Below are 57,671 nucleotides of genomic sequence, written 5' to 3'. Positions count from 1 at the left end.
GCTCATCTGGTAGATGTTCTGCAGGTTCTTCTGCTTGTCCTGCTCAAAGTTGCCGTTCATGATGCCGGCGGCGGTGGCGATGAGCTGTTCGTTCACTGTGACCCACCGCTTGACGCGGCCCTTGAAGTGGGTAAAGCAGACCTCGGCATATTTCAGATAGGCGTCGATCATCTTGCGGTCGAGCCAGCCGCCGAAGGCGTCCACCAGCGCCTGCGGACACTCGAAGTGATAGAGAGTAACGAGCGGTTCAATCCCTTTTTCCAACAGATAGTCGATGAGCCTGTCGTAAAAGGCCAGCCCCTCGGGGTTGGGGGTGCAGGTGGCATCCGGCATGATGCGGCTCCAGGCAAAGCCCATCCGGTAGACCTTCAGGCCCAGCTCGGCCATCAGATCCACGTCCTCTTTCCAGTGGTGGTAATGGTCTGCGGCCACTTTGTTGTCGGCGATGCCGGGGCGGCGTGCCCCCAGATCGGTGGTGGCAACGCCTTTGCCGCCTTCGTTGTAACCGCCCTCTACCTGAAAGGCGCTGGTAGACGCGCCCCAGAGGAAATTGGTGGGGAAAATCATTTGTTTCGTCAAGTCGATAACACCAGCCTTTTTGATTTTATGGTATCACGCAGTCAAACGCTCTCCAAATCTTTTTGGGAAAAGCCAAACAGATAAGTCAGAACAGCTGCCACGATCAGAGAAGCAAAGGAGGCTACCACGCCAACCACAATGTTGGCATTGGTACCACCCACATAGCCCAGCAGAGACAGGAAGTTGGGGGAGGTCATTGCATATCCCTTGAGGTCGAATATGCCGGCGATGGCGCCGCCCACAAAGCCGCCAACGGCCATCGTTACAAAGCAACGAGTAAAGCGGAAGCAGATGCCATACAGAGTGGGTTCGGTGACGCCGCCCAGAATGCCAGAAGCGAAGGCTGCAAAGGAGGTGCTGCGGTCATCCTTATTTTTCAGGCGGAGCGCTGCGCCCAGAGCCACACCGAAGCATGCCCAAGTCGCAAAGTTGCCCGCATTCATGGGGCCGCTGATGATGCCGGTCTCGAAGAAATCGGCCATCATGGGCATCATCAGAGCCAGGTGCATACCGCTCATAACCAGGAACTCCCACAGAGCGGCGATGACAGCCACGCCGAACCAGCCGGTGGTCATGCCAAACCAGGCAAGACCGCCGCTGATGGCATTACCCACAATGGTACCCAGAGGTGCCAGCAGGCAGAGGATAAAGGGCATGGAAATAATCAGGCTGAAGAACGGGGTAAAAACGCTCGTCAGCAGGTCGGGCATGAACTTTTTGACAAGTTTATAAATCAGGCAGAACAGGGGCACCGACAGCATAACAGGCAGAACAGTCTGGGCGTAATTGGTCACGGTAGCAGGGATGCCAAAGACCGTGAACGTTTGACCGTTGGTGGCAAAAGCCGCGAAATCGGGCACCATTAGAACACTGCCGATGAAAGAACCCAGCATACCGTTGACACCCAGCTGTTTGGCGGCATTGTAACCCACCAGAATAGGCATAAAGTAAAACGCCGCATCGTACAAGAAATCAAACAGGATATATAAGTTGCTCTCCAGGGTGTACAGCCCCAACAAGTCGGGGCCAAAGATAGAGTTGACAGCACGGAACAAGCCTCCGGCCAGCAGCACCGGGATCATGGGGGTCATACAGCCTGCCAGATAGCCCATGATATTCTTACCCACCTGCTTGGGGGTCAGCTTCCGTTTGGTGATGGCGGCATCCTGGACGGCAGCAGCATCATCCTTGACGGCGGCGCTGGCGCTGATGCCTGCCAGCTTGCACAGTTCCTCATACACTTTCGGAACATTGGTGCCGATCACGATCTGGTACTGCTGGCCGCCGCGCACAACACCCAGCACACCGGAAATCTTTTTCACCTCATCGTCTTTGGGGAGGCTGTCGTCTTTCAGATACAGGCGCAGGCGTGTCATGCAATGGGTGGCATCCTTGAGATTGGCCGCTCCACCTACCGCCGCCAGAACCTGCTCGGCGATCTTTTTATTGTCTGTCATACTGATTCCTCCTATTTTAAGTCAAATCGTCGTAAGTGACGAGCTGAACATCCTGCTCCGCCAGCCAGGCGCGTACCTCGGGCCGGCAGAGCATAGAAGTTTCTCGTAAACGGGTGGTCGTCATGCTGGAATGGTCCAGCAGATAGGCATCGATATAGCCCGGATGGAAGACCATCAAGTCACACCCGCCCTCGTGAGCATTTGCCACCGCATCCTGTACGCCAGTAAAGGGGTCGGTCTCGTATGCCTTAAAATCTCTAGGCATATAGGCGTACACTTTGGTGTGGCGGAAGGTTACTGCCTCGCCGGGACGGCCCATCGCAAAGTAGGGCAGGCCGTGCCGCTGGGCAACGATTTCCAATCCCTGAAAGAAATTGGCGCTGGCCACTGCGTGTCCCTCAAAATAGCCCGGTTCGCGGCCGGTCAAGGCTTTGAACTGGCGATACTGGGCCTCGATCTCTTCAATCGCCTCGTCCAGCACCACAAAGTCACGGCCTTCTTTGGCGGCCTCTCGGTAGGCGCGGCTGGGTTTGAACTCTCCTTCCGGCGTACAGAGGCTGGGAATGCGAGCGGGGTCAGTCAATGGCCGGCCCACACAAATGTTGGTGTGCTGCCCTAGACAAAGCTGGCGGCCATACAGCAGCCCCAGTCCGTGGACAGCTGCGGGCATATTGGTCATCACCCCCACTGAGCGCACCAGTCCGGCTGCTACCGCCGCCGCAATGCCGCAGTTGATGCCTTCAGAGTAGCCAAGGTCATCAGCACGGATGAGTAATCGTTTCATGGTTTTGTCCTCTACAAAGAAAAAGTTACAGTTTTTGCTTTTGGTTCTTGCTTCATTTGTTTCAATGCCAAGGTTTTCACGACTGGCCAGTCCGATTTCCTCTTTGCACTAAAATTATAACATGATTGGAACTCGATTTGGTTGCAAATATAAGTGCGCCATTTCAGATTGGTAGCGCATGTTTCAATTTCTGAAAAGCGAAAAACTTTTTTATCGTTTTTTGTGCGCTTTGACAAAATAAAAAGGCCGCAGGGCGGTTAACCCTCGCGGCCTTGCTGTATTTTTTGCTATGCTTTACTGGAACGCTTTATCGTATGCCTGCATATAGCCCATGACGATCAGGTCGTTGGCCATGAGGGCTGCATATTTGCCCACGTCGTTGCGGTTGGTGGTGCCGCATTGCAGGATGAAATCGGCGGTGTTCAAATAGGGGCTGGCAAGGTTCTGGGTGATGACCAGAACCTTGCAGCCGCTGGAAATGATTGCGTTACAGATGTCCGGGTAACGAGTCGGGTAGCTGCCGCCCACGCTGCAAATGATGGCAAAGTCGTTTTCGGTCAGGCTGCGGGCGCACTCCAGCTGAGCGGCATAATCCATGAACAGCTCGACATAGCGGCCCATAATCATCATTTTACTTTGGAAGTAGTGGCCGATGTCCCACAAAAAGTGGTGGGAGAAATAGGCCGCCTTGCCGCAGCCGTGCAACACCCGCACAATGTCGGGGATGACTTCGGCGTTTTCAGGCGTAATGGTAGCATAGATGTTGCTGATCAGCGTGTCGCGATAGGAACCGATGGCCATTTCCTGATTGTTGTGCAGCATGGTGTAGAACTGTCGGGAATAGTCGGTCCGCATGGTGAAGTCCTGCTCCAGCCAGGCCTGGAACGCTTTGAAACTGTCCATCCCCAGAAAGCGGCAAAACCGTGAGATGGACGCCTTGGAGGTATAGCACAGGTTCGCGATCTGGCCGAGAGTCATCCCTTTGAGCTGGGGGTAATGCTTGAGCAGAGTCACTGCGATATCATAGTTTGCGTCCCGTTCGGGTGTGGTGCTCACAAAACTGAGCAGCCTGTCTGCCAGAGAACCCATCATTCTTGCTTCGCTCATCGCTGCTGCCTCCCCTCGCTTTCTCAAAGTGTTTTTATTGTATCATATTTGACAGCGAAATGTCAAAGAAGCGTATTGTTTTGAAAGAAAGTCATACCAAAAATAACGGCGGGCAGCCGAACATCTGCCTTTGGTGTACAAGAACAGGTAGTGTTCAAAAAGAACACCACCAGACGGCACTCAAAAGCCTTGCAATAGGACACAAAACATGGTATATATTATACGAAATGTAATGCAGTTACATCCATCCCCATACAGAGCGAAGGGAGGCCCTCCTATGACCGCTGTAATCTACGCCCGCTATTCCAGCGACAATCAGCGCGAAGAATCCGTCGAAGGCCAGATCCGGGAATGCACGGCGTATGCCGAAAAGAATGGCATTATGCAGATTTGATTCTAAACGGCGAGCCGGAAGAATATTTGAAAAATACGGCTGGGAGCCGTGGGTTAGAAGATTAAACACACACTAAAAAACAAGGTGCGCCACCCGGACGCACCCTGCCAAGATCCACAGACGATAGCGATATGTACAACAGGGTGCTCCCCGTCGGAACGCTCTGTTTTTCTTTGCTGGCTTTATCGGGGTAAGGGGAAATGTTTGTGGACTTTTTCTTTTTGTTCAAACGCACACTCCACAATCCGTAGACAGCTTAATGTGATTGTACCTGATACAACATTCCTTTACGAATCTCGTAAGTTTTATCTGCTACGGCATCATAGTAGGCATTGTGACTGATAACGAGAATTAACTTTTTTTCCCGGAGCTTTAACAAGTAATTGATCAGGCGATGTTCAGTTTTTTCGTCAAGGTTGCTTCCGGGTTCATCCAGCAAGATGCAAGAAGAGTTACCCAAAAGGGTACGTGCTAGATAAATCTTTTGCTTTTCGCCCAGAGAAAGATTCTCAGGCTTGATAGTCACCTGCTTGTCAGCGGGAGGCAGCTGAAGAACAGTTTCAAGTTCTTGATACTGTGTATTGGAAATCTTTCGTCCACAAACAATGTTTTCTCGGACTGTACCTGGAAAAATAAAGTTAGGATAGAAAAGATAACTTAGCTCTGATTTGTCGCAGTTAAATCTTCCGTTTTCGTTGAAACGGAGATGCTTTGCGTCCGGGGCAAACACACCAGAGATTATATTGAACAGAGATGACTTGCCGCAGCCATTCTCTCCATGGATTAGCACCAGACCTTTCCCATGGACAGTAAAGTCGTTCACATGGAAAAGCGACTCACTCTCCGATCGCATCAGGTCGATATTATGAGCCTCGATTTTTGGAGGGGCTATAGTTTCTGTATTCTTTTGCTGATCTGGCATGGCAAGAAAGTCTGCCACACGATCGAAGGATGGCTTCTGGCTGATAATCTGGGCATGAAGTTGAGAAATTTCTGACAGAGGATGGAACAGGTAGGCAATGATCTGAATAGAGAATAACAGCTGACCGATGGTCATGTTTTGCAACACCACTTGGTTTCCACCAATGATTAAAATAAGCAGAGGTGCCAATGTGGTGACAAAAAGAGGAAATTCTTGCACGATCAGCAGAAGAAAGTGTTGACGATTGCGAGCATCAAGATATGACTTCAGAGCCTCATGATAGCGGTTCTGCATATAATTTTCGACCTTGTTTAGAGTAATGCTGACCTTGCCGTTGAGAATCACATCAAATTCCTGAAACCATAAATCTCCAGCTTCCCTCTCCTTGGCTACGAGTCTTTCCAGTTTGCTTTTGTTAAGAAAACTGGGAACCATATAGAGCGGAATCAAAATGATTGCCGTCAATGCAACAGATGGGCTGGCATAGAAAAGCAGAAGTCCAATGATGATCATTACTTTAACTAAGTTTGCAGGTACTGTGACCAAATAGCTACTTACAGTATATATCGCACTGACATCGTTCGCCATATTTTGAATACGGGCTTTGTTCTGGCTCTCATAGGCAGGGATACTGCTACTCAAAATCTTTTGCGCCAGATGTTGGCGGTAATTACCCGCCATGCGATCTGCATTCATCTGAGAATTATAGTTGACGAAATAAAACTGGTAAGAATGAATCAAAAAAACACAAACAATAATTCCACAAATCCACGAGAGTGGCATATGAGTGCCTGAGGTGATCCAGACATCGGTAAGATACAGAGTCAGGCCAGCAGGCAACAAGGCAAGCAAAAAGCCCACCAAGTCAAAAATGATTCGCGTAACCAGCTGAGACCAAGTAATGTAGATTCCACGTTTTTCAAGATATTGTTTCATTTGAAGTCTCCTCTCCCTGACTTTGTATGTTAAGCCGTGAGTTTTGTGGTGTCTACATCTTATCACAGTAAAAACCGGTTGACCATATCGTCTGGTGTAATAAATAATTTTATAAGACGACAAGTCAACGAGAGAAGTGCTTGTGTGATGGCATAAGGCGTACTATAATAATGATAATATTGATTATTTGAGGTACGGAAGAATGCAGAACTATAGGCTTGGTGATTATATCCGCCAGCGACGGCAGGAGTTGAATTTGACGCAGGAGCAAGTCTGTGCAGGCATTTGCGAGCCTGTTACTCTCTCCAGATTTGAAAATGGAAGGCAGACCCCCAGTCGTACAAGGATCAATGCTATTCTACAACGCCTTGGCTTGCCAGATGATCGGTATTATGCACTTGTAACACCAGAGGAGCTGGAAATTGAGGCATTGGAAAAGGAAATCGTGGCATGCAATGCGCTGAAACACGTTCATGAAGGCTTTGATAAAATCAATCAGCTTGAAAAAATTGTAAAGCCGGATGATCAAATTACACAGCAATTTATTCTCCGATCAAAGGTTCTTCTTGGTGGGCTGGATAAAAGGTATTCAAGTGACGAACGAATCCAAATGCTGATGCAAGCGATTCAAATGACGATACCAAATTTTCGACTGAGTAAAATTGAAGACTATCTTTACACGTTGGACGAAATGAAGCTAGTCAATCAAATTGGAAATGCTTATTCCTTGGCGGGTGATAATGAAAAAGCAGCCGATATTTTTTATCGGTTGCTTCAGTATATGAGACGCCATCTCCAAGAAATGGTCACATCAAACAGGATGTTTCCTTTGGTTCTCTACAATTTTGCCAGATCTCTGGACTTGTTGGAAAGATATGAAGAAAGCGCAAGAGTTGCAAGAAATGGAAAAGAAGCTTGCATTAAATATGGACATTATCAAGTACTTCACTCTTGTCTGGAAATCGAAGCTGAGTGTGATTTCTTCCTTGGCAAAAAAGAAGAGAGTGCAGAGCGATATCGTGAGGCCTTTTACATTTGCAAAGTTATGGGATACGAGGATGACTTGCAGATTATTCGTAATGAGGCCCAAAAATATCTGGACATTATTTTCTAAATGTTAAGTAATATCGTCCTGTGGTGTAGCGGCATCTGCTGGTGTAGTGGGATCACTGTTTGCTCCGAACGAAGTTCCTGCCCCTGTTTGTGCAGCGGCGTTAACGGAAAGTCGGTATCACGTCCGGTTGGCTCATGAAATTTTCAAGGTACAACTCCCGTAAAGAAAAATACCACCCTGCAAGACGGGCGAAAAATTTTGTCGGGTGAATCGGCGGCAAAATGAATCGGGTGTGTTGCGGAGCGGTAAATCTTTCAGGGAAAATCCACGGTGAGGCAGCGTTCAAAATGAACACGACCACATCTTGTAGAGGGTTTCAAACCAATCCACAAAATCAGTGAGATTTGTGACAGAGAATATCATGTTTCGCAAGGTGCGTCAAGATGATTTTGAAAAATTTATGACGGTAAAGCATAAGAAGTCTTACTATTTTGCTCAAATTGAAGTCTACTTGATTTTTTTTATTGAAGAAATGTCCGTTTTATGCTGCTGCATCTGTAACAGCCTGACGATAAGCACTTGCAGCGTTGTTATTTTATTCAACTGGCTGGGGGATAGTCCTCTGCACCGGGCGAAGTATTCCTCAGTACGTTTTCCACCGCGCACAGAGCAATCTTGGCAAGATTCAGCGTGGTATGGGGATTCATGGCGGTATGCCTCCGTCTATTTTTCTGTGGATAGAATACCACATAAACAAAAAGAGAACGGACGGCCGTTTTGGTTTACGAATTGAGCGCCTGCCACAACGCATCTGAAGCATCAAATACCGCCACACTGTACCCGGCAAAGCGGCGCTGAACATCCACAGTCTGACTTCCGTCGGCGGCAGTATTGTAGCTGCCCAGTTCCAGCGCGGAAAGGGCGGGCAGATCGCTCCACGGCATGAGTTTTGTCTGCCAGTCGGCGCCCAGCTTTTCGCTCAGCGCCCCATAAGCCTGCTCAAAGCCCTCTGGGTCTTCGAGGATCCAGATTTTGCTCTCGCCGTTGGCAAGGTCGGTGTTCAGTTGGGTAGCACCTGCCATCTGGCCGTTCATGTCGGTCAGGGAGGCGTTGGCGCTCCAAGTGTAATTGTTCACCTGCACCACCACAGCACCATCACCGTTGGCATCCTCCGCATAGTCTGCCAGTGCAGTCTGCAGGCGCTGTACAGCCTCGTCCGGCAGAGCATCTGCCGTGACCACCGCCACGGTGTAGTCTGGGTCTACGGAGGTCAGCAGACCGTGCGCTACATACACCACGCCCACAATGACCAGCGCAGCCACCGCCACGATGCCCCAGTTGTAGTACCACCAGTTGGCGCGGGCTTTTTTCTTTTGCTCCTGCGCGGTCAGGGGCTTATCGGGCGCTGCCGGGCGTGGAATGGTGCGCACCGGTACGCCGTACTCTTGCCGCAAGACCGGGAACAGGGTCTGCATGGCCGCCAGCCCCGGCAGCCAGAAGCCGAACAGCACCGCCCAGAACACACTGACCGGGAACAGCAAGATCATGCCGCCGATGCCCGCCAGCATGATAACGCCTGCCAATACGCAGCGCACCGGGGCAACGACCAGCATCCTGCCCGCCCGGCGCATCAGGCTGTCCGGGGTGCGGGGCTGCAGCGGCAGTACGGCGGCGCACAGAGTGCCGAAAACCGCCAGCACCAGAAAGTCCAGTGCCAGAAATACCAGCACCGCAAGGCCGGGGTAGTAGTCCTGCTGTGCGGCAGCCTCAAACAGAAAAGCAGAGACAAAGCAGAGCAGCCCCAGCAACAATGTGCCGACAGCACCCACGGCACAGGCAGATTTCCAGTGGGCTGCAATGCTCTGCTTTGCGCGGGGAAGCCACTGCGACGGGTCGTTCTGCAGGCTGCGCAGGGCACAGTCGGCAAGCAACACCATGGCAGGGCCGACCAGCAGGCCGGTCGCTGCGCTCAGCACAACGGTCAAGGGCAGGGAGAACAGCGTCACGCCCAGCGAGACGCCCAGCGCAGCGGGCAGGCAGAGCACGCAGACCATCAGGTTCGTGCCCAGCAGCTGGCCGAGGTCGCGGCCGACCATCTGGCAAAAGCGTGCAAAGCCTTTTTTCTCCGGCTCGTTTGGGCCTACGCCGTGGCCGTCCCGCCCATAAAGGGCATTGTAGATGCTCATTTTACTTCACCTCGGTGCCAAAGGCTTCGATTTGGGTCAGCGCCGGGAAGGGGGAAGTCCCCTCGGCCTGAATCAGATCCTTCAGCACAAGGCTGCGCACCCGCTTGGGTTCAAAGGTCACACTCTGAGGCTTGGCGCTTTTTACCAGCGGAATGTCCAGTTGGCTGCCGTCGGAAAACTCCACCGTGGCCTTTACCCAGTAGTTGTCGTGGGGAAAATCTGCCCGCTCGGTGATGCGCAGTTCATCCAGCAATACCTCCCGGCCAAAATCCAGCGTCAGGGCAGCGTTCGGGTCGCGGTTGATGCCCCAACTCTGATAGGGGTACTCGCCGTGGGCACTGTTCTCAAAAATGCCGTCGATGGCGTTGCGGGCGGCAAACACCGCCTCGCCGCGGGTTTCCACGTTGGCGCTGGCGTGGGGATAAAAACCGGTGTCGCCGTGTTCATCGTAGCAGTTAAAGGCCAAGTTTCGCCGGGCGGCGATTTCCTCCGGCAGTGCAAGGCGTGCGCGGATGACATGACGGCTGCCCACAAAGCTCTTGGGGGAGTAGGTGATGGCCTGCTCCCCGAATGGAATGTGGAAATTGATCTCCCGCTTGACCACATACACAAGGGCTTCGGGCATGGTGTCCTCGAACTGGATAACGCAGTACTGGCCGGGATGGTCGATCTCCAGCGCCACCCGGTCGCCGGGATGGTATTCGTTGGTGTAGACAAGGGATACGGCGGTGTCGGCGTCACAGGTCATCAGGGTGTGACCCGCTTCGTCCAGAATTTTCAGCTTGATGGTTTCCATAGCGGTTCTCCTTAATACAGTTCAAGGTTCAGTATTTTTTGGAAATGCAGGGTGATCTTATAGATCGTTTCCGGCCATGCGGTGCGCAGACGCGGGTCGGTGATGGGCACCGGCGTAACAGCAGCCGTTGCGGCGTCCGGGTCAAAGCGGATGCCGCCCAGCGTGCCTACCGCAAAGCCATCCGCTGTGGGTACGGGTTTCTGCTCGGTGAGCAGGGTCAGCTCCACCGTGCCGGGATAGTCCGTTTCATCCCGCAGGGTGATGCCCTGTTCACTGACCGATACGCAGCGGTGGTAGGTGGTAAGCCCTGGTATAGGCGGGTACGCGCCCGCCAGTTCGCCGGTGATGCTGTTTTTATCGGTGCACACCTCCCGGGCAGCGTATTCCGCGCCGGGCAGCTGCTGCACGCCGTCAAAGGTAGGCAGATTGTGCCATGCGCTCTGCATGGTCCAGATCTCATACCGCTGGGGGCTGAAGGTCTTTTGGGTGTAGCTCTCCACTCCGATATCGATCAGGAACGGTTTGCTGTCCTTGTATACCGTGATACTGCCGGTATCGTTGTGGTTGTGGCTGTCGCCGTTAGAACCAAACTTTGCACCCAGCACCCAGCTGCCCTGCCGTGCGGCGTAAATGCCCACACTGGGGTACCACACCGCAGACGGGTGCCGGGGGACTGCGGCGCATTCCATCAGTTCCTGCTCTGCAAAGGCGGTGGTCAGACGGTACCACAGGTTGATGTGGGTGCTGCCGTCCGGGTTCTGCAAATGGTCGGGGTCGGCATCGGCACGGAAGTCTGCCGCCGCAAGGGCTTGCAGGACATCGCTGCCCACAGCTTGCCCAAAGCGGTATTCCCGCGCACCGCACCGCCCGGCAAGGGGGCTGCAATCGCCAAAGTTCAGGTAATAAGGCCCTTCTACATGGACGTTGCAGATGTACTCCGCAATGTTTTTGATTTTTGGCGCATGGAACAGAGGGGAGAAGGCCTCCGGTGCCACGGTGGACAAAATATCCAGACAGCCCCAGAGGGTCAGCCCGGCGTGGCGGTAATACTGGGCTCCTTCGTTGCAGCAGCCGTCCGTGCCATAGTCCTTCAAAAAGCAATCCAGACTGTATGCAGCCTGTTTGACAGCGGCTTTCCGCTCGGACTGTGTGGTGGGCAGCAGAAAGACTGTGAGCAGAACATTCTGGGTGCACCAGCTCGTCCAGTTGCACATAGGCTCCGCGCCGTTGCCCATCCACCAGAAGTGGCTTGTAAAATAGGGCGTCAGGATGCGGGTGTTCAGCTCCCGCTCCATCCGCACCGTGATGCCCGGCGCGGCGGTGTCCAGCTCGTCCGGCAGTAGGTACCGGGTCAGCGCCAGCAGGGCCCCGGTCTCGGCGGCAAACAGATCTACGATGGGGCGGGTGGTGTCCGGCAGGGGCAGCTGCGGCGTGTCCCGGATGTAGCTGTTGTGGGCGGGCAGCTGCCATGCGCTTTCCTCGCAGATCGCCCATACGGTATCTGCAATGACATCCAGAAAGCGACCGGTGTGTTCCACGCACTCGGCGCATACCAGCGCGCACAGCCGTGCCCGGCGGGAGAAATAAGCCGTCTCCCATGGGGTGCGCCGCCCAGTGTGGGTGAAATCCAGCCAGAGCGAGAGCGGCAGGGGCGCAATGGCCGCAGCCAGCGCAGCTTCGCCTGCCTTCAAAAAGCGGTCTTTGACCCGCTGGGGTAGGGCATTCCATACCGTGCGCTCTCTGGCAGGCGGAAAGGGATGAGAGTCGGGCAGACTGTCCGGAAGAAAAGAAAGTTGTTCAGATATCATAATGCCTCCTGACGATTTACTACAAGGCCCTGCCGCTCATCGTTTGGCGAGCCCAACTCAGTTGGATGATTTCTGCCCGGCCTGCCAAGGGCTCCCCTATCAGGGGAGCTGGCACGCGAAGCGTGACTGAGAGGTTTACAAGCTTTGCTGGTATTCCCGCGGGCTGAGTCCCGTGACCTTTTTGAACACCTTGGAGAAATAGAACGAGCTCTCATAGCCCAGTTTCTCCGCGATCTCGTACACCTTCAGGTTGCTCTGTTCCAGCATCTCCTTGGCGGCGGCAATGCGGGTCTCGGTGATATACTCCACAAAGCCGCTGTCGCCGTATTTGCCAAACAGCTGGCTGAGGTAGTTGGGCGAAAAATTGAACACCGCCGCCACATCGGCCAGCGTTAGTTTTTCCGAAAGGTGATTTTTGATATACTCCTGTACCTGTGCCACCACCTGCATCTTTCCAGCCGTAGCATCGCCGTCACCGGCCTCCACAAACTGGATGGGATTTTCAGCGGTCAAGATGGGCTGCAGGTGGGCATTTTCACGGCAGCGGCGGGCAAGGCCCAGCAGGGAATTGGTGGGCCGCCCCACAGCCCAGAGCAGCCGGACCGTGAAGTAGTTGTACAAGATCTGGCTGGCCCGTTCCAGCAGGGGGCGCAGCACCGCCCGGTAGTTCTGGCATTGGGCATTGGTCAGGCAGAACAGCACATTGCAGCGCATGGCATCGGCTCCGGTCACATAGCAGGGCAGATAATTTTGCAGGGTGGTTTCCAGCATCCGTGCACAGGAAAAGCTCAGTTTCAGCTGCTGTGCGGGCGCAAGCTCGGTGTTGGCGCACAATTCGCAGGAAGCTACCAGATAGCTGTCGCTTTTCAGGTCAAGATCCAGGTGCCGCAGCGGCTGTTCCAGCTCACTCTCCTCCTGAAACAGCCCGGCGTACAGCCGCACAAAAAAGCGTTCCTGATAGGTGCGCACGCTCTCGGCAAGGTTTTCCTGCACCGGCAGCTCCCCAAGCAGCGCCCGCTCCTTTTTGACGCGTTCTGCGGCGCGGGCCAGCGCGGTCTGCAGATTTTCCGGGGTCAGGTCCAGCTTAACAAGGTAATCCACCACCCCGGCCCCCATGGCCTGTTTGATGTAATCGAATTCCTCAAAGCTGGTCAGCATAATAAAAGCGGGCAGCGGCCCCCGTTCCCGGCAGGTGCGGGCAAGGGTAAGGCCATCCATCAGGGGCATTTTTACGTCTGCCACCACGATATCCGGCTTTTCGCGCTCGATCATTTCCAGCGCCAGCTTGCCGTTGCGGGCAGTGCCGCAGACAGTATAGCCCAGCTTTTCCCATTCCAGCATTCCCTGCAGGCCAATGAGGACCAGCGGCTCATCATCCACAAGTAAGATCCGCAGCATGATCGTTTCCTTTCCTCTGATAGGGCAGTCGGATGGTCACCTCAGTCCCGATGCCCTCCTCGCTTTCAATGGTCAGGCCGTAAGCTTCACCGAACGAATACTGGATGCGGCGGTTCACGTTCCACAATCCAACATGGCGGAACTTTTCGGCCTTTTCTTTTTCCCCGGCGGGTGCGTCCAGCAGATGCGCCACCTGCTCCGGCGGCATCCCGATGCCGTCGTCGGTCAGCCGCAGCAGCACATCCCCCGTGGCCGGATCGATGGAAATATCCAGCAGGACGCTGCCGTGGCCGCCCTTTGGCTCCAGACCGTGGAAAATGGCGTTCTCCACCAGCGGCTGCAGCGTAAAGCGGGGGATCATGCAGTCCCGGCAAAGCCGCTCGTCCTCGATCCGGGAAACCTCGATCTCCAGATCGCCGCCATAGCGGTACTGCTGGATGGTAAAGTAATCGTTGAGCAGAGCCAGCTCCTCCTGCAGGGGCACCAGCTTCTGCGTTTCCTTGGAGATGCTTTTGGTCAGCCGGGCAAAGGCGGTGACCATTTCAGCGATGCCGGGCGCATACTGGATGGTGGCCATCCAGCGGATGCTGTTCAGGGTATTGTAGATAAAGTGGGGGTTGACCTCGCTTTGGAGCATCCGGTATTCCAGCTCCTGTTTTTTGCGCTCGTCCTCCACCCGGCGGTTCATCAGGCCGTCCACATCGGCGGCCAGCTTGTTGATGCCTCGGCCAATGTCGCCCAGCTCATTGGGCCACTCTACGGCAGGGTCGGCAGTAAAGTCGCCGCCGCCCACAGCTTCGATCCGCTTCTGCAGGGCCTCCACCGGGCGGGTAATGGCCCATTCCAGCCAATGCTGCATCAAAAAGCTCAGTCCCCACACGATGGCAAGCCCCAGTCCCAGCAGCCACAGATAGACACGGCGCTGCTGTAAAAAGGTGCTTTCGGGCATCACCTGGATCAGCGCTGCACCCCGGCCCTCCAGAACGACCTTGATTGCAAAATAACTGCTGCCGCCCTTCCGGAAGCGCCCCTGCCATGCGGACTGCTTCCAGGTGCGGTTCTCCACCGTGGAGCGCAGTGTGTAGGAAACATCAGAAAAGGCAGTTTCCACCTGTGTCAGGCGGCCATCCTCGATCTGCCAAAGCTGATTGCCCATTTCCCAATAGAGTGCGCTGCCCTCGCTCGTGGTATAGCCCGCTGCGGGATCGGTGATGACCGATGGATCCAACGCAAGGTAGGCTGTGCCGCGGTGCATCGGGCCATGGCCGGAACGGATGGGCCTGCTGATGGCAAGGCAGGCCGGGTGAGAGATCATCAGCGGGTCGGTGGTGAACCGCATCCCGTATCCCTGCTGCAAAAACAGGGATACGCTGCTCTGGTTCAGGGCCGAAGAGCTGTTCAGCGGGCCGAACTGCAGGTGCCGGTCGTTTTCGTTGCTCATAAAGAACCGGATGACCTTGGGGTACAGCGGGTTGGAATAATACTTTTCCTGCGCCGCCTTGTAAGCTGCAATGGTCTGGGGGCCGTTGACCTCTTCCTGTGAAAGATAGCGGCGCACGGTGTCGTTGATGGAGGCCCAGTTCAAAAGAGCATCCGCATCGTTCAGGCTTGTCTCGATGCTGGTGGCCACCAGCCGCAGGTTGAACTCTGCCGCCTGCAGGGTGTTTGTACGGACATATTGGTTGGAAAGAAAAAACAGTGCCGCGCAGACAGCAAGGGAGGTCAGCACTGTAAAAACGCGCGTGCTCCACACGATCTGCCGCCGCAGTGAAAAGCGGTGCCCGGGGCGATCCATACGCATTCTCCTTTCCCTTTCATTGGACAGCTTCCAATTTATACAGTACTGATTTTTGCGGCCTTTGTCAACGGCTTTTTGCATGATTTTTGTATACATTGTACTGTTTTTATTTGTTGCACATTTGCAATCTGTGCAAGAAATCAAGAAAGTACAGATTTCAGCATAAGAAAGTGCATCTTTTTGAGAAAGGCCTGCAAAAAATACAGCCCCGCCCGGAATAATTCCATTCCGGTTGGGGCTGTTTTGCGGTATTCTAGTATCAACAAAAGCGAGCAGCTCCCCGGCACGGGGGAGGCCGCTGCACGAAATAAGCGAACTGCCCTGAAGGAGGACAAACTTATGAAAAAGATCTCTCGTCGTTCGTTCCTTACCGCTGCCGCCGCTTGCGGCGCAGCTGCTGCCCTGACCGCCTGCGGCGGCTCTTCCAGCTCTGCCGCTGCTTCCTCCACTGCCGGTTCCACCGCTGCATCCGCAGCCGCAGGCCCTGTTACCCTGCAGTGGTCGGTGTGGGATAAGGAGTCCACCCCCTACTGGCAGGCCATGGCCGACGGCTACATGGCAAGCCACAAGGACGTGACCATCGAGATGGTGGATCTGGGCTCCAGCGATTACATGACCGTTCTGGCTACCCAGCTGGCCGGCAGCGCCGATCTGGATATCGTGACCATCAAGGATATCCCCGGCTACGCAAACCTGATCAATCTGGACTACCTCAAGCCTCTGAATGAGGTGCTGACCCGCGACACCGGCGATTTCAACGGCACCATCGAGCAGCTGACCACCGATGACGGCAACTTCTACGCCGTGCCCTTCCGCAGCGACTTCTGGGTGCTGTACTACAATAAGGATCTGTTCGACGCTGCCGGTGTGGAGTATCCCTCCAACGACCTGACGCTGGAGGATTACGATGCTCTGGCCCGCAAGATGACCAGCGGTTCCGGCGATACCAAGGTCTATGGCTGCCACTATCACACCTGGCGCTCCGCCGCTTCTCTGTTCTCCATTCTGGATGGCAAGAACACCATCATCGACGGCACCTACGACTTCATGAAGCCCACCTACGATATGGTCATTGCCCAGCAGAAGGACGGCATCTGCATGGACTACGGCTACCTCAAGACCTCTTCTCTGCACTACTCCGCCGCCTTTGAGAACCAGCAGTGCGCAATGGTCAACATGGGCAGCTGGTTTATCTCCACGCTGGAAGCCTACATGAAGGATGCCGAGACCAAGTTCAACTGGGGTATCGTCAAGTATCCGCACCCCGCCGGTGCAGAGGCTGGTTCTACGCTGGGCACTGTGACCAGTCTGGCCATCAACGTCGATTCTCCCAAGGCAGAGGCTGCTGCCGACTTCATCAACTGGTGTGTCTCCGAGGAGGGCGCACAGGCCATTGCCAAGACCGGCACCTTCCCGGCCTGTGGCTCCGATGCTACCGCCGAGATCATCAAGTCCACCGAGGGCTTCCCCGAGGACAGCAATTCTGTGGATGCACTGACCACCAGCAACGTCTATCTGGAGATGCCCTACACCCAGTACGCATCGGATATCGAGACCATCCTGAACGCCGAGCACGATGCCATTATGACCATGAGCGAGACCGTGGACGAGGGCATCCAGAACATGAACGATCAGGTTCCCGCAGTTCTGGGCTGATCGTCTCCCGCTGCTTTCTCATCATCTCCTTCTTCATCATAAAACACCGGAGGGCGGGCGATTGCCCGCCCTCCCGCCTTGTCAACGGAAAGGAGGCTCTTTTATGGCGAGTGCTACTGTCCAGAATAAAACTCCCCGTAAAGTGCTTAAAAAATCGACCCGCGATTCTCTGATCGCGTATTCCTTCATTGCGCCAAACTTCATTGGCTTCTGCGTGTTCACGCTGGTGCCCATGGTGTTTGCCATTGCGCTGGCCTTCTGCGCATGGGATGGCCGCCACGCCATCGAATTTATCGGCCTGAAGAACTTTGTAAAACTCTTCACCACCGACAAGATCTTTCAGGCGGCGCTGAAAAACACCATCGTCTATGTCATTGGCACTGTGCCGCTGACGCTGGCCTGCTCGCTGGCCATGGCTGTGCTGCTGAACCAGAATGTGAAGTTGCGCAACTTCTTCCGCACCGTGGCATTCTTCCCTTACGTTGCCTCGCTGGTGGCGGTGGCAGCGGTGTGGAACATGATCTTCAACCCCTCCATGGGCCCCATCAACATGATCCTGAACCAGTTCTTCGGCGTGGCGGTGGAAAACCTGCCCCGCTGGGCTGCCGGTAAGGACACCGCCATGCTGACGGTCATCCTGTTCAGTGTGTGGAAGAACATGGGCTACTATATGGTCATTTATCTGGCCGGCTTGCAGGGCTGTAACCCGGACCTGAACGAAGCCGCCGAGCTGGACGGTGCCAACCGTTGGCAGCAGTTCTGGCACATCACCCTGCCCCAGCTGCGTCCCACCACCTTCTTTGTGGTCATCATGCTCACCATCTCCGGCTTCAAGGTCTACGACCAGATGTACATGATCACGCAGGGCGGCCCCGGCACAGCCACCATGACGCTGGTGTACTATATTTACAATGTTGCCTTCGTCAACACCCCGAAATACGGCTATGCAAGTGCCATTGCCATGGTGCTGTTTGTACTGGTGCTGATCGTTACGATCATCCAGTTCCGCGGCTCCAAGGGCGAGAACTGAGAAAGGAGGAAGAAACTATGACGACCGCTGTTATCAAAGACCACGCTTCCCAGAAGCGCCGCAATTTCATCTCCAAGTTCCTGATCTATTTCTTCCTCATCGTCATCACAGCCTGCATGCTGCTGCCCTTTTTGTGGATGCTGTCCTCCTCTTTTAAGCTGAATAAGGACGTGTTCGGCTTCCCCATCCAGTGGATCCCCAAAAATCCCCGCTGGCAGAACTATGTGGACATCTGGACCCAGATCCCGCTGCTGACCTTCGTGAAGAACACGGTCAAGATCACGGTGGTGGTCACCCTGTTGCAGCTGTTCACCTCCTCCTTTGCGGCCTACGCCTTTGCCAAGATGCAGTTCAAGGGCAAGAATGTGCTGTTCCTGGGGTACATCGCCACCATTGCAGTGCCCTGGCAGGCCTACATGGTGCCCCAGTTTATGATGATGAGCTCCTGGCATCTGAACAACACCCATCTGGCCATCATGTGCCTGCAGGCCTTCAGTGCCTTCGGCGTGTTCCTGATGAAGCAGTTCTACGAGGGTGTGCCCACTGAACTGTGTGAGGCCGCCCGCATCGACGGCCTGAGCGAATACGGCATCTGGTGGCACATTATGCTGCCTCTGAGCCTGCCTGCCCTGTCCACCCTGACCATCTTCACCTTCGTGAACACCTGGAACGACTTCCTTGGCCCCCTGATCTACCTGACCAAGACCGAGCTCAAGACCATCCAGATCGGCCTGCGGATGTTCATTACCCAGTATTCCGCAGAATACGGCCTGATCATGGCGGCCTCTGTGGTGGCACTGATCCCTGTGCTGATCGTATTCCTTTCTCTGCAGAAATATTTTGTGCAGGGTGTTGCATCCACCGGTATCAAGGGCTAAAATAACACCCGTAAGCGGGGTGCGGGCAGTCCCCGCGCCCCGCATTTTTTGGATAGAGGGAAAACGTTATGTTATATCCGGAACAGAATGAAGCACGCCTGAAACTGAGCATGGACGGCACATGGGAGTTTGCGCTGGGCAGTTGCGAGGAAAACCAGTTCGACCCCGCAAAGCCCCTGCCGGACGCGCAGCCCATCGCCGTTCCTGCCAGCTACAACGACCAGAACGACCAGACCACGGCCCTGCGCCGCCACTACGGCTGGGCATGGTATCAGCGCAAGTTCACCCTGCCCGCCTTCTGCGCCGGGCAGCGGGTGGTGCTGCGGTTTGGCTCGGTGACCCACACGGCAAAGGTCTGGCTGAACGGTCAGCTCATTGCGCAGCACAAGGGCGGCTTTACCCCCTTTGAAGCCGATGTCACCGCACTGCTGCACCCCGGCGAAACGGCTCTGCTCACCGTGGCCTGCGACAACCGGGTGAACCACAGCACTCTGCCTGTGGGCAACGAGGAAGGCCAGCTGGCCTTCTTTGGCTCGGACAACGCGGGCATCCCCAGCGTAGAAGCTGCAAAGCGCATTGCCGCACCCCAGAACCGCCCCAACTTTGATTTCTTCAACTATGCGGGCATCCACCGCCCGGTGGTGCTCTACACCACCCCTAAAGAGTATATCGAGGATGTGACTGTAGTGCCGCACACGGATGGCAGGGTGGATTACCGCATCCAGACCGTGGGCACCGCACCGGTGGCTGTCACTGTGCTGGAGGCTGACGGCAAGGCTGTTGCAAGCGCCGAGGGCGCAGCGGGCACCTTGACCATCCCGGAGGTGCAGCTCTGGGAGCCGAAGCCCGGCGTGCCCTATCTTTATACCCTGCACATCACCTGCGGGGCGGATGTCTATGACCAGACCTTTGGTGTGCGCAGCGTCGAGGTGCGGGGTACACAGGTGCTTTTGAACGGCAAGCCGCTCTATTTCAAGGGCTTTTGCAAGCACGAGGATTTTACCGCCCATAGCCGTGGCTTTGACCCGGTGCTGAACGTAAAAGATGTAAACCTCATCCACTGGGCCAATGCCAATGCCGTGCGCACCAGCCACTACCCCTACGCTGAGGAGTTTTACGATCTGTGCGACCGGGAGGGCATTCTGGTCATGGACGAAACCCCGGCGGTGGGCATCGGCGGCGGGGCAGTGCTGAACCCCTACAAGGAATACCCCATCGCCGAGCATCACCGGCAGGTGCTGACCGAGATGATCCGGCGGGACAAAAACCACCCCTGCGTGGTGCTGTGGAGTCTGGGCAACGAGCCGGATCTGGAGCATTTCCCGCAGGATGCTTACGACTACTGGCACCCCCTCTATGAGCTGGCCCATCAGCTGGACCCGCAGAACCGCCCCGTCACCCTGGTCTGCTGCCAGAACGACTACACCAGGGACATCACTACCCGCACTATGGATATCGTCTGCATCAACCGTTATTACGGCTGGTACAACCTGTCCGGCGATCTGGATGCCGCCTGCTATGGCCTGAATCAGGAGCTGGATTTCTGGGCAGACCAGCACAAGCCTGTGATGATGAGCGAATACGGCGCAGACACCCTTGCCGGTCTGCACACTGCCGGAGCCGAGATGTTCAGCGAGGAGTTTCAGGTGGAGTTTTACCGCCGTCTGGATGCGGAGTTTGACAAGCGCCCCTGGTTCGTGGGAGAATTTGTCTGGAACTTTGCGGACTATGACACTGTGCAGGGCCCCATGCGGGTGGACGGAAACAAAAAGGGTCTGTTTACCCGTGACCGCCGCCCCAAGCTGGGCGCGCATTTCCTGAGAGAACGCTGGAAGGACATTCCAACGTTTTACTTCAAATAAACCTCTCAGTCTGCTTCGCAGACAGCTCCCCTAATAGGAGAGCCCTTGGCAAAGAGGAAAAAGAATCTTCTTGAGATAAGGAGCTGCTTATGAAGACCTATCCGAATCACCCAATGACCGACGCCGAGGCAAGGCAGGCACTGGCCGATGCCTGCAAGCAGGTGGAGACCAATCTGCCGCTGTACACCTGGCAGTGCCAGAATCATTCCAGTGTAAACGGCATCTACCCCGGCTGTGCCAACAACCAGTGGACCTGCGGCTTCTGGCCGGGGGAGATCTGGCTGGCCTACGAGGCCACCGGGGACGAAAAATTCAAGGCAGCTGCCCTGATTCAGGTGGACAGCTTTGCCGACCGCATTGCCCGCAAGGTGGAGGTGGACCACCACGACATGGGCTTTCTGTACAGCCCCACCTGCGTGGCAGCGTGGAAACTGGTGGGCAGCGAAACCGGCAAAAACGCCGCCATCGCCGCCGCCGACCAGCTGTTGACCCGCTACCAGCCCAGCGGAAAATTTTTGCAGGCATGGGGCACCATGGATGACCCCGGCAACTACCGCTATATCATTGACTGCATGCTGAACGTGCCGCTGCTGTACTGGGCAGCGCAGGTGACCGGCAGCGACCACTACCGCGAGATCGCCGCTGCCCACACCGCCACCACGCTGGCAAACTCCTTCCGGCCGGACGGCAGCACCTACCACACCTTCTTTATGAACCCGGACGGCACCCCCAAGGGCGGACGCACCTGTCAGGGCTATAAGGACGACAGCTTCTGGGCACGGGGACAGGCGTGGGGCGTGTACGGAAGTGCCATCGGCTATACCTACACCCACGATGAAAAGTTCCTCGATGTGTTCCGCAAGGCGCTGGACTTTTATCTTTCCCACCTGCCGGAGGATCTGGTGCCTTGCTGGGATATGCTCTTTGCACCGGAAAGCGGCGAGCCGCGGGATTCCTCCTCCGCTGCCATCGTGGCCTGCGGCCTGCTGGAAGCGGCAAAGTATGTGGACGAAACAGAAGCTGCCCAGTGGCGCATGCTGGCACGGCAGATGCTGGCTAGTCTGACCGCAAACTACGCAGTCAAGCCCGGCACGCTGGGTTCCGGCCAGCTGCTGCACGGCACTTACAGCAAAAAGAGCCCCTACAACACCTGCACCCCGGAGGGCGTGGATGAATGCACGAGCTGGGGCGATTATTTCTATATGGAGGCGCTGACCCGCCTGACCAAAGACTGGGAGATGTACTGGTAATGAACTTACAGACCAAAGCGGATTTTACCGCACTAATGCACAGATTTCTCGACCCGCTCAAGCCTTATTATTCCGCAGGCTGTGCCCGGCTGCATCTGGGCGATACGGGCGTGACCTACAACCAAAATGCCATTGAGCTGGAAGCCTTCAGCCGCCCGCTGTGGGCGCTGGTGCCATTCTGGGTGGGCGGTGGCTCCGACCCGGAATTTGAAAAAATCTACCGCAAGGGTCTTGCCGCCGGTACTGACCCGGAAAACCCCGAATACTGGGGTACCACCGGGGAGTACGATCAGTGCTATGTGGAGATGGCGGCTATTGCCTGCGGCATTCTTACCGAACCGGAAAAGCTGTGGACATCGCTCTCTGACACCGAAAAACAGAACCTTGCCGCATGGCTTGGGCAGATCAACGCCCACACCATCCCGGACTGCAACTGGCAGTTTTTCCGCATCCTGACAAACCTTGCCCTGAAAAGCGTGGGTATGGCTTACAGCCCGGAGCTGCTGGAGGACGGCCTTTGCAAAATCGACAGCTATTACAGCGGCGATGGCTGGTCCACCGATGGCGCCTCCGTGCAAAAGGATTACTACATCCCGTGGGCCATCCAGTATTACGGACTGCTGTACTCTAAATTTGCCGCCGGCACCGACCCCCGGCGTGCTGTCCTTTACCGCCAGCGCGCCCAGCTGTTCGCACAGCAGTTTGTCTATTGGTTCGATGCCAACGGCGCAGCGCTGCCCTTTGGACGCAGCCTGACCTACCGCTTTGCTCAGAACAGCTTCTGGGCGGCCTGTATCTGGGCGGGGCTGGAACCGCTGCCCCTGCCGGTGATGAAGGGGCTCATCGTCCGCAACTTCAACTGGTGGCTGGGGCAGAAAATGTTCGACCGGGACGGCATCCTCACCATCGGCTACTGCTACCCGCAGATGTACATGGCCGAGCGGTACAACGCCCCAGGCAGCCCCTATTGGGGCATGAAGAGCTTCTTGCTGCTTGCTTTGCCGGACGACCATCCCTTCTGGTCTGCCGAGGCTGCGCCCATACCCGCATTGGAGCGGCTCAAGCCCATGCCCTATGCCAACATGCTGGTGCAGCGCCGGGCGGGCCGGGTAACGGCCTACGCCGCCGGTGTCAACGAGGGCCACGGCCACGGACAGTTCCCGGAAAAGTACGCAAAATTTGCCTACGATACCCGCTTCGGCTTCTGCGCCTCCCGCAGCCGGGAGGTGCTCCATCAGGCCGCACCGGACAGTATGCTGGCCTTTGTCATCGACGATAACGTGTTCGTGCGCAAGGTGAGCAAAACGTGGGAAATTGAAGCCGGGACGGTGACCGCGCAGTGGTCGCCCTTCCCCGGCATTGAGGTCACCACCACCATCACCCCCACGGCCACCGGCCACCGCCGCCATCACGAAATTGACAGCAGCTTCGATTGCGAAGCCTATGACTGCGGCTTTGCCGTGCCCAATTTTGCACCGGGATACGCCGAAGGTGTGGAAAACAACACCGCCGAAGCCCGCTGCGACGCACTGCGCTGCACTGTGACGGGCAGAGGCGAAGCGGTAGTCATCGGCTGCGACCCCAACACCAGCCTGTATTTTACCAATGTCCACCTGCCTGCGGTGAAATATCATATTGCCAAAGGACGCACTGTTCTGGATACTGAGATCCTTGACGAAGCAGACTGATGCCGTTTCTCTCCAGAAAAACAGTCGTTTTTGTGCGGCTGTTTTTCTTATATCCTGTGCTATAATGAAAGCAGAGAATGCTGCGAGGTGACATGTATGCCTTTGAACGATCCCATTACCCCGGCACTGCTGGCCGACCCGGAAATCTTTCAGCAGAACCGCCTGCCCTTCCATGCCCATTTTGCAGACCAGACCAGTCCGGAAATGCCCCTGACTGTCAGCTTGGATGGCGAGTGGGCTTTCCGCTACGCGGAAAACCTGACCGCGCCCTTTACGGACTGGGATACCCTGACCGTGCCGGGCTTTATCCAGATGCAGAGCCTGCAAAAGCCCGGTCAGCCCTACGGCGCGCCCCATTACGTCAACACCCAGTACCCGTGGGATGGTCACGAAAAGCTGCACCCCGGCGAGATTCCGCAGGATTATAACCCCATCGGGGAGTATCAGCGCAGTTTCACCCTGCCGGAAAGCTGGGCGAGCTGCTACCTGCGCCTGAATGGTGCCGACAGCGCCGCCGCCGTCTGGTGCAACGGCGTTTATATCGGCTACACCGAGGATACCTTTACCCCCGCCGAATTTGATATGACCGCCGCCGTCCATCCTGGCGAGAACACCCTGACCGTGCAGGTGTACCGCTTTTCCTCCGGCAGCTGGCTGGAGGATCAGGATTTCTGGCGTATGAGTGGTCTGTTCCGCTCGGTGGAGCTGTTCACAAAGCCTGAGCTGCATCTGGAAGATGCCTTTGTGAAGCAGGAGTTTGCCCTGGATTTTTCCAGTGCCACCGTCACCTTTGACTGCAAGGTCAGCGGTGCGGGAACGGTGTCGGTGGTGTTCAATGGGCAGCAGCAGTCTGCTGAGGTGGGTGTGCCTGCGGAATACGACAGCGGCGTGGTGTTCGGCAAGGGCGAGTCTGACCCAGACGTGGAGGAGGACGTGCAGGATGTTTCCTTTACCTTTGCGGTGACTGATCCCGCCCTGTGGAGCGCTGAGCAGCCGAACCTGTACGAGGCGGAAATTGCCCTGCTGAATGAGGGTACTCTCGTGGAGCGTACCGGCATGAAAGTCGGTCTGCGGAAGTTTGAACGGAAGGACCGCCAGATGCTTTTGAACGGCCAGCGCATCGTGTTCAAAGGTGTCAACCGCCACGAGTGGAGCTGCCGCACCGGCCGCACCGTCAGCCGGGAAGAGATGCTGTGGGACGTGAAAAACCTGAAAGCCCACAACGTCAACGCTGTGCGCACCAGCCACTACCCGGACGACCCGTATTTCTTACAGCTCTGCGATGAATATGGCCTGTATGTCATTGGGGAAACGAACCTTGAAACGCATGGCACATGGCAGAAGCTGGGCGCGGATGGCTCGGACGAGTGGACACTGCCCGGTGCGCGCCCGGAGTGGCGGGAGAATGTGCTGGCCCGTGCCGAAGCCATGCTGGAGCGGGACAAAAACCACCCTGCAATCCTCGTCTGGTCTTGCGGCAACGAGAGCTACGGTGGCAAGACCCTGTGGGAGATGAGCGAGTACTTCCGCCGCACCGACCCCAGCCGCCTTGTGCACTATGAGGGCATTTTCTGGGACCGGGAGTACCCCGCCACCTCCGACATGGAAAGCCAGATGTACACCCCGGTGGCAGACATTAAAAAGTTTCTGGCGGAGCACCCGGAAAAGCCCTTTATCATGTGCGAGTACAGCCACGCCATGGGCAACAGCTGCGGCGGCATCACCGATTACACCGAGTATGCTTACGAAGAGCCGATGTATCAGGGCGGGTTTATCTGGGAGTACATGGACCACGGCATCGCCGTCACCGACCCGGACGGCAGACCCGGCTTTGCCTACGGCGGCGACTTTGGCGACCGCCCCACCGACCGGGAATTCTGCGTGGACGGTCTTGTGCTGCCCGACCGCCGCAACACCCCAAAGATGGACGCAGTCAAGGCGGCATATGCGCCCCTGAAGATCACCCTCACCGATACCGAAGCGGTGGTGGAAAACCGGAATCTCTTTACCGACCTGAGCGCCTACGACCTTGTGTTTGCATCCTCGGTCAACGGCAAGCCAGAGCGCCGCGCGGTGCTCCGGGCGGACTGTGCACCCGGTAAAACCGTGCACATTGCGTTCCCGTTCGCTCTGCCGGAAGCAGGGTTTGCCTGCATGACCGTTGCCGCTATCCAGCGGGCTGCAAAGCCCGGCATCCCAGCGGGCTATGAAGCTGCCTTTGGGCAGGTATGGCACAACCACGCCGCCGCCCGGCTGACCCTGCCCGCTCCGCAGCTGGTGGAGATGGACTGCAACATCGGCGTAAAGGGCGAGGGTTTCGAGTACATCTTTGGCCGCGGCAAAGGGCTTGTGTCCATCCGCTATAACGGCGTGCAGCTGCTGGACGATACCGTGCGCCCCAACTTCTGGCGTGCGCCCACAAACAACGACGAGGGCTGCGCAGAGCCGTTTGAATTTGCCTTCTGGAAAACTGCGGGCCTTTATGCCCGGTGCGATGCCCTGACCGCCGAAACAAAGGGCGAGTTCATCACCGTCCGCGCAAACTACACCCTGCCGGGCGGGCAGACGCTGCCCATTGAGTTTGCCATCGACGGCGCAGGCCGCTGCGACATTACGATGACATGGCAGGGCGAAAAGATGGAGCTGCCGGAGTTCGGGCTGCTCTTCCCGCTGCGCCGGGAGCTGACAGAAGTCTCCTACTTGGGTCTTGGCCCCCGGGAAACCACCGCCGACCGCACCGCAGGCGGCAAGATGGGCGCATGGAGCTACAACGTCCGGCAGGACTTTGCCCAGAACACCCCGGTCTACCCGCAGGAGTGCGGCAGCCGCACCGGTGTGTACAGCGCAACGCTCACCGGCAGCGGATTGAATATAGGCATCGGCTTTGCAGGGGACGGCATGGCCTTCTCTGCCTTGCCCTACACGCCCCATGAACTGGAAAACGCCCGCCATCTCTACGAACTGCCTCGCGATGACAATAAGACCATCGTGCGCTGTGCTGCCTTCCAGCGCGGCGTGGGCGGCGACAACAGCTGGGGCGCAAAGCCCCATGCAGACACCTGCTTTGCGGTGGAGAAGGGAACCTCGTTCCGTTTTACGATTCAAAAATAAAAATTTACTTGGCTAAAGTGGTGGGTATCATCGTGATACCCACCACTTTGGTCTTATTGCGAAACCGTAACAAGACAAAAATCAGCGTAATATTCAAATAGTATATTTGCGATATGCAATCCAACGATGTTGCAAACGATTAAAAAGTTGGATTGCGATGGCTGCTTCGTTTCCGCAAGCTGGATATGACCCAGCAGGAGCAGCGGCAGGCACTGGTGGATACCTTCATCAATGCCATCTATCTCTACGATGATAAGGTCCTCATTACCTTTAATTATAAGGAAGGTGCGGAAACGGTCGCTTTCGGGGAAGCTGTAAAAGCAGAGAAAAGTTCGGATATGTGTGCGCGAGGTGCACCGAATTTTGAACGTCAAATCGTAAGATTTTACGTTCTTTCTTTATGTAGGAAAGTGGCTGCACACTTTCTGCACATCGTTTGCACATTTCCTGAATATCGGGTCTTTCTACGCAAGACCGTTCTGTCGCTTAAAAGCCCCACTGGGGCTTTCATTGCTCCGCTGCGCTTCGCAAACGCGAACTTTTGAAAACACGCCACTTTCGGCGGTTTGCAAGAAAAAGCGAGGGAAACTTTGGCAAAAAGAGAGAGGGCTGGACAGTGCCAGCCCTCTTGTGGGTCACAATTGCGCTATCACCGCGCCAATATCCCCATGGATGCAGACAGACTGCCGCTCGATCTCCGGCGGGCAAATGGCCTGCCCCTGATTGATGCAGACGTAGAATGCGTTTGGATTTTTAGCGGTCATCCGCCAGAACGGATACTTGATGATGACCGGGGTGTTGTAGCCAACCCCCAATTCCAGAAAGAGGATGCGCTGTCCCTCGTGGCGGCGCAGAAATTCGCTGTACCGGTCGGCAGCAGTGTGCCAACCCACGTCCTCCACAAAGGTATCGTCTGCACGAAGGTTCATGCTCATGGGTCTGCCGCAGTGCGGGCAGTGGGGAACAAGCTCGGACGGGATATAAGTTTTCAGGATGGTATTCTCCGGTACGGTCAGCTGACCATCCGGTGCAACGATATACCCCTGCGCTTCCACCATCTGCCGGATAAGCTTATCGTTGTCATACGTTTCCTGACAGCAGGGCTCGGAGCACTGGAACAGACCGTAATCCCCCTGCGTGTAGAACAGACGCTTTTTGTCAAAGCCTGCTTTCTGAAAACAGTGGTCAACATTGGTGGTCAGCACAAAGTAGTCCTTGTCTTTCACAAGAGAAAACAGGTCTTGATACACCGGCTTGGGCGCGTCCTGATAACGGTTGATGTAAATATAGCGGCTCCAGTAAGCCCAGTGCTCTTCCGGCGAAGAATATGGATAAAAGCCGCCGGAGTACATATCCCGGATGCCGTACTTTGCCGCAAAATCGGAAAAATATTCCCGGAACCGTTCCCCGTCATAGGCAAAACCTGCCGAGGTAGAAAGCCCTGCACCTGCACCAATGACCACTGCATCGGCATGGCGCAGAACCTGCCGCAGCGTATCAATCGGTCCGGAGCAGTCGTTCGTAGATTTTTTTGTCCATATCTTTGAAAACATTGAAGATCACCTTTTTGATGCTTGTGGGTGTTTGCAGGAACTCTTTCACAGTCTGCACCGCAATCTCTGCTGCAAGCTGGTTTGGAAAGTGAAACTCTCCGGTGGAAATGCAGCAGAACGCCACACTTTCCAGCCCCTTTTCTGCCGCCAGCTCCAGACAGGAACGGTAGCACGAGGACAGCAGTTCCTTGTCTGCTTTTGTCACGCGCCCGTTGATGATCGGGCCGACGGTGTGCAGCACATAGCGGCAGGGCAGATCAAATGCAGCCGTGATCTTTGCCTGTCCGGTGGGTTCCGGGTGTCCCTGCCTGTCTATGATCTCCGCACAGGCAAGACGCAGCTGCACCCCGGCATAGGTGTGGATGGCGTTGTCGATACAGCTGTGGTTCGGGCAGTAGCAGCCGGTCATGTCGCTGTTGGCAGCGTTGACGATGGCATCACATTTCAGGGTGGTAATGTCCCCCTGCCAGAGGTACAGCCCCGGCTGCAGGGGCATCAGGTCAGCCGCATCGGTGATGCCTTTTGCGGCGGTTTCCTCTTGCAGGTACGCATCCTGTATTTGCAGAAAGTCTGTGCCGATACGCCGTGGTTCACGGATATTCAGCAAGCCCCGCAGAAGCTGCCACTGGGTGTCTGCGTCTGCCGGTATCCGCAGTCCCCGATACTCCGGGTGTTCTTTCAAAAGCACCCGAATGAGGCTCATTCGCCGCTCACTCTGGTTCATGGTGTTCCCCTGCCTTTCAAAACCTTTCTACAAAAACGCAGCAGTCTACCCGTTCAGAAGACTGCTGCGCTGTTTTTTCAGATCAGAACTCGTAGGGAGGGTTGCCGGAGAAGTCTGCAATGATGCCGTGGACATCCTCCAGATAGAACACCTCAAAGATGGGGTTGGCAGCCTCGCCGTACTGGCTCTTCACGATGGGGTTTGCGATGCACATCTCCTTGGCGGTCATGTTGTTTTCAAACACAGCCTTGCCATGCAGACGGAGCCATGCGTACTCCGGGCTGGAAACGGAGATCTCGATGTTGGGGTTTGCCTGCAGGTCCTTGTAAACATCCTTCTGGTTGTTGGTGCAGAACCACAGCTTGCCGTCCAGCTCACCGGCAAACATGAAGGGGCGGCACTTGGCCTTGCCGTCACGGCCTACGGTGGCCAGATACTGCACCGGGTTTGTGTTCAGAAATTCTACGACTTTATTCATGGGATGTACCTCCATACATTGTTTTTTTCTGACAGCTTTATTGTAGTGCGCTTTGTGCGGCTTGTGAAGTACGCACAATATTGTGGTGTAGTTACCGGAAAGATACTATTGCGATGCTGCTTGCTTTTTTTGCTGTTGAAAGCTATAATGATGCCATAAAGCGGTTTGTAGTATCCGTGCATCTGGCACGATGACCACTTGAAATTCCCTTGGAGGTAATTATGGAAAAGGAAATCCTCAAAGAACTCCCGGCCTGCCCGGTGGAGACCACCCTGACCCTCATCAGCGATAAATGGAAGGTGCTGATCCTCCGGGATCTGATGCTGGGCACAAAGCGTTTTGGAGAACTGAAAAAGTCCATCGGCCATGTGACCCAGAAGGTTTTGACCGCTCAGCTGCGGCAGATGGAGGAAAGCGGATTGCTGACCCGGAAGGTCTATGCTGAAGTGCCGCCCCGGGTGGAATATACTCTGACCGAATTGGGATATAGTTTGAAACCGGTTCTGGATGCCATGCGGGCATGGGGCGAAGGATATAAAAACAGGCTGGAAGGGAAGGAGGAATAAGCGTATTTGCTTGCGCAATCTTCCCACCCAGCACAAGCTGGGCATACTCCAGCGGCCTATTGTAAGATCATCTTCCCGAAGGGGGAGTCCCAGAAGGCAAGCTGCGCGTTCACGCGAACGCGCACAGGAAACAAAAAGCGACAGGAGCCGCAGAAAACAGCTCCTGTCGTTTTTTGTTTGCAGTCAGTTTTTACGGTTCGATCACATTGAACGTCTTCTCGAACTTGGAGGCATACGCCAGCAGGCGCTTCAGAACGGTGGCATCGCCGCTGATCTGTACCTGCCCGGCCTGCTGACCTGTCATCAAGGCAAAGAGCTGCAGACGCTTGCAGGTGACGGAAGCCTGCACATCCGGATGGTTCTCGCCGGGGTAAGACAGCAGGATGCCATTCTTACGGGTTACATAGAACTGTTCATTCACATCTGTCACCGTCAGATTCAGAGTCAGATCATCGTTCTGGGCGGCATTGGCATCGGTCATAATAGCGATGTAATCCAGCAGCATGGCGATGGTCATCTCGCCCATTGTCGCGGTCAGTCCATTGGCTGAGCGCGCCAGTTTGGACAGGTTGCCCTTGCGCAGCTCGGCGGCACCCATCAGATAGGCATTGCGCCACGCGCCGGACTCTGCCTGATAGCCAAGCTGTTCCAGTGCATCTGCACACAGATTGCGTGCTTTCTGATTGGACGGGTCGGCGTAGACCAGTTCTTTGGTGATCTGCGCTACCCATTGATACTCGCCCTTTTCGTAGTCTTTTTTCGCTTTGCAGAGCACCAGCTCTGTGCTGCCCAGATATTCTACCAGCTTCCTGGCGGTATCGCTGGGCGGGAGCGGGTTCAGGTTGACCGGGTTGGCATCGTACCAGCCCAGATATTTCTGGTAAACGGCCTTGGAATTGTGTGCCAGTGTGCCGTAATACGGCCGGGTGTACCAGACCTTTTCCAGTTTTTTGGGCAGGGTCAGCATCGCCGAGATCTCATTCGAGGTATACCCCTGGTTCATGTAATGCAGGGTCTGGTCGTGGATGAACTTATAGATGGCGGCTGTGTTCAGCAGATACTCATGGATCTCCTCGCCCCAATGCGGCCAGTTGTGGCTCTGGAACACCACGTCGGTCTTATCGCAGAAGCGCTGGTCGGCCTCGATGATATACTTTGCCCACTCGTTGGCATCGCGCACCTCTGCGCCGCGCAGGGTGTAGAGGTTGTGCAGGGTGCCGGTGCAGTTTTCCGCCATCCAGAGGGCGCGGTATTTCGGGAAATAGGCGTTCATTTCGACGGGGGCTTCGGTGCCGGGGGTCAGCTGGAACTCGATCTCCAGCCCGTCGATGGTCAGTTTCGGAACATCTTCCCCGATCTCGTAGGTAGGAGCGATGAGGGACACCGTACCGGTGGACTGTCCCATGCCGATGCCCACGCTCAGCGCACCCTTTTCGCCCTTGTCAAGCACCGTGCCGTATTGGAACTGTGCGCGCCGCGCCATGGCGATGCCCGCGTAGACATTCTCGCGGATGGCGTGCTTCAGAAAGCCCGCCGGTGCAAGCACAGGGACCTTGCCGGAAGCCAGCTGGTCTTGGAGCGAAAGGCTCGCATCTGCTGCCTGTGCGCGGTCGATGATACCCTCCACGCCGCCGAAGTGATCCACATGAGAGTGGCTGTACAGTACGGCCTTGATCTCCAGCGGGCCGAAGCGGTTTTCCATCAGTTCCTTGGCGGCTTTCATGTTTTCCCTGCACATCAGCACGTCAAACACGATCCAGCCATGGTCGGTGCGGATAAAGGTCGTATTGGCCATATCGAAGCCGCGCACCTGATAGATGCCGTCGCACACTTCAAACAGACCGGCCTTGGCGTTCAGCTGCGTGTTCCGCCACAGGCTCGGATTGACGGTGTCCGGCGCGTCCCGGTTCAGATCGCCGTAGCTCTGCAGATCCCATGCAGATCTGTTATCATCACCATCAATGATCCTGCCTTCCGCGTTGTCCAGCCAGCCGCGCTCTGCGTTGGCAAACTCCCGCCGGTCGGAAAAATCCAGCGCTTCATACCATGCGGCGTTCTTTTCTGCCGTGATAGCCGTTGCCTCTTCGATCTCGCCCGGTTGGGTGGAGTCCTTGAAAATGTCTGTGATAAAGTTCAGACCGTTTTCATCGGTGCTGCCTGCTGCATGCGCAGTCAGGGATGCGCCGCAGGCCAAAGCTGCAGCTGCCGAAGCGGAAATAAAGTTTCTGCGGGTCATCTTCATCGTAGTTTGCCTCCCTTACATCTGGGTTGATTTTACACAAACCGTGGGCGGCTGCCAGCCGCGCAGGGCATTCCAGTCGGGCTTATAGATGCGCAGGAAGAGATGAAATTCAGTCTCTCCGATGGGAAGCCAGTTCTCCGTGTTTTCCGGCATCACATGGGAAAGTGTGACATCAACAGAACCGTCTGCATTTCGATTCAAGACAGACCGGTCATTGATGCAGTATCCACATTCGGCGTGACGACTGTGCGAAATGCGGCGTCTGCCAGCTTTTCCGAATGGATGAACTGGTTGATCGGCGCACGGGTATCGTTCGGTGTTTCTGCGTTGGTTGAAACCTTTCGGGTCGCATCCAACAGAACCAGTGGAAAGGCGTACAGATACGCCTGTTCCAGAAGTTCCTGCGCCGCCATCGTCTGCTGTGCTGCGGCGGCTTTCTCTACAGGCAAAAGTGTAGCTGCGCAGACCACCGCAGCCGCAGTGGAAACGTTCAGAAATTTCCGGCGGGTCATTTTCATAACATGAAACCTCCTGTTATGCTTTTTGTTTTAGGCATATGCGCCTTATGGGAATAACCATTCGGTGTTCTGTGTTCATCATACGAAAAGAATGCCGGGAAGTCAACACTTTCTATGCACGATACGCCAAAAACGTGAGTTTCAACAAAAAGCACCTCAGATTATTGTCGAAAGCTCCATTGAATTGTGCTTTTTTTGAATCCTCCTTGTCCGATGCACAGCAGTATGTTATACTAAAGTCATCAACTGACAAAGGAGCACTGCAATGAGCGACCTGAATCGATGGATGCAAAAACACAATCTCTGCCCGGAAAACATTTTATATCTTTACCGCAGCGACCGGAAAACGGTCCTTCACCGCATGGACGGCGGGGAAGCCGCGCTGTATGCGCCGATGCACGGCGTCCTGTCTGTTCTGCCGGAAGATCAGTTCCTGAACATCAGCAAGGGGATCGCAGTGAACCGCAGCCAGATCGTAAACATCGGCAACGATGGCGTTTATACCATGTCGGACGGCCGCACGTTTCAGGGACGCAAGCGCGGCCTGAGCAGCCACCGCCGCCTGCGCATGGAGATCGGGCTGTCCGACACGAAGCCTCGCCCCATGAGCATGAGCCTGCTGGAAAAATGCAGCCTGCTGGATGATATGCCGCTGGCGTTCTGCGTCATCGAGCTGGTCTTCAATGAGGACGGACACGGCGTGGATTTCATCTTCCGCTATTGCAATGCGGAAATGGCCAATATCGAAGGTGTGCCGGTGGAGGAAATGCTGGACCGCTCGTTTTACAAGGTGTTCCCCAATGGGGACAAAAAGTGGCTGGTGTCCTATGCAGATGTGGCGCTGAACGGTACGAAGCATACCCTCCACGATTACAGCCCGGAGGTGGACAAATACCTGACCATCCACTGTTATCAGCCCGAACCGGGGTATTGTGCCTGTGTGCTGCAGGCAAACGAGCCCTGAAGCGGGCCGGGCGGAACACTGCGGTGTTTCCATAAAGCAGGAAGTTTGATAAAAAGGATGCCGAAACATTGACAATTGGACTTCAGATTTTTATAATAGAACAAGCAAAAGGCGGCATGGCCCATACAACGGGTCACGCCGCCTTTTGCTTTTGTTTTGGGTAGCTTGAGCGAGCGACAACCACCAGCTCCGCTGGTGGAGTAGAAAATGCTTTAGCTATAAGATTCGAGCGAAGCCGAGATGACAAGGAAATTGTCATCTTAAAAGATGCACTTTGCAGCATAGCTCAGCCGGGTCGGCCTGCTGCGTTATCACTGCCACAGCGGGTATCTGTCCGCTGTCGTGCAGGAAAATGAGATGGCCAATGTGCTCACCCCGGCGGGCGGCATCTTCCGCCGTCTGCACGGTGGGTGCCTGTAAAAGAGAGCCGACACGAAAAAAGACCAGCGGCGGGCTCGCAGAACGCGGTCCCGCCGCTGGTTTGCATGGAAAAAGGCTGTTGCCCGCCGAACCGATGACCGGCCTGCAAAAAGGATAGTGAGTGCAGCCGGATGGAGAGAGGATTTGATGTATGCTCTCCGCGAGGAGGACGACATTCTAGAAAATCAAACTGGTCGATGGCCACGATATTTCTATCCACGCCCTCCGCGAGGAGGGCGACCAAGCTGGACGACCGTATTTCCGCACTGGAACGCATTTCTATCCACGCCCTCCGCGAGGAGGGCGACGTTCAGCCGCCAGAAGCCGGGGGTGCCGCCGTAGTCATTTCTATCCACGCCCTCCGTGAGGAGGGCGACCTCCATTGACACATCGGGCAGAGACGCACCCGGCAATTTCTATCCACGCCCTCCGTGAGAAGGGCGACGGCGGGGGAGGACAACGACAAGAAGCTGGGAGACTATTTCTATCCACGCCCTCCGCGAGGAGGGCGACAGCATAGGCTACGCCACGTTTTCCGGGCGGTCAAATTTCTATCCACGCCCTCCGTGAGGAGGGCGACTGGGATGCTCTGCGGTCACGTCATGGCAATGCGGATTTCTATCCACGCCCTCCGTGAGGAGGGCGACGCTTTACCGGCAAGGCGGCGCTGGAGTGGAAGCTATTTCTATCCACGCCCTCCGCGAGGAGGGCGACGCTTTACCGGCAAGGCGGCGCTGGAGTGGAAGCTATTTCTATCCACGCCCTCCGCGAGGAGGGCGACCGGTGCGCAACTCGCCGCAGTTGCCGTCTGCCCATATTTCTATCCACGCCCTCCGCGAGGAGGGCGACGAGGCTGCGGCAAGCATCCAAAAGGACGGTGTTCTATTTCTATCCACGCCCTCCGCGAGGAGGGCGACGGACTTGATGAAGTCGCTCTGCTTGCGGTTGATCTATTTCTATCCACGCCCTCCGTGAGGAGGGCGACTGGTCTGGCTACGGAAAACACAAGGTATGGGTGATATTTCTATCCACGCCCTCCGCGAGGAGGGCGACGGCTTTACGCAGGAGCTTGTGTGCGAGGAGCTGAATTTCTATCCACGCCCTCCGTGAGGAGGGCGACGGCATCACAGGTACGACCTCCCAAACTCTTGGATATTTCTATCCACGCCCTCCGCGAGGAGGGCGACTGCTTGATAGTCAGGCAGCGTGGTCCAGCGCAGGATTTCTATCCACGCCCTCCGCGAGGAGGGCGACCTGTCACTCTGGGATGCAGCCACATCCGTGTAATGATTTCTATCCACGCCCTCCGCGAGGAGGGCGACATGTGTCTGTTGAATTTGATGTTAAATGTACTAATATTTCTATCCACGCCCTCCGCGAGGAGGGCGACTGTCCAGTCCGCGTTGGTGATCTGCGTGATATAGAAATTTCTATCCACGCCCTCCGCGAGGAGGGCGACTACAGACTTCCTGCGATTCCTCACAGGCAACTAATTTCTATCCACGCCCTCCGCGAGGAGGGCGACCACGTCAGCCCATCGTAATGCGCTTTCATGGGTATTTCTATCCACGCCCTCCGCGAGGAGGGCGACGACAAGCACGCTCTGGTCGTCAAGTTGCTCAAGATATTTCTATCCACGCCCTCCGCGAGGAGGGCGACTATACCGTTCAGATTGTTCATGTCGGTGCAGTAATTTCTATCCACGCCCTCCGCGAGGAGGGCGACGGCAGCTTCTCGCAGTTTATCCTCGACCTCGATACATTTCTATCCACGCCCTCCGCGAGGAGGGCGACCAACGGTTCTTCGCGCTGTCGTCCCGCATGATGGTATTTCTATCCACGCCCTCCGCGAGGAGGGCGACTGGGTTGGTGGCCGACATCGGCGACGTCCTCGGTCATTTCTATCCACGCCCTCCGCGAGGAGGGCGACCTCTTCAGCCTGTCGGCCTGCGGACGCCGGACGTCATTTCTATCCACGCCCTCCGCGAGGAGGGCGACCGGGTGGGATGCCGAACCCCCGCGCCGTGAAAGAAATTTCTATCCACGCCCTCCGCGAGGAGGGCGACCATCGGTCGTTATTCCGATCGGCTCAAAAGATTGATTTCTATCCACGCCCTCCGCGAGGAGGGCGACCAACGTCGTCGCTTCCCTCGTGGCGTGGTGGGAATTTCTATCCACGCCCTCCGCGAGGAGGGCGACAAGCATACAAAACGGACGGCTGGGTCGGTCTGGCATTTCTATCCACGCCCTCCGCGAGGAGGGCGACTTGGCCAGCACACCGAGGGCGGCGGCAGATTCCTATTTCTATCCACGCCCTCCGCGAGGAGGGCGACGTTGCCCGCTGCGGCGATTCGGTCGGTAATCGACGATTTCTATCCACGCCCTCCGCGAGGAGGGCGACTTCTTCGGAATGCTCAAGAACCACTGAAAGGAGGTATTTCTATCCACGCCCTCCGCGAGGAGGGCGACGGTCCAATCCGCGTTGGTAATCTGAGTGATATAGAAATTTCTATCCACGCCCTCCGCGAGGAGGGCGACCTTCCGGACGGAAATGTGACGGACTATCTGCTTTCCATTTCTATCCACGCCCTCCGCGAGGAGGGCGACGCTCGCTCGGAGTTTCGACTCTGTATTACGCTGAGATTTCTATCCACGCCCTCCGCGAGGAGGGCGACCGTACCGCTCATGGTATTTCAAACGCCGCATACAGATTTCTATCCACGCCCTCCGCGAGGAGGGCGACAGGAGCCGATGAAGGCATCCGTCAGGCACAGGCTATTTCTATCCACGCCCTCCGCGAGGAGGGCGACAGGAGCCGATGAAGGCATCCGTCAGGCACAGGCTATTTCTATCCACGCCCTCCGCGAGGAGGGCGACGTGACGGATTCGGCCAGATCGCCGATGATACTGTCATTTCTATCCACGCCCTCCGCGAGGAGGGCGACAGGCTGAGCAGAATGGCTGCATCGTCCTCACCATATTTCTATCCACGCCCTCCGCGAGGAGGGCGACCGACCACATGGACGACGAGACCGAGGCATCGAAAATTTCTATCCACGCCCTCCGCGAGGAGGGCGACCTCGTTCGCTTATGCCGGAAAGCTCCTGTTCCCAATTTCTATCCACGACCTCCGCGAGGAGGGCGACAGTCTAATACCGCCGAGGACATTGCCGAGATGGAATTTCTATCCACGCCCTCCGCGAGGAGGGCGACAGAAGGTCTATGACCTCACCGGGTATTCCGTTGAATTTCTATCCACGCCCTCCGCGAGGAGGGCGACCGCACCGAAGACTTCCAGTCTGGTTGGTGCTTTGTCATTTCTATCCACGCCCTCCGCGAGGAGGGCGACTTCGATTGCTTTCATCAAGTTGGATATGGCCTGCTATTTCTATCCACGCCCTCCGCGAGGAGGGCGACCAGCCCCGCAGCTATGACGAGATCCTGAACGACCTATTTCTATCCACGCCCTCCGCGAGGAGGGCGACTTTTTCCCCAAACGTGCTGCAAGCTCATCGACTATTTCTATCCACGCCCTCCGCGAGGAGGGCGACATGTCCGGCTCTATGAAACCCGGAAGGAAAACGATTTCTATCCACGCCCTCCGCGAGGAGGGCGACCGACGACGTGAGTGTTGAAGACGCTGCACAGATATTTCTATCCACGCCCTCCGCGAGGAGGGCGACACCGCCGAATAGTTCTCGATGCCCTTGCACATGCCGACCATTTCTATCCACGCCCTCCGCGAGGAGGGCGACAGCACCGTGAGCGGGGCAAGAAGCGGTTCTTCGGGCTATTTCTATCCACGCCCTCCGCGAGGAGGGCGACGGAGCGATTCAACGCTCAGCGCTTCGGCATCTGCGATTTCTATCCACGCCCTCCGCGAGGAGGGCGACCGCAGTCGGTGTATCACGCTCTGCTATGTGGAGGATTTCTATCCACGCCCTCCGCGAGGAGGGCGACCCACAGCGGGAACAGCGGCTCTATCGCAACTGGCTATTTCTATCCACGCCCTCCGCGAGGAGGGCGACTCGAAGATGATATTTTGCGGGACGTCGCCCGAAATTTCTATCCACGCCCTCCGCGAGGAGGGCGACCGCCGACAAGCTGGGCGTAGACACCGAAGATCTTGACATTTCTATCCACGCCCTCCGCGAGGAGGGCGACTATATGAGCATATGTATGATAACGATAAATACGACATTTCTATCCACGCCCTCCGCGAGGAGGGCGACGCGTGACCCATCAGCTTTTGAGCTACCTTGTCAGATTTCTATCCACGCCCTCCGCGAGGAGGGCGACATTTTTCATCATCATGGTTGTAATATAAAGCCATATTTCTATCCACGCCCTCCGCGAGGAGGGCGACCGCCCACGTTGGGGTTCGCTACCTGATAAGCGGATTTCTATCCACGCCCTCCGCGAGGAGGGCGACGACGCGGAGGACGTTGTGCACGAACCCACAGTCGGCATTTCTATCCACGCCCTCCGCGAGGAGGGCGACCCATCAAATTTGATTCCACAAATTTTACAGGTTCATTTCTATCCACGCCCTCCGCGAGGAGGGCGACGTTTTCCACGGAAAGACCGGGAACTCGCGGACGAGTTATTTCTATCCACGCCCTCCGCGAGGAGGGCGACTGCACCAATATGCAACATGGGCGAAATTCAACGATATTTCTATCCACGCCCTCCGCGAGGAGGGCGACCTTCCATGCCCTCGCCCGCCTTGATCTTGCCGGGAGTATTTCTATCCACGCCCTCCGCGAGGAGGGCGACCAGGACAGCCCGCCCGAAGCTCTTCTTTGTTCTTATTTCTATCCACGCCCTCCGCGAGGAGGGCGACTTTGGAACCCATCGTCAAGTTGGTGTACATACGGCATTTCTATCCACGCCCTCCGCGAGGAGGGCGACGGACAGGTCGATCTCGGTATACTCCTTGTCGTCATTTCTATCCACGCCCTCCGCGAGGAGGGCGACCGGTCAGGATGTAGTCAGCAGCATCCGTACCGAATTTCTATCCACGCCCTCCGCGAGGAGGGCGACCTCTGCGGCGGTAGAAATGTTCTTCTCCATGATATTTCTATCCACGCCCTCCGCGAGGAGGGCGACAGCAAAAACGGAGAAAAACATCTCCGCTTTTGTTTCATTATAAAACGATCTGCACAGATTTGGAAGAGCTTGTCCAAAAACATCCGAAAAAACAGCTGCGATCTGCACAGAACGGCTTGAAAACATGGTGCGAAGGAGACGGAAAAAGGGTGAGTGCTTTCCATTCGCACCGAGGGAGAGGGCTAGAAGATCAGCACGTCTCCGGATTCAAACAGGGGATGCACCCCGATATGCTCGACCTTGGTCTTATAGTTGTTGCCCAGTTGATAAAACCGCAGACTGTCCAGATCGGGGTCGATGAGGGCGGCAAGCTCGGACTTCAGAACAGCAAACTGCGCGGCGTCCAGCAGGCACTCGAAGACAGAATTCTGCACCCGCTGCCCGTGGTCCACGCACTTTTTGGCGACTTTGCGCAGGCGTTTGCGCCCAGCAGCGGTCTCGGTGTTGACATCGTAAGTGATCAGGACCAGCATAGACGAACCTCACTTCCAGAAGAATGGCGGATACAGTTCCAAATCACCGCGCAGAGTCCGCGCCAGAAGGAGCGCCTGCACGTAAGGCACCAGTCCCCAGGGCAGTTTCTCTTTCAGGAAGGGATGGGTGATCTGCTCCTGCTTTTTGGTCTGCCAGGCTTTGAGAAACGCGCGGCGGCCATCGTCTGTCAGGAGGACAGCACCATTCTCCTGTTTCTGGAAGTGCTTCGCTGTCAGCAGTTTCTGGTTGATGCAGGACAGCACGAACCGGTCTGCGTAAACGGCGCGAAGCTCTTCCATAAGGTCCAGCGCCAGACTGCGGCGTCCGGGACGGGCGCGGTGCAGGAAGCCGACATACGGGTCCAGCCCGACGCTGCTCAGTGCGGAAGCGCAGTCGCGGGCCAGCAGAGAATAGGCAAAGGAGAGCAGCGCGTTCACATTGTCCAGCGGCGGCCGACGGTTTCGGGATACGAACGGAAACGCTTCATGCTGCTGTAAAATGAGGGAGTCGAAGCAGTCAAAGTAGCGCTGCGCTGCTTCCCCTTCCAGACCGCGCAGCTGGTCGAGATCGTCGCACTGCTCAATGAGCGGGAGCGCCGCCGCAAGCTGGGCACTCGTGCGTTTGAGTTCCTCTACGGGTACGCGCTGCGGGTGGTCGCGGGTGGCGCGTTCCAGTACCCAGCGGGCGTTGTAAACTTTGCCAAGGATGAAGTACCGCGCATAGCGGCAGCTCAGCGCTTCGCTGTCGGAGATGCGGTACTGGGTCTGCCGCAGCAGGACATTGCCGCGCTCTTCGCCGACGGTGCGCGCCAAAAACTGGCCGTAGGGGCTGAAAAAGCAGAGGTCGATGCCCTTGGCCGCGCATTTGCCCATGAGTGCCGGGCTGGCACCGGAGCGGCTGAAGCAGACGATCCCTTCCAGCGTGTGGAGCGGGACCCGCCCGATCTCGGTCTTCTGGCGGCTGACCACGACATTTTCGCCGTCGAGCGAAAGATAGGCGTCTTCCGAAGTGACGTAAAGCTGGGTCAATAGCTGTCTCATGGCGTGTCCTCCGCTTGCACTTCGTCCAGATAGGCTTTCAGGTAGGCCCTGGGGTCGGCGCGTTTGTACAGTGCGGGCAGGCAAAGCTCTTTAAGGGAGCAGGCGTTGCAGAAGGTTCCCGGCTTGACTTTTGGAGTGTAGCCGCGGGCGAAATACTGGTTCATCTCGTCGGCCATGGCCTGCGTTTTTTGGCGCAGCGCGTCCGTCAGCGGGACGAGTTCCCGCCGCCGTGTTTCCTCGTAGAAGAGCGCGGCCTGCGGGATATCACAGGCCAGCATCTCTTCCAGAGCCATGGCCTGCGCACAGAGCTGCAGCCGGTCGGCGTCGTTCTCCTTGGCGCGGCCATGTTTGTACTCCACCGGCATGGGCCGCCAGCGGCCTTCGGTGTGCTGCAGCGGGATGCCCTCCGGGTCCGCCCGGAATTCCACAACGTCGCAGTCTCCGCTGAGCCGCAGGCGGTGGCTGACGACCTTCATCCCTCGTGTGATGAGCAGATCGCCTCGCCGCTCGGTCTGCGCGGTGTCATGGCAGCGGGTATGTTCCAGCCGCCCTTCCGCAGTGCGAAGGTTCTCAGACCATTGCTGTTCGAGGTGGATGAGCGCCCACTGACGACGGCAGAAGCAAAAATGCTGGATGCCGGACATCAACAGGTAATCGTCCGGGGCGGACATCAGGACATCCTCTCGCAGGTGACTCCTTCCGGAAGGGCGTCGGATACGGTGACAGTGTAATCGTGGTAGCTGCGCGCCGGGGTGGTGGGGTCTCTGCGCTGGACGGTCACGGCATCGAACAGCTTGTATGCGGGGGCGTTGCCAAGCTCCGAAGAATGCTTGAAGACGATGAGCTCCCGCACGGCCATTTTACCGCGCGCAGCGCTGTGATCGTTCTCGAACATGTTCAGGATGGCCTCCCACAGCAGCTGCAGGTCATCTTCTGAGAAGCCGGTGGTCTTGCGGGCGAGATTGGCGGAAACATAACCTTCTGCACGGTAGAGGGCATAGGGGACGATGTACTTGCGGCCCATTTCGGTGCCCTTTTTCTCAGCATCGGCCTCCGTGGTGATGGCAACGCGGGTGATCGTGACTTCCTGCGGGATGATGGTATCCACCGAACGCGCAAAGCTCAGCTGGACCGGGCCGCGGACCTGACCGCAGTTGAGCGCGCCTTTGACAAACGTGGTCATAACAGCGCCAAAGGTGCGGATATCGTAGTAGTGCTCACACATGTAATTGCGCAGACGGCGATCAATGTCCGGGTCACTCTTCTTGGAGGCCTTGAGGTCCTCGCTGATGCCAAGAGCTTTGATGGCGTCGGCGTCGCTGCGGTTCAGAGGGACGGTATCCTTGATGTAAATGCGGTAATTTTCGTCATTTTCCTTGACCGTCTCCACATAGTTGCGAATCTTCCGCTTCAGGCAGACATCGGTCACGAGACCGTAGCCGGTTTCCGGGTCGATGCGGGGCATGTTGCCTGCGTCGGGGTCACCGTTTGGGTTGCCGTTTTCAACATCGAACAGGATCACAAAATCATAGCGGTTTTTGATAGGCTCAGACATGTCAGTTCCTCCTTATAATTCAAACATTCTCAGTGGAATCAGCGGGGGCTTTCTTCTGGAAGCGGGCCTGATTCTGATAGTAATAACCCAACTGGAACGAACCCTGGCTGGCGGGGTCAAGATGGGGGGGATAGGATGTGCCGACGCGGATGGAAAGTTCTTCCAACTGGCCTTGCAGAAAACCGGCCAACTTTGGATCGCTGCGGCGCAGGACCCGAAGGTGGCTGACGGAAAGTTTGCCCAGAAGGTTGAAGACCTGGCTGGGATTCGAAGAAGCCGCATTAAAATAGCGGTCCTTGATGGTGGCATTGATGTTGGAAGAATTTGCCTTGGCCGCAGCCAGCTGGATCTGTTCGTATAGCGAGAACATCCGGCCAAGAGTATAGGGGATATTGTTGCATGCTACATTCAATTCAGGCATATCCAAAACCTCCTTTGGAACCTGTGGATGGGGATGGCGGCGGTAATAAGCCCGGATGATGGCCGCCCGGCCGCGTGTGATCGTTTGTTCGGCGCGTATCCGCAGTTCCGCTCCATTCAGAAGTGTAGCTGGATAGGGGGTGCCCGTCAGAATAGAGCGCAGAACATCACCTGCAAGCTGCGGCGAAGGTTTTTTATCACGCGAGTTCTGGTTGACAGTCTCCTGGACCAGCGACCAGACGGAGAGGGTCTCACGCTTGTCAAAAGCGGGGTGGATCACAGTGATATCCTCTGCATACCGCTGCAGCCGCTGTGCAAATACCTGGAAGGTGTCACGCAGAAAGAACCGTACCGAAATACGTGCCGCGTTGGGCGAGAGCCCCAGCACATAAAAGTGCTGGCCGGGCTGCAGATTCTCTCCCATCCAGCTGCAGGGCTGCCCTTTGGCAAGGTTGTCCAGCGCTTTGCTCAGGTCGTCTTCGGTAAGGCCATGGTTTTCCGGGATGCCGAACAGGGCCATCATGCCGAGGGAGGAATAGCTGGGGGACGCGTTTTCGGCCCAGCAGACCACAGCGGTATCGCCGAGGATACGGCAATGATCCCGGTCGGCCAGCAGCGTGTTCAATGCAGTGGTGTAAGCAAAGGCGGCATATTCGCTGACAGGGGCATTCTCGCCCTGCTCGTGCCCATAGGAACAAAATGCCGGGGCGTTGAAGGAAACGAGCGCGGCTCCGGAGCTCTGTGCGCCGGGAACACCCTTGATGGAGGGATGCAGCCGGGCGGCTGGGGCCTGCTGGCCGGTCACGAGACACTGGACCAGCGGAGCGTCGGGCGAAGCGCTGCTGTAGTGCTGCTGCCATGCCGCTCGGATCGCTTCATCTTCAGTGGACAGGATGCTGCCCTCCGGCCCTTCATAGTCGAACAGAAGGTTGGCGTTTCCGGTGATATCCTTCCAGCGGTCAGCCAGTAACGGGTGGGCCGATGCTTCTTCGGGCTTCCAATGGTCAAAAAACGCAAGGACCGCTCTGGCCGCAGGGGAATCAACCCCATCCAGAATGGCATGGTGCAGCTTTGCACAGGCTTCGAAGCACTGGATGGAGCGCTCCGGCTTGCCTTTTTCGTCTGCACCCAGCAGATAGGTGGAATTGTCGCACAGAAAATTTGCAGCAATGCCGGAAGCTCGTTTGACATGGGCAGGAACTGCCATTTCCCGCGGGGCGAGCACTTCTTTTTTGCCGCGCGGAACCATCTGGCGGCAGTCCACGAGGTCGATGAGCTGGCCTTCCGCGTTGATGCGGAGCCAGTAGCTGACCTTGAACTGATTCTCCCAGCCGGGGGCTGAGATCTGTCCGGTGCGGAGCAGCTGCTCATAATAAGCAGTCAATGCCTGTAAGATCATGTGAACACCTCCACATCCCGGCAATCCATCACCCCGTTGACCAGCTTTGCCCGGAAGAACTGCGAGCGGATGTTGGCCGGGTCAGAATAATCCAGATCATACAGCATGAATCCGAGGTCCTGCGTGGCTTCTTCCAGTGCAGGAATGTCGCCGCCGGGCCACTCCCGGAAGTTGGCAGGGAACTCGCGGCAGCCAAAGCAGGGCTGATGATAGCACTGGCCTTTGCTCAAACGGCGGCGAAGGATATCCTGGAATTTTCCGGGGTTGTCGCCGGGGGCTGCCTTGTCGGTCATGGTGAAGTGACACTCGATGACATAGTGGACGTCCTGTAGGACCATAGCGGCGCGCTGCTGGATGTCCTGGCTGGTGTAGAGCACCGGCGGCGTTCCTCCCTTGGCGGCAGACAGTGCTGCGGAAGCCAGCAGGGTGGAGCGGACCTCGTTTCGCCGGATGTTGGTGAACTGGATGGGACTCAATAAGTAGATGCGGTCAATGTGGTACTTCAGGCCAGGGTGCCAGTAGATCGCTTCAACGAGCCCTCTTGCGGCCGACGGCGTGATGATGTCGTAACTGACACGTTCGGTCTTCATTTCGGGCCGGGAGAAGCATCCATAGGGTCCCCAGACTTCAATGCGCATGGACATGCGCATCACCTCCTTTCAAACGGTTGTCGGACTTTCAGGCGAACATCGAATTTGCCCATTGCAACCACCTCTTTGTCTCGATTTCATTTAAGAGATATGTAAATTATATCTTCTGGCCCTGATTATAACATGGGTAAAAATGGAAATCAAGGACTTTCTGCAAAAACCTTGCGGTACATAGTAAAATCTACTATAATAAATTTGGTCATTCTGCCAGTTTTGAAGAAACTGATGGGAATGTGGATTGAAATATTTAGGAGATTTGTAAAGCCTAGAGGGAAAAGCAGTGGAGTCGCGTGCTCTGCTGCTTTTTCCTTTTCAGAGGATGATCGCCCTACCTTCTTCGATCTCCATCGAAAGGCCGGTCTTGCGGCTGTACAAGTCTGGATCAGCGAGGATGGCGGAATCATCGGGGAAATCCGGAGAACGTTCCAATGCACCGGCGGCGTCCAGCGAACGGAACTGCTTTTCATAGCATTCTACGCTGTAAATGCCCAGGCGGCGGAGCTGAGCACGGCTGATGTGTCCGCCGCGAAGCGATGCGCAGAGGTCGGCACCTTCCTCAATGGGAAGATAGATCGTGTAAGTGTGGTTATCAATGAGGTGGAACTTTCCGGCAACCTGTGCAAAGGGAAACTGACATCCCTTGATACCATGCTGAAAAGCGTCCAGAATGTTCTGTTTGTCAAGTGTTGCACGGGTGCGATAGAAGGATTCAAAATAGCTGTGAATGGCATCCGGTGTGTCGAGCAGGTCGTAGGCCCGCTCGGTGGCATTCATGGCGTTGACATTCTGCGAAAGCATGGGGAGCGGTGCCAGACCTTCCAGCTGGAAAGAAGCAACGATGCTTTTTTTCGGGTCGCGTCTGCCCTCCCGGTTGCAGCGCCCGGCGGTCTGGAGCAGGGAGTCCAGCCCCGCGGTTTCACGGTAGGCGAGCGGAAAGTCCACATCGACGCCTGCTTCGATCAAGGAGGTGGAGACGACCCGGCAGGGAAGCCCCGCCTTGAGCCGTTGGCGGATCTCGTCCAACTGTCGGCGGCGGTCAGCGGCACAGAGGAAGGTGGTCAGGCAGTAGCTGCCTTCGGCGGGGAGCTGTGCAAACAGATCCTGGGCGGTCTTGCGCCGGTTGACCACACAGAGCACCTGTTCGGCAGACGAAAGCTGTGCGCAGAGGGCCTCAGCGGAGAGGGTGCCCAGATCTTGCCGGGTCACGCGGCGAAGGACTTCATAGAGGTGAGCCGGGTCGGGGCTGAGTTCTTTTGCGGTCAGGCCAGGGGCAAGCTCCTGAAGCAGCGGCGTCAAGGCGGGCTGCGTTGCGGTGCAGAGAACGGCGGTAGTGTGGTAGTGCTGGACCAGCTGTGCGATGGCGGAAACGCAGGGCTTCAGGTAATCGGTAGGGAACGTCTGTGCTTCATCAAAAAGAATGACACTGTTGGCAATGTTGTGCAGTTTGCGGCACCGGCTGCTGCGGTTGGCGTAGAGGGATTCGAAGAACTGCACAGCGGTCGTCACCACGATGGGAGCGTCCCAGTTTTCGCTGGAAAGCAGTTTCCGGTACTGAGCAGGTGTCAGGTCGTCTTTTTCGGTCAGCTTGTAGTCTACACCGGAAAAGTGGGCCAGCACATTGTCTTCTCCCAGAAGATCTGCGAACGTCTGCGCCGTCTGGTCGATAATGGAAGTGTAGGGGATGACGTAAATGATGCGCTCCATCTGCGGCTTTTGTGCCACAGCATGTTCCAGCGCAAAGGCGAGGGACGCGAAGGTTTTGCCACCGCCCGTGGGAACTGTGAGCGTATAAAGCCCCTGTGGTGCATGAGTACCCTGTTCCATGCAGGCCCGCAGTACTTTGTTCCGCTCCTGCGCGACAGGGGAAGCGGCAGGGCTGTCAAGGTAGCGTTTGGCCTGTGCCCGGACTTTTTCCAGCAGAGCGGAAAGTGGTTCCCCCATCCCACGCGGGGCTGCTTTACCGTCCATGAAGGTCTCGGTGTCGATGAAATCGGCATCGACCAGGCTGGAGTAGAGCATCCGGGTGAAAAAGGCCATGGTCAGGTTGTCCGGCTGGCGGAGCAGCCACGGCGGCAGAGCGGCTTTGGCAGGGGAGATCTCCTGTTTCCACTGGGAGCAATCTTCGATCCGCCGCTTGGAGCGGCCGACCAATGTGCTTTCGTCGGCAGTATCATGCGGATTTCCGAGGTCGGGGATGCCACTGTGATGTCCGGCAATGGCCAGCGCGGCGGGAATGTTTCCGTCCTGGATCGCGGCCTTGGCTCCAGCAGTGGAGTGGTCAACGGGCGGGCCTCCCTGCAAGCGTTGCTGGAAACCAGCGCTATATTTTCCGATGTCATGAAGCAGGGCGGTATACGCTGCTTCTGCTTGTGCGCCAAACGCTGCGGCAAAGTTTCCGGCCAGTGCAGCCGTGCTGATCAGGTGTTCTTCGATGGTCTGTGTGCGGGTCTTGTCATCACTGATGTGCGCGAGCAGCTTCATAAGAGAGCCCTCCTGAACGATAGGATACCGTTACCATACGAGAAATGGAAGTTGTTGTCAATTGGCATCCTTCCTATAATTTCAGTATAAATTCTGTTATGTCCCATAAATCGTACTTCCACGCTCCCTTCTCAAAAAATCTTGCCTTTTCCCCCAAAAAGGCTTACAATAGCCTCGGCAAACCGAAAAGACAAGGAAACAATTTCGGAGGACAGAACAATGGCTTGTACTACAATTTTAGTCGGCAAAAACGCATCATACGATGGCTCCACCATGGTCGCCCGCAACGACGATTCGGGTTCGGGGCATTTCACGGCCAAAAAGTTCGTGGTCGTGCAGCCGGAGGAGCACCCGGCCGTCTATCGGTCGGTGATCTCCCATGTGGAGGTGCCGCTGCCCGGCCATGCGCTGCGGATGACGGCCATGCCCAACGCGGTGGAAGGCGAGGGCATCTGGGCGGCAGCGGGTGTCAATGCGGCCCATGTGGGCATGACGGCTACCGAGACCATCACGTCCAACCCGCGCGTTCTGGGTGCAGATCCGCTGGTGGTGTACCAGCCCGCCAAAGGGGAACGGCCGGAAGTGCCCGGCGGCATTGGCGAGGAGGACATCGTCTGCCTCGTGTTGCCTTATATCCGCACGGCCCGCGAGGGCGTGGTGCGCCTGGGCGAGCTGCTCCGGACGTACGGCACCTATGAGATGAACGGCATCGCGTTTCAGGATGTGAACGAGATCTGGTGGCTGGAGACCATCGGCGGCCACCACTGGATGGCTCGCCGTGTGCCGGACGACAGCTATGTCGTGATGCCCAACCAGCTCGGCATCGACAGCTTCGACTTTGCCGACGCCTGCGGCGCACAGGAAAACTACATGTGCTCGGACGACCTGAAGGCCTTTGTGGACAAGCACCACCTCGACCTCTCGCTGGACGGCAGCTTCAACCCGCGCGATGCCTTCGGCAGCCACGACGACGCCGACCATGTGTATAACACACCGCGCGCCTGGTTCATGCTGCGGTATCTGAACCCCAACACCTGGGTCTGGGAAGGCCCCGATGCAGACTATACCCCGCATTCGGACGACCTGCCCTGGTGCATGGTCCCGGAGCGGAAGATCACACCGGAAGACGTGAAATACCTGCTGTCTTCGCACTATCAGGGCACACCGTATGACCCGTATGCCGCCTATGGCGACCCGAAGAGCAAGGGTGCCTACCGTACGATCGGCATCAACCGCAACAGCTTCATGGCGCTGACCCAGATGCGCCCGGATCTGCCGGAGGAGTTCCGCACGGTGGAGTGGATCGCCTATGCGTCCAACGCCTTCAACACGATGGTGCCGTTCTATGCCAATGTGGACACCACCCCGGCCTACCTCGCCTGCACCACTGGCGAAGTCTCCACCGAGAGCTTCTACTGGGTCAGCCGGATGATCGCTGCCATGGCCGATGCCGCTTACGGCAAGTCCATCTTCCATGTCGAGCGCTACGAGGAGGGCGTCCTCTCCGCCACACGCGCCCTGCTGAACGCCTACGACGAAAAACAGGCCCAGGAGGCCGACCCGGCCCGCCGTGCCGCCCTGCGCACGGAGGCCAACGAGGCCATCGCCAGAGAGCTGAAGGCCCGCGCCGCCGATACGCTGGACAAGGTCCTCTTTGAACTGAGCTGCACTATGAAGAATGCCTTCTCCCGCTCGGATGCCTGAGCAACAAATAAGGGAATAACAAGGAGCGTCTCCGCACAGAAGCTACTTCGTGCGGGGGCGCTCCTTTGTTGTGCCAGAAACAGCATTTCATAAGGATCTCCCGATGCAAAAAAACTCAGAATGATGGATATAAATCATAAAGAAAATGATTTTTGTATGCGTTTCATATTTTTGCGGGGGGGGGGGGGATAAAAATGAAAAAACATGGAGGAAAACATTGACAGACGGCTATAAAAGATGGTATCTTATGAGAGAGGCTTTATACCTCGGATGTCATTGTACCCTGAGGAGGGGAAAAACTTTTTGAAACGATATGACCAGGCAGGAAAAGCAAAGTGGCTGATCCTGGTCATTGCGGCAGGTATCCTTCTGCTGGGTGTGATCCTGTATGCAGGGGGACGCTGGCTGGAGACCAGGAGCGTTGAAGAAGCACGCGGGGATCTGACCCAGACGGAAGCGGTGGAAACGCAGGAGTACAACGGCGTCACATACCAGCGCCGGGAGGGGCTGACCTCCATCCTTGTGATGGGCGTGGACCATGACAGTGCTGTGGAGAGCGAGGGCGCTTACCAAGGCGGCCAGGGAGATTTCCAGCGGCTGATCGTCATCGATCCGGAACGCCAGGTCATCCGTCAGTTGAAGATCGACCGGGATACCATGACAGAATGCACCGTGCTGGGCTACCTTGGCAGCCCCATCGGCACCAAAGAGATGCAGATCAGCCTTGCGCATGGCTTCGGCGATGGCAAGGAGGAAAGCTGCGAGTATGCCCGTGAGGCAGTGGAAGGTCTTCTGCTGGGAGAATCCATTGATTTTTACGTGGCCATGAACATGGATGGCATCTCGGAGCTGAACGATCTGGCAGGCGGTGTCACCGTGACATTGGAGGATGATTTCTCCTCCATAGACCCTGCAATGACCAAGGGCACGACCCTGACGCTGCATGGGGACCAGGCCGAGACCTTTGTCCGCAGCCGGATGACGGTCGGAGATGGGACCAACGCCAGCCGCATGGAACGTCAGGAGGCGTTCCGTGGTCGCGACCAAGAAGACTGCAAAGGTCTGAGTTTGAGAAAGTACCTTTTGTAGGTTTACAGAAGGCAGTGGCATTTGCTGCCACTGCTTTCTTTCTGCTTCAGAATAAATCAAAGGGAGAACAAAACTATGTCAGAATACCAAATGCCACCCCCCAATAAGGTGAATTCGCCCCAGCCCGGCAATGGAGACGAGGAGACCATTGACCTCCTGGAGCTGTTTTATGCGCTGCTGAGTAAATGGAAGCTGCTTGCAGCAGCAACCGTGGCCTGCGCCCTGATCGCAGCCATTGGGGTGCTGTTTTTTGTGACGCCCAAGTATCAGGCGTCGTCTACCATTTACGTCATCAGCCAGAAAGACTCGGACATCAACATCTCCGATCTGCAGATCGGCACGGCTCTGACCGATGACTATATCCAGGTCTTTCATATGTGGGAGGTGCAGGAGAAGGTGATCTCCAACCTGGACCTGCCCTATACCTACAGCCAGCTGGATAAGATGCTCTCTGTGACCAATGCCTCCAACACCCGGATGGTGGAGATCACCGTGACGTCGGAGTCTGCGCAGGAAGCAGCAGACATCGCCAATGAGTATGTTACCGTGGTGCAGGACTACATTGCTAAAAAGATGGCAACGGACAAGATCTCTATCATGTCCACAGCACTGGTTCCTACGGAGCCGGTCAGCCCGAACAAGACCAAAAGCATCCTGCTGGGAGCATTGCTGGGCTTTGTGGTCAGTGCGGGTGTCGTTGTTGTGATGACATTGCTGGACGATACCTACAAGACGACGGAGGACATCAAGAAATACACCGGCCTGGTGACGATGGCGGTGATCCCGCTGGAAAAGGGCGATGAGCCAAAACACCAGAGGGCAGACAAGCAGATCGGCCTGAAGTTGCCGGGAGGGAAAACGCTGTGAACAGACTTGAATTTCGAAAACTTCCCCAGTTGAGCTACCCGGTCAATGAGGCCTTCAACACCCTTTCCACCAATGTTTCCTTTTTGGGTCGGAATATCAAAAAGATCATGCTTACCAGTTCCCACGCATCCGAGGGCAAGAGCTTTACCAGCATTACGCTGTGCCGGAAGCTGGCAGAGCGAGGCAAGCGGGTGGTCCTGGTGGATACGGACCTGCGGCGGAGCATGATCACCACTGTTTATGGGGTGCAGTTTGCGCCGGGTTCCAAAAAGCAGGGCCTGTCTCACTATCTGGCCGGCATTGCCGAAAAGGAGGAAGTCCTGTTCCACACCAACGTTCCGGGCATGGACTTTATCCCTATGGGCCACGAACTGCTGAATCCCATCCCGCTGCTGAGCTCTGAGCGGTTTCAGAACCTGCTGGATGGACTGGCAGAGCAGTACGATTACGTGATCGTGGATGCGGCTCCGGTGGGCGTGGTCATTGATGCTGCGGAGATCGCAAAGGTCTGCGATGGCATTCTGCTGGTGGTGAGCTACAATCAGGTCCACCGGCAGGAGCTGATCGACGCAAAAAACCAGTTGGAACAAACGGGCTGTCCCATCCTCGGCACCATCCTCAATCAGGTGGATTACGAGGGCTTTGCCAACAAGAAGTATTATTACAAATCGCATTATTCCAGTTATTACAAGGCCTACGAAAAAGAGGCAGAAGAAAAGAAGAGCTGAACCCATGACAGAACAGTTTTTAGATCTGCATACGCATGTGGTCTATGGAGTGGACGATGGTGCCCGCACGGAAGAACAGATGCGGGCGATGCTGGACGCAGCTGTTGCCAACGGCATCACCACATTGGTGGCCACCACCCACGCGACACCGGGCCTGGAGGCCTTTCCACAGGAGCGCTACCAGCGCCACCTGGATGCAGCGCAGGCCTATTGTCAACAGCAGGGGTATGGATTGCGGCTGTACCCCGGTGCGGAGCTGCTGTACAACCCCATGCTGCGGGATGCGGCCAGAGAAAACGGCCTGCCCACGCTGGCCGGTACGGATTGGGTGCTGATGGAGTTTTTACCGCAGACTTCCGCCAAAGAGCTGGAAAACGGGCTGGAAGAAGTGGCTGTGTGCGGCTACTCCATTCTGATGGCCCATGTGGAGCGCTACCGTTGCCTGGAATCGCGGGGCCTGCTGGAAAAGCTGAAGGCCCGGTATCCTGTGGCCTGCCAGATGAACGGTTCCACGGTGCTGGAGCCGGGCAGCTTCTGGAAGCGGCGGCGGGTGGAACGCTGGCTGAGCAGCGGTGTCATTGATGTGGTAGCATCGGATGCACATAACACCACGTCCCGGCCGGTCAATCTGCGGGAAGCCTATCAAAAGCTGAAACTCACCTTCGGCGAGGAAACAGCGGACCGTTTGACCGGGCGCAGCGGCCTATGGAAGGAATTCCGGGACACCTTAGCACAACAAAAAGTGACTTGACGTTCCAGCAAAGTGCTGGGGAACGCTTCCTTCTGCACAATGCGTAGCATGTTGGGAGCAGATGTGCAAGACGCAGAAAAAGCAAAACAGCGGCAGTTTTCCAAATTGGAAAGCGGCCGCTGTTTTTTGAAATCAATCTTGTTAGAATTTGCTAAAATTCTTTGAACTTATTTGTTTGCACAAAAAAACTCTAGATGCAAAATTGTTGCATCTAGAGCAAAAATAAAAAATCACACCCCCGATGCGCCGTAGTTTGCCAGCACACGGGCGGAGGGGTCGTTGACGTTGCAGCCGGGCCATGCCTTGTTGGGCATCCAGAAATCGACGATGGTGCGGCTCTGGTCGTGGTAGTATTTCTCGAAGATCTCGCGGTAGAACAGGCTCTCCTTGGTGAACGGCATGCAGTGGGCCGAATAGTTTGCCCGGCGGAGCTGGAACTCCTCGTCGGTGTAAAGGCTCTCGGTATACTCCTTGATGTCGTCCACCATGCTGTGGCCCACGGCGTCGGAGAAGGCGGCCTTTTCACGCCACAGGATCTCCGGCGGCAGCCAGTCGCCCTCGAAGGCTTTGCGCAGCAGGTACTTGCCCTTGCCGTAGCTGTTCAGCTTCTTTTCGGGGTCAATGGCCATCACGTAGCGGACGAAGTCCAGGTCGCCGAAGGGCACACGGGCCTCAATGCTGTTGGAGGAGATGCAGCGGTCGGCGCGGAGGACATCGTACATATAAAGCTCGCGGATGCGCTTCTGGCTCTCCTGCTGGAAGGCGTCGGCGGTGGGGGCATAGTCGGTGTACTTGTAGCCGAACAGCTCATCGGAGATCTCGCCCGTCAGCAGGACACGGACATCGGTCTGCTCGTGGATGGCCTTGCACAGCAGATACATGCCCATGCTGGCGCGGATGGTGGTGATGTCCCAGGTGCCCAGCAGGCGGATGACCTCTTCCAGGCTCTGGAGGACCATCTCCCGGTTGATGATGACCTCGTGATGCTCGCTGCCCAGATAGTCGGCGGTCTGGCGGGCATACTTCAGGTCGATGGCGTCGGTGTCCATACCGATGGCAAAGGTGCGGATGGGCTTGCTCAGCTTTTTGGCTGCGATGGAGCAGACCAGCGAGGAGTCCAGACCTCCCGAAAGCAGGAAGCCGACCGGTGCGTCGGCGTCCAGACGCTTTTCCACACCGGCGATGAGCTTTTCGCGGATGTTGGTCAAGGTGGTCTCCATGTCGTCTTCCATGGGGGCGGGCACATCGGCGATGTCCTCATAGCGGACGAAGCGGCCGTCGCAGTAGTAGCTGCCAATGGGGAAGGGCCGGATGTCGTCGCACCAGCCGATGAGGTTCTGCATCTCGGACGCGAATGCGATCTGGTGGCTGGACTTGGAGTAGCCGTAGAACAGCGGGCGGATGCCGATGGGGTCGCGGGCTGCGATGAGGCGGTCCTTGCGGGAATCGTAGAGGATGAGGGCGAACTCAGCGTCCAGATGGCGGAACATGTCGAGGCCGCACTCATAATAAAGCGGCAGCAGGATCTCGCAGTCGCAGTCGGACTGGAACTTGTAGCTACGGCGCTTCAGGATCTCTTTTTCAAAGCGGAAGCCGTACAGCTCGCCGTTGCAGACCACACAGTCGGCTCCGCGGTAGAACGGCTGCATGCCTTCGGGCGTCAGGCCCATGATGGCCAGCCGGCCAAAGCCCATCAGGCCGAACGGCCCTTCCACGACCCGCTGGTCGTCCGGGCCGCGCATCACGGTGCGCAGCAGATAATCCTTGAACTTGGCGGCACTCAGATCGTGCCCGGTGTAACCCATTACACAACACATCGTTCTTACCCCTCTCAAGTGACCGCTCCGTCATTGCTTGGCAATGCCGCCTTTCCGGATCGGAGCGGTCTCAAATAAAAAAATACGGCAGCTTTCATCCCATTTTGCTAGGACGAATGCTGCCGTATCCGTGGTGCCACCTAAATTACCGACACGCTGGGCATGTCAGTCACTTTTGTGCGCTCTCCCCGTTGAAAGCACTGCCGCGATAACGAGCGGCGCACGTCTGCCCCTACTTGCCGCCTTGCGCGGGTTCAGGGGGAAGCTCACGGGGGTTCGTTCGGGTCCGGCTCTCTGCGCGGCTCACACCTGCCCGCGCTCTCTGAAAAAGAGCGGTTGGACCTTACTTTTCCCGGTCAACGCTTTTCTTGCCTGAATTGTATCACGGCTTTTTGTCCGTGTCAACAGCCGAATTTGAATTTTCTGCGGTTTGTTCAGCCTGCTCATTTTGCTGCGCACAGCGGCGGCAAAGTCCGTACAAAACGCTTCCCTCGCACTGGAGCGTAAAGCCGTGTTCGGCCATCAGATGGGCGCGCACCTCGTCCATGAAGTGGCAGTCCAGGTGGTAGATCCGCCCGCACTGCACACATTTGAGGTGCAGATGCTCCCGGCAGTGCCGCCCTTCGTCCACATACTGGAACACCGCTTTTTCGCCCTTGTCAGCGACGTATTTCATGATGCGCTGTTCGCCCGCCAGCTTGTCGAGATACCGGTAGACGGTGGTGGGGTTGGGGCTGGCGCCCTCGGCCTCCAGATGTTCCAGAATATTCGACGCACTGACCGCGTGCTGCCGGTTGTTGATGAGGTAATCCAGGATGAGCTGCCGGGTTTTGGTGTTGTATCCGCCGCGACCTGCCATGATATCCGCCTTCCTTTCCGCATCAAGTGTACCACAATTTATCCTTCGATGCAAAACAAGATGGGAGAGTTGGTGACAAGCACAAAAAACTTTGTGAATAATGCGAGAAAATACGGCAGAATATCTGTGCAAAACGGAAAAGCTCCCAATCTTTTGGAAAAACTCTTGTAAAGATTGACAAGTTGTGTGATAATGTTTATATGAGATGAGTTGGATTATTTCAGGGATACAAGCTGCCTTTCGGGCGGCTTTGCGTTGTTTGAGACGAACATCGGAATGAAATGATCTGTTCGGTTAGGAGATTGGAAAGATGAAAGAGATGGAACAGCAGGCAAAGCAGAGCTTGAAGCTCCAGGCCTACCAGTACCTGAAAACAAAGATCCTGAACTGTGAGTACCGTCCCAATGAGTTTCTCAACGAGCAGAAGCTCTGTGCGGAGATGGGCAACATCAGCCGCACCCCCATGCGGGATGCGTTGGGCCGGTTGGAGCAGGAGGGTCTCATCACCATTCTGCCCAAAAAGGGCCTGATGGTCTCCGGCATCACGGAGGACGATGTGCACAGCATGTTCGAGATGCGCCTTCTGGTGGAGCCGTATGCGCTGCGCAATTACGGCAACCTGATCCCCCGGCAGGCACTGGAAGACTATAAGGAACTGATGCACCACCCGGACCGCATCGACGACTTCTGCAAGTCGGACGATGACTTCCACGAGCTGCTGATGAGCAGCCTGCCCAACAAGTACCTGCGCTCGGCCTATGACCGCATCACCGGCCTGAACACCCGGTTCCGCATCATGACCGGCAAGGTGAGCATGATCAATCAGGACCAGACCTGCGAGGAGCATCTGCACATCCTGGATGCGGCCCTGAACGACAACTGGGACACCGCCGCCGATGCGCTGCAGCACCATCTGGAGCTGGCCCGCGATAAGGCCGAAGGCGTCATCAAGGTCATCCGACTGTGGTAAGGCTTACCCTCTCAGGCAAACCCACAGGGTTTGCCTGAGAGGGTACTTTTTTGCACAAAAACAGCACATTTGTCCAGAAACAGTGAGATGCGTATAAAAAATTCATAAAAATCATAAGAATTTGACATTGCATAGTTTTTAACAATGTGGTAAAGTAAAAGGCAGAGAGACCCGGCTGAAAACGGGTACAATGATTTGGAGGATCGTAATTATGGCTGATCGTATCGTACTGAATACCATTTCCTACCATGGCCACGGTGCCATCGAGAACATCGTTCCCGAACTGACCGCCCGCGGCTACAAGAAGGCGTTCGTCTGCTCCGACCCCGACCTCATCAAGTTCGGCGTGACCAAGAAAGTCACCGACCTGCTGGATGCGGCAAACTTTGCCTACGCTGTGTACAGCGAGATCAAGCCCAACCCCACCATCGCCAATGTGCAGGACGGTGTGGCGGCCTTCAAGGCTGCTGAGGCAGACTGCATCGTGACCATCGGCGGCGGCTCTTCCATGGACACCGCAAAGGCTATCGGCATCATCATCAACAACCCGGAGTTCGCGGATGTCCGCTCTCTGGAAGGTGTCGCACCCACCAAGAAGCACGCCGTCTTCACCATCGCTGTGCCCACCACCGCCGGTACGGCGGCCGAAGTCACCATCAACTACGTCATCACCGACGTCGAGAAGAAGCGCAAGTTCGTCTGCGTTGATACCAACGACATCCCGGAGATCGCCGTCGTGGACCCCGATATGATGTCCTCCATGCCCAAGGGCCTGACCGCTGCCACCGGTATGGACGCTCTGACCCACGCCATTGAGGGCTACATCACCAAGGGCCACTGCACCATCTCCGATATGTTCCATCTGGAAGCCATCAAGCTCATCAGCGAGAACCTGCGCGGTGCCGTCCAGAACACCCCGGAAGGCCGTGAGGGCATGGCTCTGGGCCAGTACATCGCCGGTATGGGCTTCTCCAACGTCGGTCTGGGCATCGTCCACTCCATGGCACACGGCCTGTCCGCTCTGTATGACACCCCGCACGGTGTGGCCTGCGCCATCCTGCTGCCGGTCGGTCTGGAATACAACAAGAGCGTGGCCGGTGAGCGCTACCGTGCTGTCGGCAAGGCCATGGGCGTCCAGGGCATCGACGAGATGAACGACGCCGAGGCAGCTGATGCCACCATCGCCGCCGTCAAGCAGCTGAGCGCAGATGTGGGCATCCCCGCCAACCTGCACGGCATCCTGAAGGAAGAGAACATCCAGTTCCTGGCAGAGTCCGCTTACGCCGACGCCTGCCGCCCCGGCAACCCGCGTGACACCAGCGTGGAAGAGATCGTGGAGCTGTACAAGAGCCAGCTGTAACCCGCTCCGGTCTGGTCTGCGGTAACATCTAAAACCTCAAAATGCCATCTTCGGCCGCAGCGCCGGAGGTGGCATTTTTGCGATTCGGGCTTGTCAAACGCCCCGAAACCGGGTACAATCAGAGTACACTTTGTTTCAGGAGGGCAGCAGCCGATGAAATTGAATTTCTATACCCTCAGCGTCATCTATCTGGTCTACTCGTTTTTGGGCTGGGTGGGGGAGACGGTCGTAGCCACCGCC

44 protein-coding genes, 1 pseudogene, 1 CRISPR repeat array and 1 other annotated feature (2 of these 47 only partly in view) are annotated in these 57,671 nt (G+C 56.5%); of the genes and pseudogenes, 20 read left to right on the top strand and 25 right to left on the bottom strand.

What is annotated here, in order from left to right; genetic code table 11:
• The 4 genes from DWY95_RS13250 to DWY95_RS13235 form a co-directional block, all read right to left on the bottom strand.
• Positions 1 to 579, bottom strand: the start of a protein-coding gene (locus DWY95_RS13250) for a glycoside hydrolase family 1 protein (RefSeq protein WP_243082773.1). It extends 813 nt beyond the left edge of the window; the window shows 579 of its 1,392 coding nt (coding positions 1-579); its start codon is at positions 577 to 579; its stop codon lies beyond the left edge, outside the window.
• Between the two features lie 41 nt (positions 580 to 620).
• Positions 621 to 2,036 (bottom strand): PTS transporter subunit EIIC, encoded by a 1,416-nt coding sequence (locus DWY95_RS13245; protein WP_118553856.1) that lies wholly within the window; start codon positions 2,034 to 2,036, stop codon positions 621 to 623.
• A gap of 16 nt (positions 2,037 to 2,052) precedes the next feature.
• Entirely contained in the window at positions 2,053 to 2,820 is a 768-nt protein-coding gene (locus DWY95_RS13240; RefSeq protein WP_118553855.1) for a ChbG/HpnK family deacetylase, read from the bottom strand.
• Between the two features lie 294 nt (positions 2,821 to 3,114).
• Positions 3,115 to 3,927: a MurR/RpiR family transcriptional regulator gene (locus DWY95_RS13235; protein WP_118553854.1), complete on the bottom strand. Its 813-nt coding sequence runs from the start codon at positions 3,925 to 3,927 to the stop codon at positions 3,115 to 3,117.
• A gap of 277 nt (positions 3,928 to 4,204) precedes the next feature.
• On the opposite strand from DWY95_RS13235, the pseudogene DWY95_RS13230 reads away from it, so the two are divergent.
• Positions 4,205 to 4,309 (top strand): annotated as a pseudogene (locus DWY95_RS13230) (recombinase family protein); the annotation flags it as partial.
• A gap of 268 nt (positions 4,310 to 4,577) precedes the next feature.
• Here DWY95_RS13230 and DWY95_RS13220 read toward each other — a convergent pair.
• On the bottom strand, positions 4,578 to 6,179 hold the full coding sequence (locus tag DWY95_RS13220; protein WP_118553853.1) for an ATP-binding cassette domain-containing protein: 1,602 nt from the start codon (positions 6,177 to 6,179) through the stop codon (positions 4,578 to 4,580).
• A gap of 202 nt (positions 6,180 to 6,381) precedes the next feature.
• Here DWY95_RS13220 and DWY95_RS13215 point away from each other — a divergent pair, with 202 nt between their 5' ends.
• Positions 6,382 to 7,293 carry a helix-turn-helix transcriptional regulator gene (locus DWY95_RS13215; protein ID WP_118553852.1) on the top strand — a complete coding sequence of 304 codons (912 nt, stop codon included), beginning with the start codon at positions 6,382 to 6,384 and terminating at the stop codon, positions 7,291 to 7,293.
• A gap of 722 nt (positions 7,294 to 8,015) precedes the next feature.
• Here the strand turns inward: DWY95_RS13215 and DWY95_RS13205 are convergent.
• The 5 genes from DWY95_RS13205 to DWY95_RS13185 all read right to left on the bottom strand — a co-directional run bounded on the left by DWY95_RS13205 (position 8,016) and on the right by DWY95_RS13185 (position 15,216).
• Positions 8,016 to 9,419 (bottom strand): hypothetical protein, encoded by a 1,404-nt coding sequence (locus DWY95_RS13205; RefSeq protein ID WP_118553850.1) that lies wholly within the window; start codon positions 9,417 to 9,419, stop codon positions 8,016 to 8,018.
• Position 9,420: 1 nt separating this feature from the next.
• Positions 9,421 to 10,215 (bottom strand): carbohydrate-binding protein, encoded by a 795-nt coding sequence (locus DWY95_RS13200; protein ID WP_118553849.1) that lies wholly within the window; start codon positions 10,213 to 10,215, stop codon positions 9,421 to 9,423.
• A gap of 11 nt (positions 10,216 to 10,226) precedes the next feature.
• Complete coding sequence (locus DWY95_RS13195) at positions 10,227 to 12,023, bottom strand: heparinase II/III family protein (RefSeq protein WP_118553848.1); 1,797 nt, start codon at positions 12,021 to 12,023, stop codon at positions 10,227 to 10,229.
• A gap of 135 nt (positions 12,024 to 12,158) precedes the next feature.
• Positions 12,159 to 13,421: a response regulator gene (locus DWY95_RS13190; protein ID WP_118553847.1), complete on the bottom strand. Its 1,263-nt coding sequence runs from the start codon at positions 13,419 to 13,421 to the stop codon at positions 12,159 to 12,161.
• The gene (locus DWY95_RS13185; protein ID WP_118553846.1) at positions 13,396 to 15,216 is read right to left on the bottom strand and encodes a sensor histidine kinase; all 1,821 of its coding nucleotides are present in this window, start codon (positions 15,214 to 15,216) and stop codon (positions 13,396 to 13,398) included. Before DWY95_RS13185 ends, DWY95_RS13190 begins: the two co-directional genes overlap by 26 nt.
• Positions 15,217 to 15,558: 342 nt before the next feature.
• Here DWY95_RS13185 and DWY95_RS13180 point away from each other — a divergent pair, with 342 nt between their 5' ends.
• From DWY95_RS13180 to DWY95_RS16910, 8 genes are all read left to right on the top strand, one after another.
• Positions 15,559 to 16,875 carry a sugar ABC transporter substrate-binding protein gene (locus tag DWY95_RS13180; RefSeq protein WP_118553845.1) on the top strand — a complete coding sequence of 439 codons (1,317 nt, stop codon included), beginning with the start codon at positions 15,559 to 15,561 and terminating at the stop codon, positions 16,873 to 16,875.
• A gap of 103 nt (positions 16,876 to 16,978) precedes the next feature.
• Complete coding sequence (locus DWY95_RS13175) at positions 16,979 to 17,905, top strand: sugar ABC transporter permease (RefSeq protein ID WP_118553844.1); 927 nt, start codon at positions 16,979 to 16,981, stop codon at positions 17,903 to 17,905.
• Positions 17,906 to 17,922: 17 nt separating this feature from the next.
• Positions 17,923 to 18,783, top strand: coding sequence for a carbohydrate ABC transporter permease (locus tag DWY95_RS13170; RefSeq protein ID WP_118553843.1), 861 nt, complete (start codon positions 17,923 to 17,925; stop codon positions 18,781 to 18,783).
• A 68-nt stretch (positions 18,784 to 18,851) separates the two neighbouring features.
• The gene (uidA, locus tag DWY95_RS13165; protein ID WP_118553842.1) at positions 18,852 to 20,645 is read left to right on the top strand and encodes a beta-glucuronidase; all 1,794 of its coding nucleotides are present in this window, start codon (positions 18,852 to 18,854) and stop codon (positions 20,643 to 20,645) included.
• Positions 20,646 to 20,734: 89 nt separating this feature from the next.
• Positions 20,735 to 21,895, top strand: a complete 1,161-nt coding sequence (locus DWY95_RS13160) for a glycoside hydrolase family 88 protein (RefSeq protein ID WP_118553841.1) — start codon at positions 20,735 to 20,737, stop codon at positions 21,893 to 21,895.
• Positions 21,895 to 23,583 carry a DUF2264 domain-containing protein gene (locus DWY95_RS13155; protein ID WP_118553840.1) on the top strand — a complete coding sequence of 563 codons (1,689 nt, stop codon included), beginning with the start codon at positions 21,895 to 21,897 and terminating at the stop codon, positions 23,581 to 23,583. Before DWY95_RS13160 ends, DWY95_RS13155 begins: the two co-directional genes overlap by 1 nt.
• Positions 23,584 to 23,679: 96 nt before the next feature.
• Positions 23,680 to 26,694, top strand: coding sequence for a glycoside hydrolase family 2 TIM barrel-domain containing protein (locus DWY95_RS13150; RefSeq protein WP_118553839.1), 3,015 nt, complete (start codon positions 23,680 to 23,682; stop codon positions 26,692 to 26,694).
• 185 nt (positions 26,695 to 26,879) lie between these two features.
• Complete coding sequence (locus DWY95_RS16910; protein ID WP_187116987.1) at positions 26,880 to 27,239, top strand: hypothetical protein; 360 nt, start codon at positions 26,880 to 26,882, stop codon at positions 27,237 to 27,239.
• A gap of 90 nt (positions 27,240 to 27,329) precedes the next feature.
• Here the strand turns inward: DWY95_RS16910 and DWY95_RS13140 are convergent, their stop codons facing one another.
• The 3 genes from DWY95_RS13140 to DWY95_RS13130 all read right to left on the bottom strand — a co-directional run bounded on the left by DWY95_RS13140 (position 27,330) and on the right by DWY95_RS13130 (position 29,449).
• On the bottom strand, positions 27,330 to 28,247 hold the full coding sequence (locus DWY95_RS13140) for a Sir2 silent information regulator family NAD-dependent deacetylase (protein WP_118553838.1): 918 nt from the start codon (positions 28,245 to 28,247) through the stop codon (positions 27,330 to 27,332).
• Positions 28,192 to 28,971, bottom strand: a complete 780-nt coding sequence (locus DWY95_RS13135; RefSeq protein ID WP_118553837.1) for a protein-ADP-ribose hydrolase — start codon at positions 28,969 to 28,971, stop codon at positions 28,192 to 28,194. The genes DWY95_RS13140 and DWY95_RS13135 overlap by 56 nt, the downstream gene beginning before the upstream one ends.
• Before the next feature lie 82 nt (positions 28,972 to 29,053).
• Positions 29,054 to 29,449 (bottom strand): pyridoxamine 5'-phosphate oxidase family protein, encoded by a 396-nt coding sequence (locus DWY95_RS13130; protein ID WP_118553836.1) that lies wholly within the window; start codon positions 29,447 to 29,449, stop codon positions 29,054 to 29,056.
• A gap of 221 nt (positions 29,450 to 29,670) precedes the next feature.
• Here DWY95_RS13130 and DWY95_RS13125 point away from each other — a divergent pair, with 221 nt between their 5' ends.
• Entirely contained in the window at positions 29,671 to 30,015 is a 345-nt protein-coding gene (locus tag DWY95_RS13125; protein WP_118553835.1) for a helix-turn-helix domain-containing protein, read from the top strand.
• Positions 30,016 to 30,205: 190 nt separating this feature from the next.
• On the opposite strand, the gene DWY95_RS13120 is transcribed toward DWY95_RS13125, so the two are convergent.
• From DWY95_RS13120 to DWY95_RS17420, 3 genes are read right to left on the bottom strand one after another with little or no spacing between them, the layout of a single operon-like run.
• Positions 30,206 to 32,257, bottom strand: coding sequence for an alkyl sulfatase dimerization domain-containing protein (locus DWY95_RS13120; RefSeq protein WP_243082771.1), 2,052 nt, complete (start codon positions 32,255 to 32,257; stop codon positions 30,206 to 30,208).
• Between the two features lie 15 nt (positions 32,258 to 32,272).
• Entirely contained in the window at positions 32,273 to 32,458 is a 186-nt protein-coding gene (locus tag DWY95_RS17425) for a DUF1214 domain-containing protein (RefSeq protein WP_243082768.1), read from the bottom strand.
• Positions 32,455 to 32,775 (bottom strand): DUF1254 domain-containing protein, encoded by a 321-nt coding sequence (locus DWY95_RS17420; protein ID WP_243082766.1) that lies wholly within the window; start codon positions 32,773 to 32,775, stop codon positions 32,455 to 32,457. The genes DWY95_RS17425 and DWY95_RS17420 overlap by 4 nt, the downstream gene beginning before the upstream one ends.
• 265 nt (positions 32,776 to 33,040) lie before the next feature.
• On the opposite strand from DWY95_RS17420, the gene DWY95_RS13110 reads away from it, so the two are divergent.
• Entirely contained in the window at positions 33,041 to 33,739 is a 699-nt protein-coding gene (locus tag DWY95_RS13110) for a LytTR family transcriptional regulator DNA-binding domain-containing protein (RefSeq protein WP_118553833.1), read from the top strand.
• Positions 33,740 to 34,300: 561 nt separating this feature from the next.
• A CRISPR array of direct repeats spans positions 34,301 to 39,267; the repeat unit is 33 nt; unit sequence ATTTCTATCCACGCCCTCCGCGAGGAGGGCGAC.
• 182 nt (positions 39,268 to 39,449) lie between these two features.
• Here the strand turns inward: DWY95_RS13110 and cas2 are convergent.
• From cas2 to cas3, 7 genes are all read right to left on the bottom strand, one after another.
• Positions 39,450 to 39,740, bottom strand: coding sequence for a CRISPR-associated endonuclease Cas2 (gene cas2, locus DWY95_RS13105; protein ID WP_097793571.1), 291 nt, complete (start codon positions 39,738 to 39,740; stop codon positions 39,450 to 39,452).
• A 9-nt stretch (positions 39,741 to 39,749) separates the two neighbouring features.
• Entirely contained in the window at positions 39,750 to 40,781 is a 1,032-nt protein-coding gene (cas1c, locus tag DWY95_RS13100) for a type I-C CRISPR-associated endonuclease Cas1c (RefSeq protein WP_118553832.1), read from the bottom strand.
• The gene (cas4, locus tag DWY95_RS13095) at positions 40,778 to 41,452 is read right to left on the bottom strand and encodes a CRISPR-associated protein Cas4 (RefSeq protein WP_118553831.1); all 675 of its coding nucleotides are present in this window, start codon (positions 41,450 to 41,452) and stop codon (positions 40,778 to 40,780) included. Before cas4 ends, cas1c begins: the two co-directional genes overlap by 4 nt.
• A complete protein-coding gene (cas7c, locus tag DWY95_RS13090; RefSeq protein WP_118553830.1) occupies positions 41,452 to 42,336 on the bottom strand; it encodes a type I-C CRISPR-associated protein Cas7/Csd2 in 885 nt (294 codons plus the stop codon). The genes cas4 and cas7c overlap by 1 nt, the downstream gene beginning before the upstream one ends.
• 19 nt (positions 42,337 to 42,355) lie before the next feature.
• Positions 42,356 to 44,155 (bottom strand): type I-C CRISPR-associated protein Cas8c/Csd1, encoded by a 1,800-nt coding sequence (cas8c, locus tag DWY95_RS13085; protein WP_118553829.1) that lies wholly within the window; start codon positions 44,153 to 44,155, stop codon positions 42,356 to 42,358.
• Entirely contained in the window at positions 44,152 to 44,799 is a 648-nt protein-coding gene (cas5c, locus tag DWY95_RS13080; protein WP_118553828.1) for a type I-C CRISPR-associated protein Cas5c, read from the bottom strand. Before cas5c ends, cas8c begins: the two co-directional genes overlap by 4 nt.
• Positions 44,800 to 45,117: 318 nt before the next feature.
• On the bottom strand, positions 45,118 to 47,286 hold the full coding sequence (gene cas3, locus DWY95_RS13075; protein ID WP_118553827.1) for a CRISPR-associated helicase Cas3': 2,169 nt from the start codon (positions 47,284 to 47,286) through the stop codon (positions 45,118 to 45,120).
• Between the two features lie 219 nt (positions 47,287 to 47,505).
• Between cas3 and DWY95_RS13070 the strand changes: the two genes are divergently transcribed.
• The 5 genes from DWY95_RS13070 to DWY95_RS13050 all read left to right on the top strand — a co-directional run bounded on the left by DWY95_RS13070 (position 47,506) and on the right by DWY95_RS13050 (position 52,425).
• Entirely contained in the window at positions 47,506 to 48,990 is a 1,485-nt protein-coding gene (locus DWY95_RS13070; RefSeq protein WP_118553826.1) for a C69 family dipeptidase, read from the top strand.
• A gap of 303 nt (positions 48,991 to 49,293) precedes the next feature.
• Entirely contained in the window at positions 49,294 to 50,079 is a 786-nt protein-coding gene (locus tag DWY95_RS13065; protein ID WP_158577565.1) for an LCP family protein, read from the top strand.
• A gap of 75 nt (positions 50,080 to 50,154) precedes the next feature.
• Complete coding sequence (locus DWY95_RS13060) at positions 50,155 to 50,946, top strand: Wzz/FepE/Etk N-terminal domain-containing protein (RefSeq protein WP_118553824.1); 792 nt, start codon at positions 50,155 to 50,157, stop codon at positions 50,944 to 50,946.
• Positions 50,943 to 51,674 (top strand): CpsD/CapB family tyrosine-protein kinase, encoded by a 732-nt coding sequence (locus DWY95_RS13055; RefSeq protein ID WP_118553823.1) that lies wholly within the window; start codon positions 50,943 to 50,945, stop codon positions 51,672 to 51,674. The genes DWY95_RS13060 and DWY95_RS13055 overlap by 4 nt, the downstream gene beginning before the upstream one ends.
• A 4-nt stretch (positions 51,675 to 51,678) precedes the next feature.
• Positions 51,679 to 52,425 carry a CpsB/CapC family capsule biosynthesis tyrosine phosphatase gene (locus DWY95_RS13050; RefSeq protein WP_118553822.1) on the top strand — a complete coding sequence of 249 codons (747 nt, stop codon included), beginning with the start codon at positions 51,679 to 51,681 and terminating at the stop codon, positions 52,423 to 52,425.
• A gap of 230 nt (positions 52,426 to 52,655) precedes the next feature.
• Here the strand turns inward: DWY95_RS13050 and asnB are convergent, their stop codons facing one another.
• Positions 52,656 to 54,230 (bottom strand): asparagine synthase B, encoded by a 1,575-nt coding sequence (gene asnB, locus DWY95_RS13045; RefSeq protein WP_118553821.1) that lies wholly within the window; start codon positions 54,228 to 54,230, stop codon positions 52,656 to 52,658.
• Positions 54,231 to 54,347: 117 nt separating this feature from the next.
• Positions 54,348 to 54,611 (bottom strand) — a binding site (T-box leader).
• A gap of 13 nt (positions 54,612 to 54,624) precedes the next feature.
• Positions 54,625 to 55,101 carry a transcriptional repressor gene (locus DWY95_RS13040; RefSeq protein ID WP_097793557.1) on the bottom strand — a complete coding sequence of 159 codons (477 nt, stop codon included), beginning with the start codon at positions 55,099 to 55,101 and terminating at the stop codon, positions 54,625 to 54,627.
• Between the two features lie 310 nt (positions 55,102 to 55,411).
• Between DWY95_RS13040 and DWY95_RS13035 the strand changes: the two genes are divergently transcribed.
• From DWY95_RS13035 to DWY95_RS13025, 3 genes are all read left to right on the top strand, one after another.
• Positions 55,412 to 56,071, top strand: coding sequence for a GntR family transcriptional regulator (locus DWY95_RS13035; protein ID WP_118553820.1), 660 nt, complete (start codon positions 55,412 to 55,414; stop codon positions 56,069 to 56,071).
• A 211-nt stretch (positions 56,072 to 56,282) separates the two neighbouring features.
• Positions 56,283 to 57,431 carry a lactaldehyde reductase gene (gene fucO, locus DWY95_RS13030; protein ID WP_118553819.1) on the top strand — a complete coding sequence of 383 codons (1,149 nt, stop codon included), beginning with the start codon at positions 56,283 to 56,285 and terminating at the stop codon, positions 57,429 to 57,431.
• Between the two features lie 153 nt (positions 57,432 to 57,584).
• Positions 57,585 to 57,671, top strand: partial view of a putative ABC transporter permease gene (locus tag DWY95_RS13025; RefSeq protein WP_118553818.1) — the start only. It continues 1,215 nt past the right edge of the window; the window shows 87 of its 1,302 coding nt (coding positions 1-87); it begins with the start codon at positions 57,585 to 57,587; the stop codon falls past the right edge of the window.

It is taken from the genome of Faecalibacterium sp. AF28-13AC (genome assembly GCF_003478405.1).
Classification (GTDB): domain Bacteria; phylum Bacillota; class Clostridia; order Oscillospirales; family Ruminococcaceae; genus Faecalibacterium; species Faecalibacterium prausnitzii_E.
The sequence above is the reverse complement of the archived record's forward strand: the minus strand, read 5'-3'. Positions and strand labels throughout refer to the sequence as shown.

Excerpts from the sequence above, each read along its gene's own strand:
- DWY95_RS13245 (WP_118553856.1), bottom strand. The coding sequence starts at position 2,036 with ATGACAGACAATAAAAAGATCGCCGAGCAGGTTCTGGCGGCGGTAGGT.
- DWY95_RS13240 (WP_118553855.1), bottom strand. The coding sequence starts at position 2,820 with ATGAAACGATTACTCATCCGTGCTGATGACCTTGGCTACTCTGAAGGC.
- DWY95_RS13235 (WP_118553854.1), bottom strand. The coding sequence starts at position 3,927 with ATGAGCGAAGCAAGAATGATGGGTTCTCTGGCAGACAGGCTGCTCAGT.
- DWY95_RS13220 (WP_118553853.1), bottom strand. The coding sequence starts at position 6,179 with ATGAAACAATATCTTGAAAAACGTGGAATCTACATTACTTGGTCTCAG.
- DWY95_RS13215 (WP_118553852.1), top strand. The coding sequence starts at position 6,382 with ATGCAGAACTATAGGCTTGGTGATTATATCCGCCAGCGACGGCAGGAG.
- DWY95_RS13205 (WP_118553850.1), bottom strand. The coding sequence starts at position 9,419 with ATGAGCATCTACAATGCCCTTTATGGGCGGGACGGCCACGGCGTAGGC.
- DWY95_RS13200 (WP_118553849.1), bottom strand. The coding sequence starts at position 10,215 with ATGGAAACCATCAAGCTGAAAATTCTGGACGAAGCGGGTCACACCCTG.
- DWY95_RS13195 (WP_118553848.1), bottom strand. The coding sequence starts at position 12,023 with ATGATATCTGAACAACTTTCTTTTCTTCCGGACAGTCTGCCCGACTCT.
- DWY95_RS13190 (WP_118553847.1), bottom strand. The coding sequence starts at position 13,421 with ATGCTGCGGATCTTACTTGTGGATGATGAGCCGCTGGTCCTCATTGGC.
- DWY95_RS13185 (WP_118553846.1), bottom strand. The coding sequence starts at position 15,216 with ATGGATCGCCCCGGGCACCGCTTTTCACTGCGGCGGCAGATCGTGTGG.
- DWY95_RS13180 (WP_118553845.1), top strand. The coding sequence starts at position 15,559 with ATGAAAAAGATCTCTCGTCGTTCGTTCCTTACCGCTGCCGCCGCTTGC.
- DWY95_RS13175 (WP_118553844.1), top strand. The coding sequence starts at position 16,979 with ATGGCGAGTGCTACTGTCCAGAATAAAACTCCCCGTAAAGTGCTTAAA.
- DWY95_RS13170 (WP_118553843.1), top strand. The coding sequence starts at position 17,923 with ATGACGACCGCTGTTATCAAAGACCACGCTTCCCAGAAGCGCCGCAAT.
- uidA (WP_118553842.1), top strand. The coding sequence starts at position 18,852 with ATGTTATATCCGGAACAGAATGAAGCACGCCTGAAACTGAGCATGGAC.
- DWY95_RS13160 (WP_118553841.1), top strand. The coding sequence starts at position 20,735 with ATGAAGACCTATCCGAATCACCCAATGACCGACGCCGAGGCAAGGCAG.
- DWY95_RS13155 (WP_118553840.1), top strand. The coding sequence starts at position 21,895 with ATGAACTTACAGACCAAAGCGGATTTTACCGCACTAATGCACAGATTT.
- DWY95_RS13150 (WP_118553839.1), top strand. The coding sequence starts at position 23,680 with ATGCCTTTGAACGATCCCATTACCCCGGCACTGCTGGCCGACCCGGAA.
- DWY95_RS16910 (WP_187116987.1), top strand. The coding sequence starts at position 26,880 with ATGACCCAGCAGGAGCAGCGGCAGGCACTGGTGGATACCTTCATCAAT.
- DWY95_RS13140 (WP_118553838.1), bottom strand. The coding sequence starts at position 28,247 with ATGTTTTCAAAGATATGGACAAAAAAATCTACGAACGACTGCTCCGGA.
- DWY95_RS13135 (WP_118553837.1), bottom strand. The coding sequence starts at position 28,971 with ATGAACCAGAGTGAGCGGCGAATGAGCCTCATTCGGGTGCTTTTGAAA.
- DWY95_RS13130 (WP_118553836.1), bottom strand. The coding sequence starts at position 29,449 with ATGAATAAAGTCGTAGAATTTCTGAACACAAACCCGGTGCAGTATCTG.
- DWY95_RS13125 (WP_118553835.1), top strand. The coding sequence starts at position 29,671 with ATGGAAAAGGAAATCCTCAAAGAACTCCCGGCCTGCCCGGTGGAGACC.
- DWY95_RS13120 (WP_243082771.1), bottom strand. The coding sequence starts at position 32,257 with ATGAAGATGACCCGCAGAAACTTTATTTCCGCTTCGGCAGCTGCAGCT.
- DWY95_RS17420 (WP_243082766.1), bottom strand. The coding sequence starts at position 32,775 with ATGAAAATGACCCGCCGGAAATTTCTGAACGTTTCCACTGCGGCTGCG.
- DWY95_RS13110 (WP_118553833.1), top strand. The coding sequence starts at position 33,041 with ATGAGCGACCTGAATCGATGGATGCAAAAACACAATCTCTGCCCGGAA.
- cas2 (WP_097793571.1), bottom strand. The coding sequence starts at position 39,740 with ATGCTGGTCCTGATCACTTACGATGTCAACACCGAGACCGCTGCTGGG.
- cas1c (WP_118553832.1), bottom strand. The coding sequence starts at position 40,781 with ATGAGACAGCTATTGACCCAGCTTTACGTCACTTCGGAAGACGCCTAT.
- cas4 (WP_118553831.1), bottom strand. The coding sequence starts at position 41,452 with ATGTCCGCCCCGGACGATTACCTGTTGATGTCCGGCATCCAGCATTTT.
- cas7c (WP_118553830.1), bottom strand. The coding sequence starts at position 42,336 with ATGTCTGAGCCTATCAAAAACCGCTATGATTTTGTGATCCTGTTCGAT.
- cas8c (WP_118553829.1), bottom strand. The coding sequence starts at position 44,155 with ATGATCTTACAGGCATTGACTGCTTATTATGAGCAGCTGCTCCGCACC.
- cas5c (WP_118553828.1), bottom strand. The coding sequence starts at position 44,799 with ATGTCCATGCGCATTGAAGTCTGGGGACCCTATGGATGCTTCTCCCGG.
- cas3 (WP_118553827.1), bottom strand. The coding sequence starts at position 47,286 with ATGAAGCTGCTCGCGCACATCAGTGATGACAAGACCCGCACACAGACC.
- DWY95_RS13070 (WP_118553826.1), top strand. The coding sequence starts at position 47,506 with ATGGCTTGTACTACAATTTTAGTCGGCAAAAACGCATCATACGATGGC.
- DWY95_RS13060 (WP_118553824.1), top strand. The coding sequence starts at position 50,155 with ATGTCAGAATACCAAATGCCACCCCCCAATAAGGTGAATTCGCCCCAG.
- DWY95_RS13050 (WP_118553822.1), top strand. The coding sequence starts at position 51,679 with ATGACAGAACAGTTTTTAGATCTGCATACGCATGTGGTCTATGGAGTG.
- asnB (WP_118553821.1), bottom strand. The coding sequence starts at position 54,230 with ATGGGTTACACCGGGCACGATCTGAGTGCCGCCAAGTTCAAGGATTAT.
- DWY95_RS13040 (WP_097793557.1), bottom strand. The coding sequence starts at position 55,101 with ATGGCAGGTCGCGGCGGATACAACACCAAAACCCGGCAGCTCATCCTG.
- DWY95_RS13035 (WP_118553820.1), top strand. The coding sequence starts at position 55,412 with ATGAAAGAGATGGAACAGCAGGCAAAGCAGAGCTTGAAGCTCCAGGCC.
- fucO (WP_118553819.1), top strand. The coding sequence starts at position 56,283 with ATGGCTGATCGTATCGTACTGAATACCATTTCCTACCATGGCCACGGT.